The 42,917-nt window shown below is 66.4% G+C and carries 44 protein-coding genes (1 of these 44 running past the window's edge); 16 read left to right on the top strand and 28 right to left on the bottom strand.

The window, feature by feature from the left end; genetic code table 11:
- The 3 genes from OU996_RS21130 to OU996_RS21140 all read right to left on the bottom strand — a co-directional run.
- Positions 1-1,965, bottom strand: the 5' portion of a protein-coding gene (locus OU996_RS21130; RefSeq protein WP_267583589.1) for a mechanosensitive ion channel domain-containing protein. 354 nt of this gene lie to the left of the window's left edge; only the first 1,965 of its 2,319 coding nucleotides appear in the window; it begins with the start codon at positions 1,963-1,965; the stop codon falls past the left edge of the window.
- Between the two features lie 143 nt (positions 1,966-2,108).
- A complete protein-coding gene (locus OU996_RS21135) occupies positions 2,109-4,055 on the bottom strand; it encodes a sensor histidine kinase (protein ID WP_267583590.1) in 1,947 nt (648 codons plus the stop codon).
- Positions 4,052-4,747 carry a response regulator gene (locus OU996_RS21140; protein ID WP_267583591.1) on the bottom strand — a complete coding sequence of 232 codons (696 nt, stop codon included), beginning with the start codon at positions 4,745-4,747 and terminating at the stop codon, positions 4,052-4,054. The genes OU996_RS21135 and OU996_RS21140 overlap by 4 nt, the downstream gene beginning before the upstream one ends.
- 186 nt (positions 4,748-4,933) lie before the next feature.
- Here OU996_RS21140 and OU996_RS21145 point away from each other — a divergent pair, with 186 nt between their 5' ends.
- Positions 4,934-5,620: a cysteine hydrolase family protein gene (locus OU996_RS21145; protein ID WP_267583592.1), complete on the top strand. Its 687-nt coding sequence runs from the start codon at positions 4,934-4,936 to the stop codon at positions 5,618-5,620.
- A gap of 81 nt (positions 5,621-5,701) precedes the next feature.
- Positions 5,702-7,798: a methyl-accepting chemotaxis protein gene (locus OU996_RS21150; protein ID WP_267583593.1), complete on the top strand. Its 2,097-nt coding sequence runs from the start codon at positions 5,702-5,704 to the stop codon at positions 7,796-7,798.
- A gap of 41 nt (positions 7,799-7,839) precedes the next feature.
- On the opposite strand, the gene arsK is transcribed toward OU996_RS21150, so the two are convergent.
- From arsK to OU996_RS21185, 6 genes are read right to left on the bottom strand one after another with little or no spacing between them, the layout of a single operon-like run.
- Positions 7,840-9,033, bottom strand: a complete 1,194-nt coding sequence (arsK, locus tag OU996_RS21155) for an arsenite efflux MFS transporter ArsK (RefSeq protein ID WP_267583594.1) — start codon at positions 9,031-9,033, stop codon at positions 7,840-7,842.
- A 2-nt stretch (positions 9,034-9,035) separates the two neighbouring features.
- Positions 9,036-9,746, bottom strand: coding sequence for an arsenical resistance protein ArsH (gene arsH, locus OU996_RS21160; protein ID WP_267583595.1), 711 nt, complete (start codon positions 9,744-9,746; stop codon positions 9,036-9,038).
- The gene (gene arsB / locus OU996_RS21165) at positions 9,746-10,804 is read right to left on the bottom strand and encodes an ACR3 family arsenite efflux transporter (RefSeq protein ID WP_267583596.1); all 1,059 of its coding nucleotides are present in this window, start codon (positions 10,802-10,804) and stop codon (positions 9,746-9,748) included. The genes arsH and arsB overlap by 1 nt, the downstream gene beginning before the upstream one ends.
- A gap of 8 nt (positions 10,805-10,812) precedes the next feature.
- The gene (gene arsC, locus OU996_RS21515; protein ID WP_420712662.1) at positions 10,813-11,652 is read right to left on the bottom strand and encodes an arsenate reductase (glutaredoxin); all 840 of its coding nucleotides are present in this window, start codon (positions 11,650-11,652) and stop codon (positions 10,813-10,815) included.
- Complete coding sequence (locus OU996_RS21180) at positions 11,649-12,191, bottom strand: arsenate reductase ArsC (protein ID WP_267583597.1); 543 nt, start codon at positions 12,189-12,191, stop codon at positions 11,649-11,651. The genes arsC and OU996_RS21180 overlap by 4 nt, the downstream gene beginning before the upstream one ends.
- Complete coding sequence (locus tag OU996_RS21185; protein ID WP_267583598.1) at positions 12,184-12,564, bottom strand: ArsR/SmtB family transcription factor; 381 nt, start codon at positions 12,562-12,564, stop codon at positions 12,184-12,186. Before OU996_RS21185 ends, OU996_RS21180 begins: the two co-directional genes overlap by 8 nt.
- A 219-nt stretch (positions 12,565-12,783) precedes the next feature.
- Here OU996_RS21185 and rpsU point away from each other — a divergent pair, with 219 nt between their 5' ends.
- From rpsU to OU996_RS21205, 4 genes are all read left to right on the top strand, one after another.
- Positions 12,784-13,056 (top strand): 30S ribosomal protein S21, encoded by a 273-nt coding sequence (rpsU, locus tag OU996_RS21190; RefSeq protein WP_267583599.1) that lies wholly within the window; start codon positions 12,784-12,786, stop codon positions 13,054-13,056.
- 180 nt (positions 13,057-13,236) lie between these two features.
- Positions 13,237-13,446, top strand: a complete 210-nt coding sequence (locus OU996_RS21195; protein ID WP_267583600.1) for a cold-shock protein — start codon at positions 13,237-13,239, stop codon at positions 13,444-13,446.
- A gap of 94 nt (positions 13,447-13,540) precedes the next feature.
- On the top strand, positions 13,541-13,843 hold the full coding sequence (locus OU996_RS21200) for a hypothetical protein (RefSeq protein WP_267583601.1): 303 nt from the start codon (positions 13,541-13,543) through the stop codon (positions 13,841-13,843).
- A 108-nt stretch (positions 13,844-13,951) separates the two neighbouring features.
- Positions 13,952-14,248: a hypothetical protein gene (locus OU996_RS21205; RefSeq protein ID WP_267583602.1), complete on the top strand. Its 297-nt coding sequence runs from the start codon at positions 13,952-13,954 to the stop codon at positions 14,246-14,248.
- A 187-nt stretch (positions 14,249-14,435) separates the two neighbouring features.
- On the opposite strand, the gene OU996_RS21210 is transcribed toward OU996_RS21205, so the two are convergent.
- From OU996_RS21210 to OU996_RS21260, 11 genes are all read right to left on the bottom strand, one after another.
- The gene (locus tag OU996_RS21210) at positions 14,436-16,790 is read right to left on the bottom strand and encodes a Tex family protein (protein ID WP_267583603.1); all 2,355 of its coding nucleotides are present in this window, start codon (positions 16,788-16,790) and stop codon (positions 14,436-14,438) included.
- 84 nt (positions 16,791-16,874) lie between these two features.
- Positions 16,875-18,254, bottom strand: a complete 1,380-nt coding sequence (locus tag OU996_RS21215; RefSeq protein ID WP_267583604.1) for a GntP family permease — start codon at positions 18,252-18,254, stop codon at positions 16,875-16,877.
- A gap of 3 nt (positions 18,255-18,257) precedes the next feature.
- A complete protein-coding gene (locus OU996_RS21220) occupies positions 18,258-18,827 on the bottom strand; it encodes a gluconokinase (protein WP_267583605.1) in 570 nt (189 codons plus the stop codon).
- A 117-nt stretch (positions 18,828-18,944) separates the two neighbouring features.
- Entirely contained in the window at positions 18,945-19,190 is a 246-nt protein-coding gene (locus OU996_RS21225; RefSeq protein ID WP_267583606.1) for a DUF2934 domain-containing protein, read from the bottom strand.
- Between the two features lie 67 nt (positions 19,191-19,257).
- Complete coding sequence (locus tag OU996_RS21230) at positions 19,258-20,781, bottom strand: UxaA family hydrolase (protein ID WP_267583607.1); 1,524 nt, start codon at positions 20,779-20,781, stop codon at positions 19,258-19,260.
- Positions 20,782-20,785: 4 nt separating this feature from the next.
- The gene (locus OU996_RS21235) at positions 20,786-21,796 is read right to left on the bottom strand and encodes a zinc-binding alcohol dehydrogenase family protein (protein WP_267583608.1); all 1,011 of its coding nucleotides are present in this window, start codon (positions 21,794-21,796) and stop codon (positions 20,786-20,788) included.
- Positions 21,797-21,891: 95 nt separating this feature from the next.
- Positions 21,892-22,692 (bottom strand): transporter substrate-binding domain-containing protein, encoded by an 801-nt coding sequence (locus OU996_RS21240; protein WP_267583609.1) that lies wholly within the window; start codon positions 22,690-22,692, stop codon positions 21,892-21,894.
- 81 nt (positions 22,693-22,773) lie between these two features.
- On the bottom strand, positions 22,774-23,502 hold the full coding sequence (locus tag OU996_RS21245; RefSeq protein ID WP_267583610.1) for an amino acid ABC transporter ATP-binding protein: 729 nt from the start codon (positions 23,500-23,502) through the stop codon (positions 22,774-22,776).
- Entirely contained in the window at positions 23,486-24,139 is a 654-nt protein-coding gene (locus tag OU996_RS21250; RefSeq protein ID WP_267583611.1) for an amino acid ABC transporter permease, read from the bottom strand. Before OU996_RS21250 ends, OU996_RS21245 begins: the two co-directional genes overlap by 17 nt.
- An 11-nt stretch (positions 24,140-24,150) precedes the next feature.
- A complete protein-coding gene (locus tag OU996_RS21255) occupies positions 24,151-24,834 on the bottom strand; it encodes an amino acid ABC transporter permease (RefSeq protein ID WP_267583612.1) in 684 nt (227 codons plus the stop codon).
- Positions 24,831-25,967, bottom strand: coding sequence for a mannitol dehydrogenase family protein (locus OU996_RS21260; RefSeq protein ID WP_267583614.1), 1,137 nt, complete (start codon positions 25,965-25,967; stop codon positions 24,831-24,833). Before OU996_RS21260 ends, OU996_RS21255 begins: the two co-directional genes overlap by 4 nt.
- A 246-nt stretch (positions 25,968-26,213) precedes the next feature.
- Between OU996_RS21260 and OU996_RS21265 the strand changes: the two genes are divergently transcribed.
- Positions 26,214-27,140 (top strand): GntR family transcriptional regulator, encoded by a 927-nt coding sequence (locus OU996_RS21265; protein WP_267583616.1) that lies wholly within the window; start codon positions 26,214-26,216, stop codon positions 27,138-27,140.
- Complete coding sequence (locus tag OU996_RS21270) at positions 27,137-28,060, top strand: sugar kinase (protein WP_267583617.1); 924 nt, start codon at positions 27,137-27,139, stop codon at positions 28,058-28,060. The genes OU996_RS21265 and OU996_RS21270 overlap by 4 nt, the downstream gene beginning before the upstream one ends.
- Before the next feature lie 32 nt (positions 28,061-28,092).
- Here the strand turns inward: OU996_RS21270 and OU996_RS21275 are convergent, their stop codons facing one another.
- The 4 genes from OU996_RS21275 to minC form a co-directional block, all read right to left on the bottom strand.
- Positions 28,093-28,710 (bottom strand): IMPACT family protein, encoded by a 618-nt coding sequence (locus tag OU996_RS21275; protein ID WP_267583619.1) that lies wholly within the window; start codon positions 28,708-28,710, stop codon positions 28,093-28,095.
- A 122-nt stretch (positions 28,711-28,832) separates the two neighbouring features.
- Positions 28,833-29,105: a cell division topological specificity factor MinE gene (gene minE, locus OU996_RS21280; RefSeq protein ID WP_267583620.1), complete on the bottom strand. Its 273-nt coding sequence runs from the start codon at positions 29,103-29,105 to the stop codon at positions 28,833-28,835.
- Positions 29,102-29,914, bottom strand: coding sequence for a septum site-determining protein MinD (minD, locus tag OU996_RS21285; RefSeq protein WP_267583621.1), 813 nt, complete (start codon positions 29,912-29,914; stop codon positions 29,102-29,104). The genes minE and minD overlap by 4 nt, the downstream gene beginning before the upstream one ends.
- A 14-nt stretch (positions 29,915-29,928) precedes the next feature.
- Positions 29,929-30,627 (bottom strand): septum site-determining protein MinC, encoded by a 699-nt coding sequence (gene minC / locus OU996_RS21290; protein ID WP_267583622.1) that lies wholly within the window; start codon positions 30,625-30,627, stop codon positions 29,929-29,931.
- Positions 30,628-31,077: 450 nt separating this feature from the next.
- Between minC and OU996_RS21295 the strand changes: the two genes are divergently transcribed.
- From OU996_RS21295 to OU996_RS21305, 3 genes are all read left to right on the top strand, one after another.
- Positions 31,078-32,958, top strand: coding sequence for an AAA family ATPase (locus OU996_RS21295; RefSeq protein WP_267583623.1), 1,881 nt, complete (start codon positions 31,078-31,080; stop codon positions 32,956-32,958).
- A 358-nt stretch (positions 32,959-33,316) separates the two neighbouring features.
- Positions 33,317-33,847, top strand: coding sequence for a hypothetical protein (locus OU996_RS21300; protein WP_267583624.1), 531 nt, complete (start codon positions 33,317-33,319; stop codon positions 33,845-33,847).
- Entirely contained in the window at positions 33,840-35,735 is a 1,896-nt protein-coding gene (locus tag OU996_RS21305) for a phage terminase large subunit family protein (RefSeq protein WP_267583625.1), read from the top strand. Before OU996_RS21300 ends, OU996_RS21305 begins: the two co-directional genes overlap by 8 nt.
- Before the next feature lie 205 nt (positions 35,736-35,940).
- On the opposite strand, the gene OU996_RS21310 is transcribed toward OU996_RS21305, so the two are convergent.
- On the bottom strand, positions 35,941-36,576 hold the full coding sequence (locus tag OU996_RS21310) for a hypothetical protein (protein ID WP_267583626.1): 636 nt from the start codon (positions 36,574-36,576) through the stop codon (positions 35,941-35,943).
- Between the two features lie 109 nt (positions 36,577-36,685).
- On the bottom strand, positions 36,686-38,314 hold the full coding sequence (locus OU996_RS21315; protein WP_267583627.1) for an RNA-directed DNA polymerase: 1,629 nt from the start codon (positions 38,312-38,314) through the stop codon (positions 36,686-36,688).
- A gap of 149 nt (positions 38,315-38,463) precedes the next feature.
- Here OU996_RS21315 and OU996_RS21320 point away from each other — a divergent pair, with 149 nt between their 5' ends.
- The gene (locus OU996_RS21320) at positions 38,464-39,060 is read left to right on the top strand and encodes a hypothetical protein (RefSeq protein ID WP_267583628.1); all 597 of its coding nucleotides are present in this window, start codon (positions 38,464-38,466) and stop codon (positions 39,058-39,060) included.
- A gap of 98 nt (positions 39,061-39,158) precedes the next feature.
- On the opposite strand, the gene OU996_RS21325 is transcribed toward OU996_RS21320, so the two are convergent.
- Entirely contained in the window at positions 39,159-40,166 is a 1,008-nt protein-coding gene (locus tag OU996_RS21325; protein ID WP_267583629.1) for a HEPN domain-containing protein, read from the bottom strand.
- A 170-nt stretch (positions 40,167-40,336) separates the two neighbouring features.
- Positions 40,337-40,603, bottom strand: coding sequence for a helix-turn-helix domain-containing protein (locus tag OU996_RS21330; RefSeq protein ID WP_267583630.1), 267 nt, complete (start codon positions 40,601-40,603; stop codon positions 40,337-40,339).
- 504 nt (positions 40,604-41,107) lie between these two features.
- Between OU996_RS21330 and OU996_RS21335 the strand changes: the two genes are divergently transcribed.
- The 4 genes from OU996_RS21335 to OU996_RS21350 all read left to right on the top strand — a co-directional run bounded on the left by OU996_RS21335 (position 41,108) and on the right by OU996_RS21350 (position 42,743).
- Positions 41,108-41,479: a hypothetical protein gene (locus tag OU996_RS21335; RefSeq protein ID WP_267583631.1), complete on the top strand. Its 372-nt coding sequence runs from the start codon at positions 41,108-41,110 to the stop codon at positions 41,477-41,479.
- On the top strand, positions 41,476-41,862 hold the full coding sequence (locus OU996_RS21340) for a hypothetical protein (RefSeq protein ID WP_267583632.1): 387 nt from the start codon (positions 41,476-41,478) through the stop codon (positions 41,860-41,862). The genes OU996_RS21335 and OU996_RS21340 overlap by 4 nt, the downstream gene beginning before the upstream one ends.
- Positions 41,859-42,104 (top strand): hypothetical protein, encoded by a 246-nt coding sequence (locus OU996_RS21345; protein ID WP_267583633.1) that lies wholly within the window; start codon positions 41,859-41,861, stop codon positions 42,102-42,104. The genes OU996_RS21340 and OU996_RS21345 overlap by 4 nt, the downstream gene beginning before the upstream one ends.
- Before the next feature lie 111 nt (positions 42,105-42,215).
- Positions 42,216-42,743, top strand: a complete 528-nt coding sequence (locus OU996_RS21350) for a MerR family transcriptional regulator (protein ID WP_267583634.1) — start codon at positions 42,216-42,218, stop codon at positions 42,741-42,743.
- The last annotated feature ends 174 nt before the right edge of the window (positions 42,744-42,917 follow it).

Below are 42,917 nucleotides of genomic sequence, written 5' to 3' on the forward strand. Positions count from 1 at the left end.
CTCCAGCCCCTCGACGCCCACGACCTCAAACGGCTCGACGATGGTCTCGGCGAGCGGGCCGCGTGCCGCCATGTCAGCGGCCACCTCGGCCATCAGCGCCAGCGCATCGTCGATGCTCTCGCGATAGGCGATGCGCACATCCACCACCGCATAGGCGAAGTCCTTCGACATATTCTTGATGGTCTGCACCTCGCCGAACGGAATCGAATGCACATTGCCGTCGAAGTCCCGCATGTGGACGGTGCGGATCGAGATCTTCTCCACCAGCCCGGCATGGGCGCCGACCTCCACCACATCGCCGACGGAGATCGTGTCCTCCATGAGAATGAAGATGCCGGTGATGACATCCTTCACCAGCGTCTGCGCACCGAAGCCGATGGCAAGGCCGAGCACGCCGGCACCGGCCAGGAGCGGGGCGATGTTGACGCCGAGCTCGGAGAGCAGGATCAGCCCGCCCAGCGTCAGCAGTACGACACGGAAGGCATTCAGCAGGAAGGGCAGCAGCGTCTTCAGCCGGGTCGAGGCGGGATTTCCCGCCCGCATGCGCTCGGCGAAGGCATTGGCCAGTTCCCAGGCAACGAGGCCGACGAGCAGCACGACGCCGATCGAAATGAACCGGCCGACCATGCCCTGCCCACGTTCGGAGGCGAGCCATTCGAAAGGCCGCGCGCCCCAGATCTCCAGCAGCACGAGAAGTGTGACGACGGTCACCACCGCCTTCACCGTGCTGCGAAGGGCCGGCAAATAGCGGTTGGCGCGCCTCTCCAGCAGCGGGTAGCGAGCATGCAGATCGCGGTTGAGCGCGAACACCCGGTCGAAGCCACGCATCGCGATGCCCAGCGCCACAGTGGCGAGCAGAATGGTGAGGATCGACAGCAGCGTCACGCGGGCAAGGAAGGCAAAGCCGCCGGCCACATCCATCACCCAGACCAGATAGGCGGCGACGACATAGCCGATGACCAGCACATGCCAGAAATCAGCCAACCCATCGCGCAGCCGCGCCGCCCGTCCGTGCCGCGCCCCAATGCGGCGCAGCCGGACCGCGACGCCCTGGCGGACCTGCAGGGTAAAGACCACGCACATGCCGGCCACGAACAGGCCGAGCAGATTGCCGAGCGCCTGATAGGCCGCCAGCGACAGGCCGAGAAGCCAGGCCGCTCGCAGCAGGAAATAGCCATAGACGATGGTGTGGGTGAAGCGCCGAGCCCAGAGATAGCCATAGGCGGCGTTCTCGTGCCCCATCGGGACGAGGCGCATCTGCGGCGCGTCCGGCGAGAAGACGGCGCGAGCACCCGCCAATATGAGGCGCGCCAGCACATTGGCGTTGATGACGGTGACGACGGCCAGACGGACGATGAAGGCGAGGTCGACCAGTGCGAGCACGCCATACGCCGCTGCCGCGAAGGCGGCGATGGGCAGGATATCCAGCACCGTGCGCACGGCGAGAAGCAATGCGCGCACCGCCCACGAGCGGGCGGGACGGGCATTCACCGCGTGGCGCAGATGCGCGAGGAGACGCTTGACCAGATATTCGGACAGCAAGGCCGCGGCGAGGACGGCGATCACTGTCGTCACCGCCCATCCGACCCGCTCCAGCACAAAGGGATCGGACAGTTCTTGCCACACCTCGCTCGCATAAGTCGGCAGGCGCTCCCACTCGCCGACGAGGCCAAGCACGGTGCCCGAGAAGGCGCCGAGCGTCTCCGTCGCACCCGCCAACCAATCTTCGCGCGCAGGCGCCTCCTCAGTGGTGCCGACAAGGGCACGCAAACGGCTGATGAAGGCATCGCGTGCCGTCGCGTCCTCCAGCGTTTCCAGCAGCGCACGCACATCGTCGCGCGTATCTGGTGCGGGTGTGATGGATGAAGCGGAGGGGGAGAGCGGTGGGGTCTGGGCCGCGAGCGGGCTGGAACCGGCAAAGCAGAGGATGAGCAGCAGGATGCTGAACAACGCGCGCGGCGGCATGAGCGAATCCGTCGTTCGCGGCCCGGGACAGCATCGACCGGGCGCGCAGGGGTATGGGCTGAGTTGAGGTCGACCACGGGCCAACGCCACGTCGGCGGGATGGTTCCGACGGCGGCTCTCGCGCGGCAAGGTCTCTTCGGTGCTCAGGCGCCCGTCAGAGTCTCGGTCAGCGGCGCGGCGGGGAGGGTCAGGGGCAGTGCAAGCCGGATGGAGGTGCCGGCGGCGTCGCTGGTGATTTCCAATTTCGCGCCACACATCGCCGCGCGGGTGCGCATATTGGCGAGGCCCCTGCCCTGCCGGGACGGCGTCGGCGCACCAAGCCGGGTCGCCAGCCCACGGCCATTGTCGCTGACGCGGATCCACCCGCCGCCGACCGCCGGGACAGCATGGTCATCGGGCTCAGTGCCGCTGCCGAGCCGCACCAGCACCCGCGTCGCGCCGGAATGCCGGGCGGCGTTGGTGATCGCCTCGTCGAGGATGCGCACGATCTGGATAACGTGCCAGGGGCGCAGTTCCGGGTGAATCGGCAGCCCCTGCTGCTCTGCCTGCCAGTCGAGGCGGATGCCGTGCGAGCGGAGCTGCGCCTGCGCGCGCTCGCGCCAGCTTCCCAGCGCCAGCAGGAGATCCCCGCCCATATCGTCCATGGCTTCGATGACGAGGCGCAATTCCCGCAGCGCCGCACGCGCCGCCTGATTGATGCGCTCACCCTCGGCACCGCGCTCGCTCAGGGCCACGATGCTCATCAACTGACCGCCGAGACCGTCATGCAGGTCGCGCATCAGCCGGGCCCGTTCGGCGGCGAGGGCGATAGCGCGCGAGCGCTCCTCCTCGCGGGCGAAGCTGGCGCGCACCTTTTCTTCCGCCTCGTGCACCAGTTCAACCATGCGGTGGGCGAAATTGTCCACCTCGTTCAGCGCGTGGGCGAAGCGCCAGGTGAGACCGGCGCCGATGGTGACCAGCAGGAAGGAATAGGAATTGCGCGCGAGGAAGATGCGCCCATGGTGGATGACGTCGGCCGCCACCAGCATGTCATAGATCCAGGCGGCGAGCACGACGGTGAGCGCGCAGCTCAAGCTCAGGCTCACCACATCGCCTTGCCGCAGTGCGCGCTGCGCCACCACGCCGAGGCAGAGACACACCATGATGCCGCCCGCGGGGACGCCAAACAGCGCATAGACCCAGCGCAGCAGCCACGGATCGCCGAAGATGGCACAGCCGACCACCGTAACCGCGGGAAGAAAGAGGATGGGCGTCCAGAGCGGCACGCGCCCGCGAAAGAACAGGCTGACGAAGACGAACATCAGCGCCGTCTCGAGCGGCGTGGTGGCTCCCAGCAGCACGGCAAGGCTGGACTGCGGCCCGCCGGCCAGCGGCGTGGTGGTGAGCCCTTGCACAACGCCGAGCACCATGGCGATGGCGAGCACGCCATAGGCCACATCATGCCGACGGTTGAGCCACATGATGGCGAGAATCACCGCGAGGATGCCCTGCCACGCCTTGAAGATCAGCGGCAGCGTCGTGAAGAGGAAGCTGCGCGTGCGGAAGGCCGGCCGCAGCTCGCTGCTCGGACCGACGAACACGCAATCCAAATAGCCGCGCAGTGGTCCCCAGACGAAGAGCCGCAACGACAGTGTGTTATCGCCCGCCCGCAGGGTGGCGCTCGGGATCACCGCCATCACCGCAATGTTGTTCAGGTGGCGGTTCGCCTCGGGATCGAGCCGCGTGTCCAGCACGACCTGACCATTGATCGAGACCTCCACGGCATTGCCGAAACGCGGCAGCATCAGCGACCAGGGCGTGGCGGCGGCGTCGGGCCAGTACTGGAACGTCGCCGTGAACACCGGCGGGTCGGCCATAGTGAAGGTGGAGGGGAGCGAATAAGGAAGCTGCACCTCCTGCGCATGCCCGTCCTGAACGAGCGTCGCGCTGGTAATCGCGTAGTCGGTCGGCGGCGTTGGTGGCGAGAGGGTGAACAGCCCCAGGCAGGCGGCCAGCGTCAGAAGCTGCAGCAGAAGGAAAACGCCAGCGCGGCGCCTCGGCCCGGCGATGCTCACGCCCGGCTCGACAGCTAGCGCCACCGGATCAGTCACAGCCGTATCAGCCCCTGCTGCACGGCCTCGAACACGGCTTCGCCGCGCGTGTTCACCTCAAGCTTGCGATAGATGCTCTTGATGTGACCGGGCACGGTCTGGCGCGACAGGCCCAGATGCTCGGCGATATCGGCATAGCTGAAACCCTTGGCGATGCCCCAGAGAATGTCGATCTCGCGCGCAGTCAGCCGGGCGGTGTTGAGCGTCGGCCGGCGCTCGACCTCCGGGCCTGGCTGGAGGCTGGCCTGTGTGCGGCGCACGATGTAGCGGGCGATGGAGGCCGAGATGGGCGAATGGCCCAGCGCCAGCTCGCGCACCGTGGCGGCGACATCGGTCTGGAAGGCATCCTTGAGCAGATAGCCCGTCGCGCCGGCGGTGATCGCGGCGATCACGCTCTCCTCGTCACCGAGAATGGAGATGACCATGATGTCGGTGCCCGGCGAGTCCCGCCGCACGCGGCGGATGAGCTCGATTCCATGCCCGTCCGGCAACTGCAGGTCGGTCAGAAGGATACGCGGCATGCCCTCGTCGAGCTTCGCCAGCGCGTCGGTGAGATTGGCGACGCTGGTCACGGCAAAGTCACTGGCGGCAGCCAAAGCGTCGCTCAGGCGTTCGCGCGTCGGCGCGTCGTCCTCGACGAGAAGGATGTCGATCAGACCTTCGAGCGGCAGCCGCTCGGCCCTTGGCTCCATATCACGTCCCGCAATGGTGGAAAGCCCGGATCGGGCCGCGCCCGCAAACGGGCCACACGATCATGGAAGAGTCGCTGCCCCACGTCCATCATCGGTTGCTTTGTACCGCGACGTTCGTGGCCGGCTGCACCCGTGGGCCGGGCATGTTAGGTGATTTTCGCCATCCATTTTCCGGAACCCGAGCGCATGGGCAGCCTTCCGTCCAATCCCTATGACTGGCCGCATGGCGGCGACCTTACCCCGGCGACCACCGCGCTGATCATCATCGATATGCAGCGCGATTTCTGCGACCCGGCGGGCTATGTGGGGGCCATGGGCTATGACGTTACGCCCGCCGCCGCGCTCATCCCGCGTATCGTCGCCCTGCGCGCGGCCGTGCGGGCCTTTGGCGGCTTTGTGATCTACACCCGCGAAGGCCACAGGCCCGACCTGTCCGACCTGCTGCCGCAGAAGCGCTTCCGCTCCCGTCTTGCCGGCGCCGAGATCGGGGCTCCCGGCCCGCTCGGGCGTCTGCTCGTGCGTGGCGAACCCGGATGGGACATCGTGCCGGAGCTGGCGCCGGCGCCCGGCGAGCCGGTGGTGGACAAGCCCGGCTTCGGCGCCTTCTACGCCACCGACCTGGAGCGCCTGCTGGTGACGCGCGGCATCCGCCACCTCATCATCTGCGGCGTGACAACGGATGTGTGCGTGCATTCGACCCTGCGCGAAGCGACCGATCGCGGCTTCGAGCCACTGCTGATTGCCGATTGCTGTGCCGCAACGGTCGAGGCCAACCACCGCGCGGCCATTGACACGGTCCGCAGTGAAGGCGGCATTTTCGGTGCCGTCTCGGACTACCGTTCGGTGATTGAGGCACTGACATTCTTCGCCTGAACCAGACCTGCCCGTCGGCGCAAGCCTGGGACCAGCCTGTCGCGGTTCCATCCGGTCAACTCACCATGATTGGCCGGAACCATGCGCATCTCCATCAAGACGACACTTCTGACGCTCTTCGGCATACTGAGCGTGATACTGGCCGCGCTCTGCTTTGAATCCTTGAACACCTCCTACCGCACGCTGGGGGCCGCGCGCGAGGTGAGCGCGCTGGCGCAGATCGACCGTAATCTGTTCGAAGGGCTCGCCAATTTCCGTTTCGAGCGCGGCGAGATGAACACCGCCCTCACCCTTGCGCCGGCCGAGAATGGCCGCAGCATCGCCAAGGGCATGGAGCGCCGCGCCCGCGTGACTCCGGCAGTCGACGCGGCGATCGAGGGACTCGTCGGTCAGGCCGCCGATCCCGCTTTCAGCGAACTTGGTGCCTCCCTCAAGGCGCAGTTCGACAAGGTGAAGGCACTGCGCGCCGAGGTCGATGCGCAGATCAAGTTGCCGCTTGATGGCCGGGACAAGACGCTCGGGCCGAAGTGGATGGACGAGGGCGGCAAGCTGCTCGCCACACTCGACAAGACATCGACCGACATCGAGAGCCACATCCGCTCGCTGGACCCGGCGCTGTCGCAGCTCATCCTTGCCCGCGCCATGGCCTGGACCACCCGGAACCATGCCGGGATGAGCACGCTGCTGTTCAACGCCGCGCTGGCGCAGAAGCGCACCTTCTCCGCCGAGGATGTACGTAACCTTACCGTCAACGACGCCAAGGCCGATCTCGCCTGGGCGGCGGTCCGCGACATCGCAGCGGCGCCCAACGCGCCGGAAAGCCTGAAGCAGGCGGTTGACGCGGCACAGGCGAGCTACTTCACTGGCCGTTTCCGCACGCTGCGCGACGGGCTGGTGGCTCGCCTCAGCAGCGGCCAGCCGGCCGATGTCGAGCTCACCACCTGGCGTGAGGCGGTCGAGATTGGTTTGAACGACATTGCCGCCATTGCCGGCATCGCTCTCGACAACCTTGCCAGCACGGCGCAGGCGACCGAGGCACGCGCCGAGAGCCGTGTCGTGCTCTACGGCATCGTGCTGGTGGTTTCCCTCGGCCTCGCGCTTGTCGGCCTGCTCGTGGTCGCCCGCCGGATCGTCGCGCCGATCTCCCGCCTGACCCGGACCATGGGCGAACTCGCCAGCGGCAATCTCGCCGCCGAGGTGCCTGGCATCGGCCGTCAGGACGAGATCGGCTCCATGGCGCGCGCGCTGCTGGTGTTCAAGGACAGCCTGCTGCGCAACGCCCGTATGGAGGAGGAGGCGCAGGAGAACCGCCGCACGGCCGAACTCCAGCGCCGCCAGGCCATGATGGAGCTCGCCACCCGGTTCGAGGCGAGTGTCGGCGGCATCGTCGCCCAGGTCAGCACGGCCTCCGAGACCCTGCATCGCACCGCGCGGCAGATGTCCTCGGCCGCCGACCAGACCTCCTCGCAGTCCACCGCGGTTGCGGCGGCGGCGGAGGAGGCCTCGACCAATGTCATCATCGTCGCTTCCTCGGCCGAGGAACTCGGCGCCTCGGTTGACGAGATTTCCCGGCAGGTCGAGCAGTCCGCCGCCATGTCCGCCAGCGCAGTCAAGGAAGCGGAGAAGACCGGCGCCGTGATGCAGGAGCTCTCACAGGGCGCCGCGCGCATCGGCGACGTGCTGGAACTGATCAACGCCATCGCCGCCCAGACCAACCTTCTCGCCCTCAACGCCACCATCGAGGCGGCACGCGCCGGCGAGGCGGGTCGCGGCTTCGCGGTGGTCGCCGCCGAGGTGAAGAACCTCGCCGACCAGACCGCCAAGGCGACCGACGAGATCGCGAGCCAGATCCGCGCCATCCAGAGCACCACCAAGGACGCGGTCGGCGTGATCCTCGGCGTCGGCCAGCAGATCCGGCAGATGAGCGACGTCGCCGCGAGCATCGCCACGGCGGTGGAGGAACAGGGCATGGCGACGCGCGAGATCGTGCGCAACGTCGACCAGGCCGCCGGCGGCACCAACTCGGTGAGCAGCCACATCACCGACGTCGCCAACACCGCGAAGCAGACCGGCGCGGCGGCAGGCGAGGTGCTCTCTGCGTCCTCCGCGCTGAACGAGCAGGCCCGCCAGCTCCAGAGCGAGTTGCAGCGCTTCCTCGATACGGTGCGGGCGGCCTGAGCGAACCGCTTCCGTTGGGATGAGGCACCCCCAACATGGGCCTATGCCGGCCGGCTCCGCGTGAGCCGGCCGATGGCGAAGAGAGCCAGCACCGCGCCGGACCCTATGAGGCTGGTGATGACAATGGCGAACACCGTCCCCATCACTTCCATCATCACGGCAAAGGCGAAGGGTGCGGCGGCGCCGACGATCAGGCGGATGGCCGTCACCTCGCCTTGACGGGCGCCGAAGCCGGCCGCGCCGAACAACTCCAGCGGCAGCGTCCCGCCGACGATGCTGTACAGCCCATTGCCCATGCCGAACAGCAGGGCAAAGGCCACAGCGCCGATGAAGGAGGGGGCGGTGGTCACGAGCAGCAACAGCGACGCCGGCAGCAATCCGGCCGATATCATGGCCAGCGCGAATTGCGGCAGGTCGCGGCCCAGCATCATGTTGACCAGCCGGCTCGCGACCTGCGCCGGGCCGAACAATGTTCCGGCCAGCACGGCCAAGGTTCCGATGCCGAGCCCCCCGAGCATCGGCACCATGTGCACCAACACAGCCGAACTGACGAAGCTCTGCAACGCGAAGGCGAGGGCCATCAGCACGAAACCCTGCCTGCGCCACGCCTCCGGCAAGCGCCCGCGGGCCAATGGCCGCGCCACCCCCGCTGGTGCACCCTCCTCCCCCGCAATGGCCCGCGACGGGCGCGCCAGCCAAAGATGGATCGGCAGGGCGATCAGTAGATGGCCGAGCGCAAAGAGAAGATACACCTGCCGCCAGTCCAGAGCGTGCTCCAGCCAGACGGTGAGCGGCCAGAACAGAGTCGAGGCAAAGCCGGCAATCAGCGTGAGATAGACAATGCTGCGCTGGGCCCCGGCGCCGTGCCGCTGGCTCAGCAACGGGAAGGCGGCGCCGTACTGCACCAGAGTGGATGCCATCTCCATTGCGATAAGCGCGAGGGCGAAGACCGGACCGGAGGGCGCCAGCGCACCCGCGACAAGGGTCAGCGCTGCCGCCACCGATCCGACCGCCATCAGCCGGGCGGCACCGCAACGATCAATCGCCCGCCCCACAAAGGGCGCGACCAGACCGCCGCTCAGCAGAGCGAGCGAGAGGGCGCCATAGAGCCACTCCATCGGCCAGCCGAACCCCTGCGCCATCGACGGCGCCAGCAGACTGAAGCTGTAATAGAGCGTGCCGTAGCCGATGATCTGGGACACGCCCAGCGCGGCGATCTCCAGCCGGGGACGCATGCTCAGATCGACGCCAGCCCGGTGCGGGCAGCGAGCGCCTCCGCCGCCTCCTTGCGCTCGCTGTAGCGGTCGGTGAGATGGCCCGACACATCGCGGGTCAGCAGGGTGAACTTCACCAGTTCCTCCATCACGTCGACCACCCGGTCGTAATAGGGGGACGGACGCATCCGGCCGGACTCATCGAACTCCTCATAAGCCTTCGCGACCGAGGACTGATTGGGGATGGTGACCATCCGCATCCACCGGCCGAGCACGCGCATCTGGTTGACCGCGTTGAAGCTTTGCGACCCGCCGCTGACCTGCATCACCGCCAGCGTGCGCCCCTGCGTCGGGCGGACAGCCCCCTCGGCGAGCGGTATCCAGTCAATCTGCGCTTTCATGACCGCCGTCATGGCGCCGTGACGTTCGGGACTCACCCACACCTGGCCTTCCGACCAGAGCGACAGCGCCCGCAATTCCTGCACCTTGGGATGATCGGCCGGGACGCCATCGGGCAGCGGCAGGCCATGAGGATCGAACACCCGCGTCTCCGCGCCGAAATGGCGAAGCAGGCGTTCGGCCTCCAGCGTCAGAAAGCGGCTGTAGGAGCGCTTCCGCAGCGAGCCGTAGAGCAGGAGGATGCGCGGCGGATGGTTGGACGGGGTTGTCGTCAGCGCCTGCAGGGTCGGCGCAATGACATGGGCGTCGACAAGGTTCGGCAGATCCTGCGCCATCAGCGCGGCTCCTGCCGCGACGCGGCCCGGACGGCCGAACCGCGCTCGTACCAGCCCTTGGAGCGGTTGACGATATAGACCACCGACAGCATCACCGGCACCTCGATCAGCACGCCAACCACGGTCGCCAGCGCAGCGCCGGACTGGAAGCCGAACAGGCTGATCGCCGCCGCTACGGCCAGCTCGAAAAAGTTGGAGGCCCCGATCAGGGCGGAGGGGCCGGCGACGCAATGCTGCTCGCCGCTGATCCGGTTGAGCAGATAGGCGAGGCCCGAATTGAAATAGACCTGGATGAGGATCGGCACGGCCAGCAGGGCGATCACCATAGGCTGGGCGATGATCTGTTCGCCCTGGAAGGCGAACAGCAGCACCAGCGTGGCGAGCAGCGAGACCAACGAAGCCGGGCCGAGGCGCGCCAGTACCCGGTCGAGAGCGGCCGGGCCTCCCGTCGCCAGGAGACGCCGGCGGAGCATCTGGGCCACGATCACCGGCACCACGATGTAGAGCGCCACCGAGAGCACCAGCGTTCCCCAGGGCACCGTGATGGCAGAGAGTCCCAGCAGCAGCGCGACGATGGGTGCGAAGGCGACCACCATGATGGCGTCGTTCAACGCCACCTGGCTGAGCGTGAAATGCGGCTCGCCCTTGGTCAGGTTCGACCAGACGAACACCATGGCCGTGCAGGGCGCGGCAGCGAGAATGATCAACCCGGCGATGTAGCTGTCGATCTGGTCCGCGGGCAGCATGGGGCGAAACAGCCAACCGATGAACAGCCAGCCCAGCAGCGCCATGGAGAACGGCTTCACCGCCCAGTTGACGAACAGCGTCACGCCGATGCCGCGCCAGTGGCGGCTGACCTCTCCCAGCGCGGCAAAGTCGATCTTCAGCAGCATGGGGATGATCATCAGCCAGATCAGCACCGCCACCGGCAGGTTCACATTGGCGATCTCCGCGGCGCCGATCGCGTGGAACAGCCCGGGCAGAAAATGGCCGAGAGCCACGCCCGCGACGATGCAGGCCGCCACCCAGAGGGTGAGATAGCGTTCAAAGGTGGACATGACGGCCTCTAGAGCGCGATGGAGCGAGAGAGCAGCCGCGCTGAAGCCGGGCAGAGACCGGCAGCCTGCGGGGTAGCGGCGATAGCGGGCGGCGCGGCCTCACGCGGCAACGCCTTGAAACCATTCGTCTCAAACCAGCCGGCAGCCCCCTCGGTGAGCACCCAGGCCTTGCGGGCGCCGAGATCAAAGGCGCGGGACAGCAGCAGAAGGACCATGTTGCGACCGAGGCCCTGCCCGCGCTCGCTGTCCTTCACAAGCAGCGAGCGCAGCAACACGTCGGCTCCATACGGCTCGAAGCCGCCATAGCCGACGAGGCGTCCGCCCAGCGTGCGGAAGCTGAAGAAGCGGCCGGGGCTGGCGGGCAGATCCTGCGTCGGCAGCCCGGCGTCGCGCAGGGCCTTGGCAAGCCGCGGCTCCGCCGCGGCCACCTGCTCGTCGCGCAGGAACAACGTGCCGTCATCCTTGGCTATGTCAGCGTTGGGCGCGACGGGGAGCACATCCAGCACGGTCTCGGACGGGCGGCACAGCTTGACGCCAAGTAGCGAGACCACGAGGGGCCGGTTGATCAGGATCGGATGCGCCATCATCGCATCGATGAGCGCGGCGTCGGACAGGGCGGGATCGCCGAGCCGCAGTTCGGCGAAGGGGGTGCCCTTCTCGCGCAGCGCCGCGCGCACGGGCTTCCCCGTCCGCGCGAGCAACTGCTCCAGCAGCGCCCGCGAGGGCGGCGACTTCAGATATTCGACCACATGCGGCTCGATGCCGGCATGGCGGATCAGGGCCAGCGCGTTGCGCGAGGTGCCGCAATCGGGGTTGTGATAGATGACGACATCCATGGAACCGCTCATGCTGCGCTCGTGCGCGAGCCGGTCGCGCCGGAGAGACGGCCGATCTCGGTAAGCCGCGCCTGCAGCGAGACCTTGTCGAGCATGGCCACCGGCAGCGCCGCGAACGCATCGACCCGGTTCTTCATGTAGCGAAACGCCGTGACGAAGGCGGCGAGCTTCTGCACATCGGTGCCATCGACCGCGGCGGGGTCTTCGATTCCCCAATGGGCCGTGACCGGATGACCCGGCCAGACTGGGCAAGCTTCGCCGGCCGCGTTGTCACAGACCGTGAAGACGAAATCCATCACCGGGGCGTCAGGCGCGGCAAACTCCGCCCAGCTCTTCGAGCGCAACCCGTCGGTCGGATAGTCGTAGCTGCGCAGCACCTCAAGGGCGAAGGGGTTCACCGCGCCCTTGGGCTGGCTGCCGGCCGAGAAGGCGCGGAAGCGCCCCGCACCATCCTTCGCGAGAATGCTCTCGGCCAGGATCGAGCGCGCCGAATTGCCGGTGCACAGAAACAGGACATTGAAAACACGAGGAGACGTGGCGGCTTCAGCCATGGGTGGCGCCTTTCGCGGGCTCGCAGCAGGTGACGGTGGAGAGGGCAGCGACCGCCGGCTGGCACACTTGCGGATGGCCGCCGCAGCAGTCGCGCATGAGGAAGTCGACGAGATCGGCCAGCGCCGGGAAGGCGGCGCTGTAGAGGATGGAGCGGCCCTCCCGTCGCGACGCGACAAGCCCGGCCTGTTCAAGCTGCCCGAGATGGAAGGACATGCGCGAGGAGGATGCCCCGCCCATCGCCTCGCCAATCACGCCAGCGGCGAGGCCCTCCGGGCCGGCGGTCACCAAGAGACGCACGATGCGCAGGCGGGTTTCCTGCGCCAGCGCCCCGAAGGCGGCGATGGCCCGCTCCTCCTCGGCCGAGGCTTCCATGACAACACCTCAATATCTCAATAGATGTTGAGACATTAAACACGGAACGGCGCCGGTTTCAAGCCATCGCGTCGCGGCGTTGATCGGCCGCCCGGCGGCAATTCGCGCCAAAGCCCTTCCTTCGCGGCACCAACAGGCCCATATAGGAAGGGCTTGCCATGTCGGCGGGCCCTTTGAATTGGCAGTTGCCCCGCGCGGCTGCATGAGATGGGATAGGAATTGCAGGTTCTCGTACGCGACAACAATGTCGACCAAGCCCTGAGAGTTCTCAAAAAGAAGATGCAGCGCGAAGGCGTGTTCCGGGAAATGAAAGCCCGCCGCGCCTATGAGAAGCCGTCCGAGCGCCGCAACCGTGAAGACGCCGAAGCGGTGCGCCGCGCCCGTAAGGCGGCCCGCAAGCAGGCAGTGCGTGACGGCCTGATCGCAGCTCCCAAGAAGAAGCCGCTGAACCCGCGCGCACCGCGCCCGGCTGCCCCCTCCGAGGCAAAATAAAGTGGCGTCGGGGTTGTAATAGTGCTTGCAACCCTGTACTGTATCTGCATCGATCTTGGACGTTGAACTTTGTTTTGCGCAGCTTTGCGCGTCGGCGAACTTCCTCTCAAATCGATGCCAGCGTAACGTCTGCGGCCGCGCAGACGAGAAAATATCTATGTCGACTGAAAGGAATTCGTCATGGCGACAGGTACTGTGAAGTGGTTCAACGGCCAGAAGGGCTATGGTTTCATCCAGCCGGATAACGGCGGCCCGGATGTGTTCGTTCATATTTCGGCGGTCGAGCGCGCTGGCATGTCCAGCCTGAACGAAGGCCAGAAGATCTCCTTCGAAGTGCTGGCTGATCGCCGCACGGGCAAGCAGTCGGCCGGCAACCTCCAGGCCGCGTGATCTTTCGTCCCGCGCCTGGTTTTACCGGCGGGCCACCATGCTTCGAAAAGGCCGGGGCTCACCCGGCCTTTTCTGTTTTTGAAGGGAACGAGGGATGACCAAGCCGACCCGCGATACCCCGTTCAAGCCCACATTGTCGCGCACTGAAAGCAAGGCCGAGGCTGTCTCGCGCATCGCCATGTCGATGATCGAGCAGGAGACCGCGCAGCGCGAAGCCAAGACCGAACGCCTCAAGCTGGCCCGCCTCGAACGCGAGGCTGCAGAGGCCACGACACGCCAGATCGCCAGCGAAGCCGCCAAGACGGCACCCGCCGCCGCGAAAGCGCCCCGCGTCCGCGTCAAGCTGGCCTCCAAAGCCGCGACGCAGGCCACCGCGACCACCCGCAGCGCCGGCTGAACCGCCCGCGGTTCGGATCGCCGCGGCGCATGTCGAGTCCACCCTCCCTGATCCACGCCGTGCCGACGTGCCGAACTGTCGCCAGCCAAGGCGGCCAAGGAGGAGCCCGTGCCGGTACAACTTTGCCCGCCCATCAGCTCGCAGACCGAGCTTCACACGCCGCTCGCCCGCCCTGTGCTGGTGGCCGGCGAGCCCCCGCGCGCCTTCGTGACCATTCTGGACGCGCTCGCCAGCCTGAACGACCATGTGCCGGGAAGCTCGGCGGAGGTCGACGATGTCATCGACACATTGATGCGGGCCGCGCAAAGCCAGGATCCGGCGCTGCTCGCCCGAGCGACCGACCGCTTCGAGAGCACGTTGCGCAAATGCTACGCTGCGCCCGATCTCATGAACGAAAGCCCCTGAACGGCCCCGCCATCCCGTGAACCGCACGCGGGGCGAGAGCGTTGCGCTCTCGGGTTTTTTGTCTCGGCGCGTTTTCTTCACGCGACCCGGAATCCATTTCGTTCGAAAATGCTTGAGGGCCCCGCGCCTCCCAGCCGCGCCACTCATCCCACGACCGCGTTCCCGCGCACTGCGCTGTCCCGCCGCCTCACTTGCGACGCAGCGCATCCATCAGCGCGGCACCGAAAGCTCCCTGCGGTTCGCGCGGCGTCTCGGCGCGACGCGGCGCGCCCGTGGTGGGACGCGCGGCAGCCGCCTTGTCGCGCACGGGCTCGCGGGCACTCTCGCGCCCGCCCGCGGCACCCGGCGCCGCGTCCTTGCGCAGGGAAAGGCTGATGCGCTTGCGCTTGAGGTCGACCTCGAGCACCCGCACCTTCACCACATCGCCGACCTTCACCACCTCGTGGGCGTCCTTGACGAAGCGGTCGGCGAGCTGGGAGACATGCACCAGCCCGTCCTGATGCACGCCGATATCGACGAAGGCACCGAAGGCCGCGACATTGGTCACCGTGCCCTCCAGCAACATGCCGGGCTTGAGATCCTTCATGTCGTCGACGCCGTCCGCGAAGGTCGCGGTCTTGAAGGCCGGCCGCGGATCGCGGCCCGGCTTTTCCAGTTCGGCGATGATGTCGCGCACCGTCGGCAGGCCGAAGCGCTCATCCACGAAGCTGCGCGGATCGACTGCCTTCAGTACCGCGCTGTCGCCCATCAGCGTGCGCAGGTCGCGCCCGCAGGCGGCGACGATCTTGCGCGCCACGCCATAGGCCTCCGGGTGAACGGCGGAGGAATCAAGCGGCTCGGCACCATCGCGAATACGCAGGAAGCCGGCGCATTGCTCGAAGGTGCGCGGCCCGAGCCGGGCGACGCTCATGAGTTGCTTGCGGCTGGCGAAGGGACCGTTCGCGTCGCGGTGGGCGACGATAGCTTCCGCCAGCGAGGTGCCAAGACCGGACACGCGGGCCAGCAGCGAGGCGGAGGCGGTGTTGAGGTCGACGCCGACCGCATTCACCGCATCCTCCACCACCGCGTCGAGCGCGCGGGCGAGATGGTACTGGTCGACATCGTGCTGGTACTGCCCGACACCGATGGACTTCGGGTCGATCTTCACCAGCTCGGCCAGCGGATCCTGCAGGCGGCGGGCGATGGACACGGCGCCGCGCAGCGACACATCGAGACCGGGGAACTCGGCGGCGGCCGCCTCGGAGGCGGAATAGACCGAGGCGCCGGCTTCCGACACCACGACCTTGATCGGCTTCACCCCGCCCTCGGGCACGGGCAGCATGGCGAGCAGGTCCGCCACCAGCTTCTCCGTCTCCCGACTACCCGTGCCGTTGCCGATAGCGATGAGCTCGACGCGGTGCTGGCGGATCAGGCTGGCGAGCTCGGCCTGCGTGCCGCGCACATCGTTCTTGGGCGGGAAGGGATAGACGGTGGAGGTGGCGAGCAGCTTGCCGGTGCCGTCGACGATCGCCACCTTCACACCGGTGCGGATGCCGGGATCGAGGCCCATCGTGGCGCGTGAGCCGGCCGGGGCGGCCAGCAGCAGATCCTTGAGATTGCGCGCGAAGACCTCGATCGCCTCGGTCTCGGCACGGGCGCGCAGTTCGCTCATCAGGTCGATCGACAGGCTGAGCGAGAGCTTCACCCGCCAGGTCCAGCCGGCGACCTCCATGAGCCAGGCATCGCCCGGCAAGCGGGAGCCGATCCCGCAGGCGTGGGCGATGATCTGAACCACGGGTTTGATCGGCGCGGGATCGTCGAGATCGACCTCGACGTCGAGCGTCAGCACCTCTTCATTACGCCCGCGCAGCATGGCCAGCGCCCGATGGCTCGGCATGCCCGCCCATTTCTCCGCATGGTCGAAATAGTCGGAGAACTTGGCGCCGGCGTCCTGCTTGCCGTCGACCACGCGGGCGTGGATGACGGCGCGCGCGCGCAGATGGGCGCGCAGGCGGCCCAGCAGCTCGGCATTCTGCGCGAATTGCTCGGAGAGAATGTCGCGCGCGCCCTCCAGCGCCGCCTTCACATCCGGCACCTCCTCGGTGAGGTAGCCGGCCGCGAGTTCGGCAGGCACCAGCGCGCGGTCGGCCAGGATGGCGTCGGCCAGCGGGCCAAGACCGCGCTCGCGGGCGATGTCGGCGCGATTGCGGCGCTTGGGCTTGTAGGGAAGGTAGATGTCCTCCAGCTCCGCCTTGGTGACGGCGCCGGCGATGGCGCCTTGCAGCGCCTCGGTGAGCTTGCCCTGCTGGCGGATCGACTCGGTGATGGCACTGCGGCGGGCTTCCAGCTCGCGCAGATAGACCAGCCGCTCGCCAAGAAGGCGCAGCTGCGTGTCGTCGAGACCGCCCGTCACTTCCTTGCGGTAGCGCGCGATGAAGGGCACCGTCGCGCCCTCGTCGAGCAGCGCGATGGCGGCCAGCGCCTGCTGCGGGCGGGCGCTGATCTCCCCGGCGATCTGCTGGGCGATGCGGGCGGTGACGGCGGTATCGGTCGTGGCGCTCATGCGGTTCCCGGAATCGATGGGACGGGGCCGCGACCATAGTGAGAGCGGCCGGCAAAAGCCAAGGCCGCCCCCATCACAGCATCATCAGGCCAGCCAGAAGATCAGTCCCGACAGGGCAAAACCCATCAACCCGACCAATGTCTGCATCACGGTCCATGTCTTGAAGGTGGTCTTGATGTCCATGTTGAAGAAGCGACCGACCAACCAGAAGCCGGAATCGTTCACATGCGAGAGCATGACCGAGCCGGCGGCGAGCGCGACGACGATGGCGGCGAGATCCGCTCCCTGATAACCCGCCGCCTGCACTGCGGGCTGCACAAGCCCCGCGGCGGTGATGAGCGCGACGGTGGCCGAGCCCTGTGCGACGCGCAGCGCGGTGGCGATGAGAAAGCCCGCGACGAAGATCGGCAGGCCGATATAGGCCATGCCGTCGGCCAGCGCGTCGCCAATGCCGGAAGCCCGGAGCACCCCGCCGAACATGCCACCGGCGCCCGTCACGAGGATGATCGAGCAGACCGGGCCGAGCGCGGAATCCAGCGTGCGCTCGACACTTGACGCATCGCGCCCGCGCCGGGGGCCGAGCACATAGGAGGCGACCAGCACGGCGATCAGCAGCGCTACCGGCGTCGCGCCGATGGTGCGCGCAAGCTGGAACCAGCCGGCGTCGCTGTTCACCCAGCCCTGCGCGCGGGCGAAGTCCAGCCCGGTATTGATGAAGATGAGGACCAGCGGCAGCAGGAGAAGACCGACCACCGTGCCGGAGCTCGGCGGGTTCACCGGCGGCTCCGCCGGCGCGCCGCCGGAGAGGATCTCGGGCACTGGCAGAACCACGCGCTGGCCGATCCAGTGGCCAAACAGCCAGCCGGCGACGATCCAGGTCGGGATGGCGACGGCAAGCCCCACCAGCACCAGCAGCCCGACATCGGCGCCGAGCAGTTCGGCCGCAGCCACGGGGCCGGGATGCGGCGGCACGAAGACGTGCATCACGGAAAAGGCGGTCGCGACGGGAATGCCGTAGAGCAGCAGCCCGCCGCCAAGCCGCCGTGCCACGGTGAACACCACCGGCAGCATCACCACGAGGCCGGCATCGAAGAAAATCGGGAAGCCGAAGATCAGCGAGGCGATGCCGAGCGCCAGCGGCGCGCGCTTCTCGCCGAAACGGTTGACGAGGTCATCGGCAAGCGCCTGCGCACCGCCGGACACCTCGAGCAAGCGCCCCAGCATGGCGCCGAGGCCGACGAGCAGCGCCACCCCGCCCAGTGTCGAGCCGAAGGAGGAGGTGATCGTCGTCAGGATCGCCTGCGGCGGGATGCCGGCCACCACGGCGGTGAGCAGGCTGACCAGGATCAGGGCTACGAAGGCGTGGACGCGGAAGTGGATGATGAGGACAAGGAGGAGGACGATCGCGCCAATGACGATGGCGAGGAGCGGCCCGATGCCGAGCGTCTGCTGGAAATTTTCCACGCGTCAGCCCCCCACCTGCGCGCCGGTCGCGGCGGGATACGCCGCCGCCCGGTCGGTCAGCCCCAGCCCCTCCAGAGCGCGGGCGACGACCTGCTCGGGCGGCACGTCGACGGTGACCTGCACCCCGCGCTCGTCCGCCGCAAGGTCTTCGAGCGTGTCGAACTGGGAATCGAGCAGCGAGGGCGGCATGAAATGGCCGGTGCGGTGGGCCATGCGGTCGGCGACCAGAGCGCGGTCGGCGATCAATTCGACAAAGCGCACATCGGCCTTCGCCCGGCGCAACGTGTCGCGGTAGGCCCGCTTCAGCGCCGAGCAGGTGATGATGACATTGCGCCCGCTTGCCGCCTCGGCGTCGATATAGGCGCGGATCTTCTCCAGCCAGGGCGCGCGGTCCTCGTCGTCGAGCGGAACGCCCTTCGACATCTTGGCGATGTTGGTCGCGGGGTGGAAGGTGTCGCCCTCGGCATAGGGCCAGCCAAGAGCCTCGGCGAGCATCCGGGCGGTGGTGGTTTTGCCGGTGCTCGACGGGCCCATCACGATCAGCGCCAGCGTCGCGCCCGTACCCTCACCCATTTGCTGCATCCTCGGCTCTCCACCTCGACTGTATCCCGAGGTGGAACGCCACGGCGCGCCGCATGGTTCCCCCGCGAGGTAGGCGAGGGCGGGCGCTTTGACAATACAAGGAGACGGTCAGCCCGAGGGCTGCTGGTTGGGATCGTCGCTGCCGACATCCGGCAGCATGCCGGTGCCGGGGGTGGCATCCTCGTTGACGAGGTCCGGCCGGGCGTGCGGCCCGGCGCTGGGCATGTCCGCGTCGTCGGTCTCGACCAGCGCCGCCGCCTGCTGCCAGTGCTCGATCTCGCGGCCGGTCGGGCAGCCCTCCGCGAGCCACAGCTCATGCGCCTTCGCCCTGATCTGCTCGTCGCGCTCACTCATGGTCCGGCTCCTTACCTGTGTGAGGCAAGAACCCGCGAGGCGCCGGCCCGTTCCGCACGGCGACCGCCTACATCACCGCGCCGAGCTGCCAGGGCACGAACTCGTTGCGGCCATAGCCGAGCAGTTCGGATTTCGAGCGCTGGCCGGAGGCGATGGCGAGCACGGCCTCGAAGATCTCGCGGCCCTTGGCCTCGATCGACACGCCGTCGAGCACATCGCCGCAATTGATGTCCATGTCCTCCTCCATCCGGCGGAAGAGGTCGGAATTGGTCGCGAGCTTCACCGAGGGTGTCGGCTTGCAGCCATAGGCCGAGCCGCGCCCGGTGGTGAAACACAGCATGTTCGCCCCGCCGGCCACCTGCCCTGTCGCCGCCACCGGGTCGTAGCCGGGCGTATCCATATAGACGAAGCCCCGGCGGTCGATGCGCTCGGCGTAGCGGTAGACGCCGCGCAGGGTCGAGGTGCCGCCCTTGGCGACCGCGCCGAGCGACTTCTCCAGAATGGTGGTGAGCCCGCCCGCCTTGTTGCCCGGCGAGGGGTTGTTGTTCAGTTCGCCACCGGCGCGGGCGGCGTACTGCGTCCACCACTCGATCAGATCGACGATCTTGCGCCCGACCGCCTCGCTTTCCGCCCGGCGGGTGAGCAGATGCTCGGCGCCGAATATCTCCGGCGTTTCCGAGAGGATCGCCGTGCCGCCATGACGCACCAGCAGATCGACCGCCGCGCCGAGCGCCGGGTTGGCGGTGAGGCCCGAATAACCGTCCGAGCCGCCGCATTGCAGCGCCAGCACCAGCTCGGAGGCCGGCACCGTCTCACGCACGCTGGCATTGGCGTAGGGCAGCATTTCGCGGATCTTGGCGACGCCGGTCTCGATGGACTGGCGCGTGCCGCCATTCTCCTGAATGGTCAGCGTCTGGAAATGCGGTCCCTCGACGATGCCGTACTGCTTCATCATGCGCGGGATCTGGAACACCTCGCAGCCGAGCCCGACCACGAGGATCGAGGCGAAGTTCGGGTGGCTGGCATAGCCCCATTGGGTGCGGGCAAGGATGTCGAACTCCTCGCTCTTGGAAGCCATGCCGCAGCCCGTGCCGTGGGTGAAGGCGACCACGCCGTCAATGTTCGGGTAGTCCGCGAGCACGCCCGAGCGCGTTACCGCGTCGGCGATGAAATCAGCCACCGTCGCCGAGCAGTTCACCGAGGAGAGGATGCCGATATAGTTGCGCGTGCCGACCCGCCCGTCGGCGCGGCGGAAGCCCTGAAAGCTCGCCGGCGCCTCGCCCGGCAGCAGGCCGGTATCGGGCCGGGCCTCGGAGGCGAAGGCATAGTCGCGCTCGAAATCCTGCAGCACGACATTGTGCTCGTGGACCCAGTCCCCCGGGGCGATGTCGGCGCCAGCAAAGCCGATGACCTGGCCGAACTTGCGGATCGCCTCGCCCGCCGCAATGGCGCGCGAGGCCACCTTGTGGCCCTTGGGGATCTGCCGCGCGGCCACGACGCCCGCCGCGACCATGGCGCCGGCCGGCAGGCTGTCGACCGCGATCACGACATTGTCGGCGTCGCCAAGGCGCAGGATGCGGGGAACGGCCATGGGCTCAGACTTCCAATATTGCCTTGATGACGCCCGCCTCGGGCTTCAGCCAGGCGTCGAACAGGACGGGCGCCTCGCTGAGCGGGCCGCGATGGGTGTTCAGCGCCTTGGTCGGCACCTTGCCGGCCTCCATCTGCCGGACGACCTCGGCGAAGTCGTCGGCCTGCGCGTTGCGGCTGGCGAACAGCGTCGCCTCGCGCTTGTGGAATTCAGGGTCGGAAAAGGTGATGTCGGTGCGCACCACGCTGACCAGCACGTAGCGGCCGGCATGGGCGAGAAAGCCGAAACCGCGCTGCATGGCGGCCGCGTTGCCGGTGGCGTCGATCACCACATCGTAGAAGTCGCCGCCGGTCAGCCGCTTGGCTTCCGCCTCGGCGGAGGCGTCGGCGATCAGCATCTGGTCGGCGCCCAGCTCGTTGATGGTGAAGCCGATGCGGTCCTCGCGCAGGTCCATCACCGTCACATGCGCCCCGCGCGCCTTGGCGAAGATGATGGCGGACATGCCGATGGGGCCGGAGCCCACGACCAGCACGCGGTCCTGCCCGGTGATGCCGCCGCGCTTCACGCCATGGGCGCCGATGGCGAGGAACTCGATCATCGCCGCCTCGTCCAGCGAGGCGGAGCCGGCCGGCACGACGTTCTGCACGGGCACGCAGAGGAATTCGGCCATGCCGCCATCGCGGTGCACGCCGAGCACGTTGATGTTCATGCAGGCATTGTTCACGCCCTTGCGGCAGGCATGGCAGGTGCCGCAGGACAGGTACGGCACGATGTAGACATTCTGCCCCTTGGCGAGGCCGCTGCCCGCCGGCGCGCTCTCCACCGTGCCGGAGAGCTCGTGACCCATGACGCGGGGATATTCGAGGAAGGGGTGCTGGCCCTTGTAGATGTGAAAGTCCGTGCCGCAGATGCCCACCCGGCGGATGCGGATCAGCGCCTCGCCCGCCGCCGGCACCGGCTCGGGACGGCTGATGACCGAGAGGCGGCCGGGTTCTTCGCAGATCAGGGCTTTCATGGCGCGGGCTTTCCGGGGCGGGGTCGAAGCGGAGAAAGATGCGGCCCGATGAGAGGCGTGGTGCCGGGATCACCGGGCCGCAGTCGGGAGGCTCGTCAGTTGGTGGCCGGCAGGGTCTGCGGCAGCGGCACGCCGTTGTATTTGAGGTAGATCTCGCGCAGCTTCCCGTTGGCCAGGTCTTGCGCGATCCACTCGTTGAGCGCGACGCGGAGCTTGTCCTCGCCCTTGCGCAGGCCGATGGCGTAGGGGTTGGTCTTCAGCACGAGCTTGGTCTCGAACGGGTCGTTGGGACGGCGCTGGTTCACCGCCGCCATCACCTGCGGCGAGGAGCCCATCACGTCCACCTGGCCGGAGACCAGCGCGGTGATGAGGGTCGCGTCGTCGTCATAGCGGACGATCTCGGCGTTCTTCACCTGCGCGGTGACTTCCTTGTCGTTGGTCGAGCCGCGCGTGGTGCCGATGCGCTTGCCGGCCAGATCCTCGACAGTCTTGATGGCGGCGCCCTTGGGCGCAGCAACGACGATCTGGATCACGCCATAGGCGTCGGAGAAATCGATGACCTTCTTGCGCTCCTCGTTCACCGAGAAGGAGGCCATGACGATGTCGGCCTTGCCGGTCAGCAGGAACGGCACGCGGTTCGGGCTGGTGACCTGCACGATCTCCAGCGGCACGCCGAGATGGGCGGCGAGCAGGCGGGCGCTTTCCACGTCCGAACCGGTCGGCTGCATCTGCGCATCGGCCATGCCGAAGGGCGGGGAGCCAAGGTCGATGGCAACCAGGAGCTTGCCGCGCTTCTTGATGTCGTCAAGCGTGTCGGCCTTGGCGAGGCCCGGCAGGCCGAAGCTGCCGGCGAGGCCGGCAATGGCGGTGGCAGTGAGGAATGCGCGGCGGTTCATGGTGCCCTCCCAGGGACTTGTTGGCGTTAGGCGTTGAGATGGGACCGGCGCCGCCTTGGCGTTGAGGCGCCGGCCGGACGATCAGAGGCCGGAGCCGACGAACTCGGCGAGTTCGGGCGTCTTCGGGCTCTCCAGCATGGAACCGGGCCCGGTCTCCCAGACCTTGCCCTTGTGCATGTAGACGACCTGGCTCGCGACCTTGCGGGCGAAGGCCATCTCATGGGTGACGAGGATCATCGTCATGCCGCCGCGGGCGAGGTCTTCCATGACCTTCAACACCTCGCCGGTGAGCTGGGGATCGAGCGCCGAGGTCACCTCGTCGAACAGCATGAGCTTGGGCTGCATGGCGAGCGAGCGGGCGATGGCGACGCGCTGCTGCTGGCCGCCGGAGAGCTGCTCGGGATAGTGCCCGGCCTTCTCCGCGAGGCCGACGCGGCGCAGCACGTCCTGGGCGAGATCGCGCGCCTCGGCCTTGCCCACCTTCTTCACGCAGCTCGGCGCCAGCATGATGTTCTGCTCGGCGGTGAGGTGCGGGAACAGGTTGTAGCTCTGGAACACGATGCCGACGTCGCGGCGCAGCGAGCGGCGGTCGAGCTTGGGGTCGTGGACGGCATGGCCGCACACGTCGATCGTGCCGTCGTCGATGGTCTCCAGCGCGTTGATGCAGCGCAGGGCCGTCGACTTGCCGGAGCCGGACTGGCCGATCACCGCCGCCACCTCGCCGCGGCCGACCGTGAAGGTCACGCCGTCCAGCACCTTATGGGCGCCGAAGCTCTTGTGAACGTTCTCGAGTTTAACCACGGCCGACATTGAGCTTCCTTTCCAGCCTCCGGCTCCAGGTCGACAGCGGGAAGCAGATCGCGAAGTAGATCGCCGCCACGACCATGAAGACGGTGAAGGGCTCGAAGATCGAGTTGTTGATGAGCTTGCCGGCCTGCGCGAGTTCGACGAACCCGACCACGGAGGCCAGCGAGGTGTTCTTGACGATCTGCACGAGGAAGCCGACCGTCGGGGGCGTGGCGATGCGCATCGCCTGCGGCAGGATCACCCGCGTCATGCGCTGCCAGGGGGTGAGCGCGAGGCACTCGGCCGCCTCCCACTGGGTCTTCGGCACTGATTGCAGGCAGCCGCGCCAGATCTCGGCGAGGAAGCCCGACGCGTAGATGGTGAGGCCGAGCCCCGCCGCGAACAGCGCCGGCACTTCCTGGAAGCCGACAATGGCGATACCGAAATAGATCAGGAACAGCAGGATCAGCAGCGGCGTGCCCTGCACGATCTGGATGTAGCCGATCGCCGCGTAGCGCAGCGCGCGGTTCGGCGAGATGCGCATCAGCGCGACGGTGAAGCCGACCAGACCGCCGCCGATGAAGGCGATGGCGGACAGGCCGAGCGTCCACAGCGCGGCCCAACCGAGGAATTGCAGATGGATGAGGCTGAAACTCGGCATGGATCAGACCCTCACAGCGCCGTGCCGAGCTTGCGCCGGCGCACGAACACCACGAGGCCGAACAGCCCCAGCGCGATGCGCACCACGAAAGACAGAGCGAGATAGATCAGCCCGACCACGATGTAGGTCTCGAAGGACCGGAAGGTGTCGGACTGGATGCGGTTGGCGACGGCGGTGAGTTCCTCCGCCGAAATCTGCGAGGTGATGGAGGAGGCCAGCATCAGCAGCACATACTGGCTGGTCAGCGCCGGATAGACCCGCTCGATCGCCGGGCGGATGATGACGTGCCAGTAAATCTGCGGCCGCGACAGGCCGAGGCAGTCCGCCGCCTCGAGCTGCGACTTGTGCACCGATTCAAGGCCGGCGCGGACGATCTCGCAGGTATAGGCGGCGACGTTCACCACCAGCGCGATCACCGCCGCCATGTTGGCGGACACCCGGATGCCGAGCGTGGCGATGCCGAAATAGACGATGAACACCTGCACCAGCAGCGGCGTGTTGCGGATGATCTCTACATAGCTCGCCACCAGAAAGCGCACCCAGCGCGGCCCGTCCGACCGGCCGATGGCGCAGAGCGTGCCGAGCACGAAGCCGAGCACGGTGGAGACCGCCGAAAGCTGCAGGGTGAGCCAGGCGCCCTGCAGGAATTCCGGCCAATAGGCCCAGAGCGAGCTGAAATCGAACTGATAGGTCATGCCACCTGCTCCGCGCCGTGCCGCGCGACGATGGCCGCGAGCACCGGTGTCGCCGGGGCGCCGGGCTGGCCGGCGATCCAGTCGAGGAAGGCGCCGAGCCGCCGCTCGACCTTCACCGCGTGGTTCTGCGCGATGTCGGCGATGCGGTGATCGAGGAACGGGTTGCGGAAGCGGTCGAGCGTGACGCCGACATAGGCGCGGGCCTCAGCCTCCATGCCCCGCGCGGCAAAGCCGGGGATGACCTCCTGCGCATAAAGCGCATCGAGCCGGGCGCGGATGGCGTCATCGGCGAGGATGGCCCGCACCGTCTCGCCCGGCGCCCGCCCCTCGCGCACCCAGATTTCCGCCAGCACGGTGTGGCCGAGATTGAGGATGTGCAGCTTCAGCCGCTCGAAGGGGTCGAGATCGTCGGTCAGCGTCACGCTGGGATGGCTGAACGGCAGGTCGAGCCCCGCGCGGCGCTCGATGGCCCAGAGCGCATAGGGCTCGGCCACCGCGCCGACCGGCTCGATCGGCTCGGAGACGATGCGGTCGACCAGCGTGTTGGCGAAGACCACCGAGGTCGCGATCCAGTCGCCGAACGCCGCCGGGGCGCCGCTGGCGGCGGCGAGCGCCTGCACGGCGGCGCCGAGCACCTCGCCATTGCGGTTGATGAGTTCGCAGGGCAGCAGGGTGAGCGGTCGCCCTCCCGCCTGCCAGCGGGCATGGAGCAGCGCGGTCAGCTTGCCGGGGAAGGAGACCGGCACAGCGCCCGACAGCAGCGCCGGGCCCTGATCCTCATCGACGATGCGGTAGCCGGCATCGCCCATATTGGAGACGACGATCTCCGCCTCCTGCGCGAAGAGCCGGGTGAGCGCCGGCCAGTCGGCGGCGGCGGACAGGCCCTGATCGACAGCGGTCACCTGCACGGCGCGCTCCACCGGGGCGCCCTCGACCATGCCGCGAATGATCACCGGATAGCCCTCGGGACGGCCAAAGGCGGCGACACGGCCGGCGCGATCGGCCGAGCCGGAGGCCTGCACCACGGTGATCGGGCCGATGTCCTGCCCCTGCTGGCGCGCCTCATGGACGAACAGCGCCACATGGGCCTGCAGGAAACGACTGGTTCCGAATTGAAGGATGCGCCGGGTCACGCGGGCAGCACCCGGCCTCGTCCGCACGGACGGACCGCACTGACATCGACAGGCTGGCAGGCACACGGATTCCGGCTGTCGCCGTTGAGCAACATGATCGCTTCCTCACCCAAGAATGGTTCTTATTGGCCGTCTTTTAAATACAAAAATCCACGCTGGACGCGCGCTGTCAATCTGTTTTTAATGTAAAAAAAACGGCGCGCTTCGCACGACGCCGTTGGGGAGACGCAAAGGGGCCGACCGGGCATGAAGGGAAACTCCGTCTTCAAGAGCAGCTTCAACCGCTGCCTTCGACGCTTGTCGGGGCTGTCGGTGGGCGCCGTCCTGCCGTCAGAAAGCGAGCTGGCGCAGAGGCTTGAGGTCAGCCGCACCACCGTGCGCGCGGTGCTGGCGGCGCTCGACCAGCAGGGCATCGTCAAAGGCCCCGCGGGCCAGCGCAGCCTCGCCCGCCACCCACGCGAGGGCGACTATTTCCCGGACACCCAGACGCTCTCGGCCGGCGCGGCGGTTGAGCGGCACTTCATGCAATGGATCCTGCAGGGCGATTTCCGCGCCGGGCAGTTGCTGAACTCCGCCGAGCTGGCCCGCCAGTTCGGCACCTCGACGACGACGATCCGCGAGCATCTGGCCCGCTTCCAGCATTTCGGCCTGCTGGAGCGTCGCCCGAACAGCGCCTGGCTGTTCAAGGGTGTCACCCCGGCCTTCGCTACGGAAGTCTACGATGTGCGCGAGCTGTTCGAGCTGCGCGCCACCCGCAGCTTCATCGAGCTGCCGGACGATTCCCCGCCCTGGCGCGAACTCGACGCCATCGAGCAGGATCACCACGCCTTGCTCGCCAATATCGACACCGACTATCCGCGCTTTCCCGCGCTGGACGAGCGGCTGCACCGGGTCATCCACGAGACCTCGGAGAACCGCTTCATCATCGATTTCTACGACGTGATCTCGACCCTGTTCCACTACACCTATCAGTGGAACAAGGGCGACGAGAAGCAGCGCAACACGACGGCGCTGCTGGAACATCTCGACTACATCCAGGCGCTGCGCAGCCGCGACCCGCGCGCCATCGACGCGCGCTGCCGCAAGCATCTGCGCACCGCCCGCGCCACCCTTCAGCGTTCCATCAGATTCGGGCCGTTCCCTGATGACGCGCCCGCCGGAGTTGCCCCGTGAGCCAGCTTTTTGTCAGCATCGGCGAATGCATGATCGAACTCGCCGTCACCGCTGAGGGGCTGTACCGGCGCGGTTTCGCCGGCGACACGCTGAACACCGCCTGGGGCGTGCGCGGCCTTTCCGGCCCCGATGTCAGCGTGCGTTACCTCACCTGCGTCGGCGACGACACGCCGTCCGACGAGATGGTCCGTTTCATCGGTGACGCCGGCATCGACACCAGCCATATCGGCCGCGTGCCCGGCCGGCCGGTGGGACTCTACATGATCGCGCTGCAGGGCCATGAGCGCACCTTCACCTATTGGCGCGACACCTCCGCCGCCAAGCTGCTCGCCGCCGATCCTGCGACGTTGCGCGCCGACCTCGCGGGGGCGCGCTGCATCTACTTCTCCGGCATCACACTCGCCATCCTCTCGCCGGAGCACCGCGCGACCCTGTTCGCGGCGCTGGCCGAGGCGCGGGCGGCGGGCGCGATGATCGCCTTCGACGCCAATGTGCGCCCGCGCCTGTGGGCGGGGCCGGACGCTTTGCGGGCCGGCATCGAGGCCGGCTATCGCGCCGCCACCATCGCCCTGCCGACCTTCCCGGACGAAGCGGGCCTGTTCGGCGACGCCACGCCGGGCGACGCCGCCCGCCGCATCGCCGGCTATGGGGTGGAAGAGATCGTGGTGAAGGACGGCGCCGAGCCCTGCACGCTCGTCGCCGGTGGCGAAACGCTGAGCCTTCCGGCGGAGCGCGTCGACCAGCCGCTCGACACCACCGGCGCCGGCGACAGCTTCAACGCCGGCTATATCAGCGCCCGCCTCAAGGGCCACCCGCCAGCCGAGGCCGTCGCGCACGCCCACCGCGTCGCCGCCGCCGTCATCGGCACACGCGGGGCTCTACTGGACATGGCGGCGCTGAGCGCGTTGGCGACCGGTTAACCGGGGCCGACGACGTCCCTCGCCGGCCTTGGTCAGAGGTCAGGCTCGCCTGTCCCGTCGCTCCAGCGGATCCCCGAGCGCCCGCTGGTCAGATCGGCCAGCAGTCGGTCCACGCTGCCGGCTTCCGCCTGCGGCGCCGACACCGCGAGGATCGCGCCGCTGTCGGTGAAGGTCTGAACCGTCAGTTGCACGCCTGTCAGCGCGCCGAGCCGCGCCTGCACCAGCGCCAGGTCGCTGAACCCGCAGATGAGCGTGCCGGTGACGGTCGCGATGAGCGCGACCTTGCCGGCTTCGCGCACGCAGAGCGCCGCCGTCCCGCCATAGGCCCGGATCAGGCCGCCGCTGCCCAGAAGAATGCCGCCGAACCAGCGCGTGACGACGACGGCGACATGATCGAGGTGTTGCCCGTCAATCGCGGCGAGGATCGGCTTGCCGGCGGTCCCACTGGGCTCGCCATCGTCGTTGAAGCGGTAGCTCTGCCCGATGCGCCATGCCCAGCAATTGTGATTGGCCGCCGGGTCCGACTGTGCCGCGATGAACGCCTTCGCTGCCGCCTCGTCCGCCACGGGACTGGCAATCGCGATGAAGCGGCTCTTCTTGATCTCCTGCTGGCAGTGAGCAGGTTCAGCGAGGGTGAAGCGTGCGACCATGGGCTCGTCTACCATGATGGAAGACCGCGATCTCCCCGCCCTGCCCTCCACAAGCAGGAAGCCCGGAGCCGCTGCCGGTCCCGGGCTTCCCATCGCAGATGGCCGGCGTTTCGTGCGTGCCGTCAGGCGGCGCGGCTGGCCGACAGATTGACGTCGCCGCGCACCTCGACCTCGATCTCGAGGATTGACATCGGCGTGCCGCGTTCCAGGCGAACCTTCACATTGTCCTGCTCGCAGGGCACGTGCTTGGCGACCACGGCCAGAATGTCCTCGCGCAGGCGCGAGAGCAGATCGTCGCCGCCCAGCACCTGGCGCTCATGCGACAGCAGGATCTGCAGCCGTTCCCGCGCCTGGGGGGCGCTGCCGTGAGAGAAGAAGCGCTTCCATAAGGTCATGCCGCCCTCCGCAGGAGCTTGCTGAACAGGCCGCCACGCTGCCGGGGCAGTTCCATGGCGACGTCCTCGCCCTTGAGGCGCCGCGCCGCGTCCTGATAGGCGCGGGCCGGCGCGCTGTTCGGGTCATGGATGGAAACCGGAACGCCCATATTGGACGCCTTGAGCACATCATTGCTCTCCGGAACGATGCCGAGCAGCGGCAGCGACAGGATTTCCAGAACGTCCTCGGTCTTCAGCATGTCGCCGCGCGCCGCGCGGACGGGATCGTAGCGCGTCAGCAGCAGGCGTTTGTCCACCGTCTCGCCGCGCTCGGCCTTCAGCGTCTTGGAATCGAGGATGCCGACGATGCGGTCGCTGTCGCGCACCGAGGAGACTTCCGGGTTGGTGACGACGATGGCGATCTCGGCATGGCGCATGGCGAGCGTCGCGCCGCGCTCGATACCGGCCGGGCTGTCGCAGATGACCCAGTCGAAATGCTGCGACAGCAGGCCGATGACCCGGTCGACGCCTTCTTCCGTGAGCGCGTCCTTGTCCCGCGTCTGCGAGGCCGGCAGCAGGAACAGCGAATCCAGCCGCTTGTCCTTGATCAGCGCCTGCGGCAGCCGGGCATCGCCCTGGATGACGTTGACGAAGTCGTAGACGACCCGGCGCTCGGCACCCATGATCAGGTCGAGATTGCGAAGCCCGACGTCGAAATCGACGACGACGACCTTGTCGCCGGTGCGGGCCAGGGCAGCGCCGATGGCGGCGGTCGTCGTCGTTTTACCGACGCCACCCTTTCCCGACGTGACTGTGATGATCTTAGCCATGTCTTGCTTCGCTCCTAAAGCGCTGTAATTCGCAGGGTTTCGTCTTCGGTCGATACGCGGACCGCCTTGCCCCGGAAGGCGTCGTCAATATCCTCGGCGGTGCGGTAGATGCCGTCCACCGCCAGCAGCTCGGCGTCGAGCTTGGTGCAGAAGATCTGCGCCGTGGCGCCGAATGTCGCGCCGGCGATGGCGCGGCCGGCGAGGGTGCCGTAAACATGGATCGAGCCGCCGGCGATGATCTCGGCACCGGCGCCGACCGAGCCGATGATCGTCACATCGCCTTCGAGGCAGACGATGGACTGGCCGGAGCGCACGCGCCGCTCGACCAGCAGGTTGGCCGGCTCGGCGGGCTTGCGCGGCGGCTCCGGGGCGACCGCGACGTCGATCGTCGGCAGCGTGCTGTCGCGCCCGCCGCGCAGGATGGGCGGCATGGCGGCATCCACCAGGCTCGGGCGGACGCCTTCCAGCCCGACCAGCCGGACGCCGCGCGTCGCCAGTTCCCCGATCCAACGCTCGACATCGGCCTTGCTCTGCGCCGTGTCAGCAAGGTCGAGAACGACGGTGCGGCCTTTGAAGAAACCGGGGGAGCGCTGAAGCCACACGTCGAAATCGACCAGCCACGCCTCCAGCGGCACATCGGCCACCAGCGTCATCGCCATGAACGAGCGTCCACGGAAACGGATCGACGGCCCGGTTTGACTGACAGCGTTCACGAAACGAATCTCCCCAACTGAGGGATAGATTCAGTTAATCTAGGTTAACGAGTGGTTAATCAGCTCCGTGATCTCCACCGCCGGAGGGCGCCCGCATCCTCGGCACGGGCGGCACCTGCCGCCGAGGCCAAGCGTCGATCGAGCCTCGTCTCGCACGCCGGATAGAGGTATAACAATACCAATGATCCGGCCAAAGCCTGCAGGCTTCAAGCTCAGCTAAGTTAAACGAATTTCAGGGTTTTTGAGCTTCGGCGAGTCACCTGAAGCGGGAAAATGGTGCCAGGGACGGAGTCGAACCGCCGACACTGCGATTTTCAGGCGCCTGCCGTCTGATATTCATCAGATGCTTACGGCGATTCTTGGCGTCAACCTGAAGGGTACTTTTCAAGCACTTAGCGACGATTTGTCAAACCATGCTTGCCTCCCCCATGCGGCCAAGGGAGTGCGGCAATGACCGATTTTCCCGACCTGATGGGGGCGGTTGCGGGGCGGCTTCTCGGGGAACCTAACCGGGGCATGTCGTCGAAGGACGAACTGCGCTTCGGCACCCATGGCAGCCTGTCGGTCAAGGTGGGCGGTCCGCACAAGGGTACATGGACCGACCATGAGGCCGGAGAAGGCGGCGGCGTGCTCGACCTCATCGCCCGATTGAAGGGCGGCGGGCGCGAGGGCGCGCTGAGTTGGCTGAAGCAGACCTTCCCCGACTTCGCCGGCCGGCCGGAAGCGCCCTCCTCCGGGCGGCGCATCACATCGACCTATCCCTATGTCGACGAAGCCGGAACGCTGCTTTTCGAGGTGGTGCGCTATGAGCCCAAAGAGTTCCGCCAGCGCCGGCCGGACGGCGCCGGCGGGTTCGCGTGGAACCTGCAGGGTGTGCGGCCGGTGCCGTATCATCTGCCGGAGCTGATCGAGGCCATCGGCTCGGAACGCACCGTCTTCATTGTCGAAGGCGAGAAGGACGTCGACCGGCTACGCCAGCTCAACGTGCCGGCGACATGCAATGCCGGCGGCGCCGGCAAGTGGAAGCTGGACTTCGTCGAGCACTTCGTGGGCGCGGACGTCGTGATCGTGCCCGACAATGACGATCCCGGCCGCGAGCACGCCGAGAAGGTGGCGCGGGCACTCCACCCGGTGGCGGCACGGGTACGCGTGTTGACCCTGCCGAACCTCCCTCGCAAGGGGGACGTGTCGGACTGGCTGCAGGCCGGCGGCACGGTGGACGAATTGCACCGTCTGGTGGAAGCGACGCTCGACTGGCGCCCGGCCGCCACGACCCGGCTGCCTGCCGTGTGGTGGGGCGACGAGGACAAGCAGCCCCCGCTCTCCTGGCTGGTGAAGGGTCTGCTGATCGAGGGCGGCTTCTCCACCGTCTACGGCCCGCCCGGCACCTCCAAGAGCTTCCTCGTGCTCGACCTCGCGCTGCACGTCGCCCATGGCCGCGACTGGTTCGGCCGGCGGGTAGCAACGGGCGGGGTGGTCTATGTCTCGGGCGAAGGCGGCTCGGGCATGCGCATGCGCATGAAGGCGTGGCGACAGGAGAAGGCCGGCGAGGATGGCAAGCCTTTCGTGCTGATCCCCTCTTCCGTAAACCTCTATGACGACGAGGAAGGCGTCGAGACGCTGATCGCGGACGTGAAGGACCATCACGCCCGCATGCGCGAGCCGCTGCGCCTCGTCGTGCTCGACACGCTGTCGCGCATGATCGGCTCGGGCGACGAGGACAAAGCGCGGGACATCAATGTCGTGGTGCAGAAGGCGGAGCGGATCCAGCGCGAGCTGGGCTGCCACGTCCTGGTCGTGCATCACTCCGGCAAAGACCGCGACCGTGGCGCGCGGGGCTCCAATGCCCTGCTCGGCGCCGTGGACGCGGCAATCGAGATCATCCGTCACGACGAGACGGGTGTGTGCGAAGGCAAGATCGCGAAGGTGAAGGACGGCGGCGATATCGCGCCCTTCAAGTACGAGCTGCTGCAATCGGTTCTCGGGACTGACGAGGATGGTGATGACATCACCTCCTGCGTCATCGCGCCCACGGATGCGAGCACCGGCGAGGCGAAGGGCACCACGCGGCTGACCGACACGGCGCGCATCGCGCTCGATGCACTGACGATGGCCCTGACCGAGGAAGGACAGCCTTCCCCAGGGGGTCAGGTGCCCAACAGCGTGCGCGTCGTCGCCATCGATAGGTGGCGCGAATACGCCTACCGGCGCGGCGTGAGCCCGTCAGAGGAGCCGGACGCCAAGCGGCAGGCGTTCCACCGTGCGCGTCAGAAGCTGCAGACCAGCCGGCTGATCGGCATCTGGGGAGACTGGGTATGGATGATCCAGTGAGCGTGACAGGCGTGACAAGGCGTGACCGTCACGGGTTGTCACAGCCGGAGCGTGACACCGTGACATCCCCCTTTAGGGGGTGTCACGGTGTCACGAACCCAGGGGCTGCCGGTCACGCCGACACGGCCGGCCAGACGCTGGTCGAACTGGCCGACCGGGTGCGGCGTCTGGTGCCCAGCCACCGAGACCCCGAGGCGTTCCACGAGGCCAAGTCCGAGATCGAGGCGGAGCTGCGGCGGCTGTCACGGGTCCTCCCGGCAGACTTGGTATGCGGGAGGCGACAGCGCTTGAGTTCGCTAGACGGGGCGGGTTTGAGCCCTAAAGTCTCCGGCTTGAGAAAGGGTTGAGGATGCAGGATTTGCATAGCTCTCCCCTGTTCGGTGACGTGACCGGCAAGCCGGCGGAAACGCTCTCCAAGAAGGGCTTTGCCGAGGCGATCGGCGTCTCGGCAGGCCGCGTCTCGCAGCTCATCGCCAGCGGGCTTCCCGTCGAGCCGAACGGACGCATCCACGTGGCGCGTGGCAAGGCGTGGGTGGCCGAGAACGTCGACCCGAACCGGCGGCGCGCCTCGCTCGAAATGCCCTCCGCCCCGTCCGCGCTTGTCTCGCATCGTGCGGTACGCGACGCGGCGGAGGCGCAGATCGCCCGGCTGAAGGCGGAGCGCATGGGGCGGGCGCTGATCGACCGAGCGGCGACGCTGCGCACCATCGAGAGCCGCGCCCGCCTCGAGCGAGACGCCTGGCTCGGCTGGGTAAACCGGGCGGCGCCGGAGATCGCTTCCACGACCGGCGCCGACCTCGCCGCTACCGTCGCCGTGCTCGACCGGCTGGTGCGCGCCCAGCTCGTCACCCTGGCTGATCTGCCGCTGGAGAACCTCCCCGATGACTGACCCGGCGCATGGCGACCTCGCAGACTTGACCGCCGAGCTGGTCGATGCCGCCTGGCGTCGCGGCCTGCGGCCGGAGCTGCAGATGACGGTGACGGAGTGGGCGGACGCCAACCGCACCCTGCCGGGCACCAATGCCGAGCCGGGGCCGTGGCGCACGTCGCGCGTGCCCTATCTCGCCGAGATCATGGATTGCCTTTCCACGGCCTCCCCCGTCGAGCGGGTGGTGCTGATGAAGGGGGCACAGACCGGCGGCACCGAGGCGGGTCTCAACGCCATCGGCTATTGGGTGGCGCATGCGCCGGGGCTGATCCTCGCCGTGTGGCCGTCGATCGACATGGTGCGCCGTAACTCGCGCACCCGCATCGAGCCGCTGATCGAGGGCACGCCCGCTCTCAGAAGCCGCATCGCTCCCGCTCGATCGAAAGACCCCGGCAACACGGTTGGCCTGAAGGAATTTCCCGGCGGCGCCCTCATCATGACCGGCGCCAACTCCGCCACCGGCCTGCGCTCCACCCCGGCACGCTATCTCGTGCTCGACGAAGTGGACGCCTTCCCCGCCGATGCCGATGGCGAAGGCGACCCGGTGGCTCTGGCTGTCCAGCGCACCGTGACCTTCCGAGGCCGGCGCAAGATCTTCCTTATCTCCACCCCGACCGAGGCCGGGGTGTCGCGTATCGAGAAGGCGTATGCCGAGAGCGATCAACGCCGCTTCTTCGTGCCGTGCCCGCATTGCGGCACGTATCAGGCGCTGAACTGGCGTGGCGTGACCTGGCCGGAGGGCGAGCCGCGCAAGGCGTTCTATACCTGCGAGGCCTGCGGCGGCGTGATCGAGGAGGCCGACAAGCCGGCGATGTTGGCCAAGGGCGAATGGCGCGCCACGGCCGAGGGAGACGGGCTCACCGCCGGCTTCCACCTCTCCGCGCTGTACTCGCCCTTTGAAAGTTGGGGCGAGATCGCCGCCGACTTCCTCACTTCCAAGCGCGACCCGGCTCGAATGAAGACATGGACCAATCTCAAGCTCGGCGAGGCCTATGAAGACCGGGACATGGCGCCGCTGGCGCCGGACAGCCTTGCCGCCCGTGGCCTTCCCTGCGACCCGCCGTGGACAGAGCTTCTGCCGGAAGGCGTCGCTGTCATCACTGCCGGCGTCGACACCCAGGACGACCGCATTGAAGTGGAGCTTGTCGGTTGGGGACGGGGCGAGGCCAGTTGGTCGCTCGACTATGACATCATCCATGGCGACACCTCGCGCCTGGAAGTGTGGGCGGCACTCGATCGCCTGCTCTCCCGCCGCTTCCGCCACCCGAAGGCCATCCCCGACCTTCCCGTGCTCGCCGTTGCCATCGATTCCGGCGGGCACCGCACCGACCAGGTGATGCGGTTCTCGGCCGAGCGGCTGAACCGCCGCATATGGGCAATCAAGGGCCGAGGCGGGCCGGGCGTGCCGCCCTGGCCGAAGCGCCCGCCCAAGCTGCGCAGCGCCAGTCTCGCTCCGGTTCACATTGTCGGCGTCGATACGCTCAAGCACGGGCTGCTCTCGCGCCTGCGCATCGACGATGGCGGCCCCGGCGCCTGCCACTGGCCGGCCGAGCGCGACTATCTCTGGTTCACCGGCCTCGTCGCCGAGCGCCCCGTGCGCCGCTACACGCGCGGCGTCGCCCGCATCGAGTGGGTTCCCGACCCAGGCGTGCGCAACGAGCCCCTCGACTGCCGCGTCTACGCCACGGCCGCCCTGCACGGGCTCTACGCCGCCGGCATGAGCCTGGCGGAGATGGTGGGCAAGGTGGAGGTGGCGGAGGTGCGGGCTGGGGCTATGGGGGCGGAGGATCGTGGCAAGGTGGCGCCGCGCCGGGCGCCGACCGTGGTGCGGTCAAGCTGGGTGGGGTGAGGGAGTGAGCATGGCCCCTAAGAAGCCTTCATAGCAGTGGTCATAGGTGAACTGCAGGGATGACCTGCTGAGCTGCTGCACGCATTGCGGGCCCCTTTTCGCCGGCGGACCATTGCCGACTTTGCCCGAATGCGTGCTTGAGCAGAGCTATGGCTCCTAGAACGATGAATCCCAAGGCTGATTGCGGGCTTGTGCTTGCGACATTTCACCGTCGGTCGAAATCCTGCCCGACCGCAGATCGCAATAATTCGACGAGTTCGACGCGGTTCGAGGATGCGGATGCCGACCGGAGCAGATAGTCGTAATTCACTAGAAGGGCTGCGTTGCGGCGGGGGTTCAGCAGGAGCACGTTCGACCAAACCTGACCGTTGTTCTCAACAGTTCGGGCATATTGAAGGAGCCAGTACATAAGCACCTGCCGGAAATCGCTCGCTCCAAAATTTCGTCCGATATGCTTGACCTCGATGAGTGTCGTGCCGAGAGCGAAGTCTCCGTTGCCGGACGCCACCCAGCCGAGGCCGGGAATAAGGGGCGCTTGCTCAAGACTGTCCGAAGGCTGTTGAGTTCGGATGCTGTCCAGCATAGCTACTAGATTGCGGGCTGCGTGATCAGCGACCAAGATATCGCTCGGCTCAAGTTTCTCGGGAATGCGCGCGTCGAAATGGCGAAGCTGTCGTGATGATGCGACATTGAGGCACTCCTCCCACGACGCGGTAACTCCGCTGCCGCGAAGTTCGCTTTCGGCTCTGACCATTGCGATTTCGAAGAGCATCGCATTCTGAAGGCTGCTGGCTTCAATTGCTGCTGCCGGGATGGGTTCGATGCCGCCGAAGGTGAACATTTCGGCATTTAGTGCATTAACGAGCCCAGCGGTCAGGCGGGGAAAGAGGATGTCGAGAACGCCTGGAATATCTCGCGCAACCGTCCGTGGGTCGCGTGCAGGGAGGCGTCTAACTGGCATGCGCCACCCAATCCTGGAACAGGGCTCCGAAGTCGCCCTGGGTGTGCTTCTCTATTCCAAGCCGCCAAGCCACTGATAGCGCGCCGCGCAACTGATTTCGTGAGTGCTCGCCCTCATCTCCGAATGCACCTGCCGCCAGCCAGAGCATCCGTTGTTCGTCAGCCCCCATGGTCTGCCACTGGTTGCGAAGACGGGTGAAGCTCGCTCGGTCGCGCCAGTGGCGCCAACAGTCGATGCAGGCACGACGAACCGATGCAGACTGTGTGTGGTCGTAGGTCCTGCGCACGAAGACGCCGCGGATGTCGGTCCTGACGAACCGGATCGCCCGTAGGTAATGAAGCATGTTGGCTTCTGGAACGAGAAGATGGGCAGCGGCGCCCGGGATGCGGTCGAGCAGTTGGTCGATGACATCGAAGATCGAAGCAAACTCGTCATTTGCCCGAACAGCATAGACGCCACGCATGATCTTCGACCAAGAGGCGCGGAAAGAATCGAGATTGTTGGTATCGAGAAGAGTAGCGCAAAGCTGAACTGCGATGCTCGGCTCCTGAAACTTGAGCGCGCGTCCGATCTGGGCGAGCACGAACGCGTCTGGCTGTGACTTCTCCCGTTCGAGGTCGAGCAGAAAAGATATGTCTATCTTCTCGAACGATTGCTTGAGTTTCTCGTACTCGGCTGTGGCGCTATCAGAATAAGGGTCGAAATGGAGATCCAACTCCCTCAGCGCGAGACTCGCATCCTCGCCATCACCCAACTGGGCCGCGACGAAGTCGCGATAGTGTTTCGCACTAAGGATCGTCGTTTTACTACGGTTGAGAGAAAGTCCATAATCTGCGAGCGCGTGTGATAGATTCGACAGCGCTTTATAGGCGTCCTGCCGGGAACGACAGATCAATGTATAGTCGTCGACATAACGATGCCAGGCGAGTCCGCCATCAGTGAGAGAGCGATCGATCGGCGTCATCATCACTTCGGCCAGTATCCGCGAGCACTGACCACCGACCGGCAGACCAAACGAACGACCGGCCGCCAGTTGGCTCAGTATACGATCAATTTGAACTGCTACGGTCGAGGCAGGCGCCAGATCCTTGACGATGTTCTCCAATCGATGATGATAAATATGCTCATAGAAGCTCGAGATATCGGTCTGAATGACGACGGATCCCTCCTCATTCAGGTCGAGTTCGTCTAGGGTTGCGAGCTTATAGCTGCGCCATGACCTGCTACGATCGAAAAATCCCGGACCTTGGGACGCAAGCCGATAGGAGTGCGCCCGATCGCTCCTCTGGCTTTCATTCGCTTCCGCAATCGCCAGGCCAAGGCCGTTGAGATAGAGGTTCCAGAACGGATGGATTTTCGTCGTGATGCGGAAACCGTGCGGCCCTGACGGAACTAGCAGTCGTTCTGCCGCGATTGCCAGCCCATTCATGAAACTGGCGACCTTCCCGACTTTGCCTTTTTCGATGTTCTGAAAAAGATCGTGGCAGAGCGCTGCTAGATCGTCGGCCCTCTCCTTCACGAAACCGGCATCTAAATCATAGGGTAGCGTGTCGTTGTCACCGCTGTGCCCAATCTCAAGCGCCGCCCGCAAGAAACAACTTGTGTCGACTTTGATCATATCGAAATTACCTCTCGCATGGCATATCGAGAGGACGGCCACCCCGATGCCACTATCTTGCAGAGGGACGAATCTCGTGTCCAGCATCGGGCGGTTAGAAGCTAGACACTTGAGACACATGGTGACTCCTGAGACACGGATGCGAGGACATGCACGGGTGCCCGCCTGGGTCGATCTGGCCTGCCGATAACGAGGACGATGCCCAGATACGTGAAGTCTACTCGCGTTATGGCCTTGCCATGTATCAGGCGCAGGTGCTCGAACACGGGATGGTCAACGCGGTCATCATCGCCCGCATGATGCCAACGTTGCACGGGCATCCGAACCGCTCGGCGTGGGAGGACGCATTCGACCGCGCCTACGATGTCGAACTGGCCAAGACGTTCGGCAACATGCTCCGCGCACTCGCGTCGCTCAACCCGCCGGAGGAACTGCTGGCGCGATTGCGCAGCGCGAAGTCCGCGCGCGACCGGCTCGCGCATAGTTTCTTCCGCGAGCACGCCGAGGACTTCCTCAGTCGGAGCGGTCGGACCAAGATGATCGCCGAGTGCGAAGACGCGATCAAGATGTTCTCCGCGATAGATGCCAATTTGGAGGAGCACATACGGCCGCAGCGCGAACGGCATGGCATCACCAATGAATGGATCGAAAGGCACCTCGCAGCAGCGATGGCGAGCGCGCGCGAAGCCGCATGCTCCGCCCCTGATTTCTCAACGACTAGTGGCCACTATCGGTCAGAAGAATGAAGATCAGATTTGAGATAATGTTTCAATGTCGGAAGCGCGAACCCTAATTATCTCAATGGTCGCGGAAGTGCCCGAATGGACGGGAAGCGGAAGGAAGATCAGATCGCGACTTCAATGCCCAAGCGATCTCGAGCTTTGCGCGCACCTAGGATCGCCTCCACGAAAAACTCGGATGACTTGTCATCCGACGCTTCCACGGCGGAACGAAAGCTCGGGTCCTCATCATCGAAATAGAGCGCCTGAAGGGCCCGACATATATGATCAACAATCTTTGAGCACTCGCGCAGCTGATCCATTTCCGTCGGCTTGAAGGACGCGCCGTGTACAGTCTTCGAGCGGAACCCGTACGCCCTCTTCATCAGTTTGAATATGGCAACGCGCTTTGGACCCGGCCCGACAAGTACGGCCGCGACCCGCTCGGAAACTTGGTGGCTGAGCTCCTGCTGCGAGGTCGAAACAAGTGCCTCCAGTCCTGAACAATATAGCGCGATTTTTACAGCGACATCATGACTCGAGCGTGCCGCTCCAATGAAGTACTCGAATCGTTGCAAGCGCAGCAACTCCTTGGATAAGGCCGTAGGCGCACCACTCGCCCCGAGATAAGTTCCCATCTGCCGACGCGAACGTCGTACGATCTGAAACTCGTCGAACGAAAAAGATACCTCATTAAACAAGCCGTCCGCGCAGGATGGTCGCGACGACCAAACATTATTATTGACTATAGTGCTACCGTTTATTTTTCCGGCGATCCAAGCTCGGTCAAAATGGCAGGCGTTATCTTTAATCATCCACAGCATCGAATCAAGAATCTGGACTGCAACCATATCATCGATCAATTGATCAGCTAACGCCTGCGATACATGCTCCCGTCTTTCGGATTGACACTCAATAGTTCCTTTACGGTAAATAACAGCTTTTGCCACAATTGTCAGATAGTCAAACTCAATGCTACCAATAGACCGACAAAGAGGCAAAACCAAATCGAGTATGACTCCTTTATCTGTCGTAATAAAGTAATTTTCTAAAAATTTACTTCCATTCCGTGAATACTTTGGCAAAGAAATTTGATCTAGTCCGCAAAAAAACGTTGTTTCAATTATTTCCAATGATTTTCACTCCCTAACGCGAACGATTTCACGTATAGAAAATCTCGATGGCGCAACGAAATTAGTCAACGCGCAGTTTGGCCAGCACTAATTGCCATGCTTGCTGGGGAATCTCCGCTTTCCGCCCGGCAGACAACCTCCGGAAAATGGCGCAACTCGGCAAGCCGATTTCACGCGGCGGGCTCTCGTCGCTCCTTCCTCAACCGCACCCCGGGCCCTTCGCCGTTCTCGGCGACGAAGATGACGCCGGCAGCTTCGAGAGCGCGCTGAATCGCGGCAAGATTGTTTACCGTCGGCGACCTGCGGCCCTTCTCGAAATCGCGAACGGTGCTTTCGCTTAGGTTCGAGGCCTGAGCAAGCGCCGACTGAGACCAGTCTAGGAGCCCCCTGGCAGCCCGCGACTGCGCGGGCGTAATCGCAGAGTTGGCGCTTTCCATTTATGATCCACGAAAACCGTTGACATTCTCTGACAATCAACGCTATCCGTTGATCGTCAACGAATTTCTATCACAGGAGCACGCGCATGGACAGCCATGCCCGCGAACGGGAGACGTGCGTCACGCGGCCCGGCAGCGTTGCGGCTGAGGGCCGCTAGCGGGATGGGCGGGGTGCGTTCAGACAAGCGCATGCGGGGCATCCGGGGCCGCGCGCCCGTCAAGGCGCGCTGGACTTCCTGCCCGGCGTGGAACGCACCCCGCCCGCCACCGGCCGGAGCCTCGCCCCGGCGGGTAGGTGCCTCTGACCTCCGCGCGCTGATCTTGGCCAGCGCGCGGAGGGCACCGCACCCGTCACAGGCTGAGGCCCCGGCCCGGAGGGGCGTGGCGCGGCCGGCCGCCGCGCTGGGATTCCGGGACAGCGCGGTGCGCGCCGCGCCCCTTCGTCATCGAGCCTGCCGGTGGCGTCCGCCACCTTTCAACCTTCACACATTGAGGAGCACGCGCATGGACAGCCATGGTCGCGAACGGGAGAGCCTTGTTTACAGCCGGCGCCAGGCGCTTTGCCTAGGCGCGGCCCTTGTTGCGGGTCCCACGAGCGTCGTTGCGCTCGCCATCCCACCTCAAGAGCGCATTGCAAGAGCCCTGAAGGAAATCGAGGCGGCACTCGCCGAGATCTACCCCGGCGCTTATCAGCGGCCCGTTGTGGAGCTGCCCGCCCCGGAGGCCTTTGCCTCTCCGCTCTTCTCCGATGGCACCTTCATGTCCGGCAGGATGGCCATGGTGTCGATCACGGCCGACTCATTCCACGAGCGCTACAGCGCTGGCCTGGTCTGCCGCGAGGATTACAGCCGGTTCACCGGGAGGGTGCAGGCATGAGCGGGGATCTGTTCGGTTCGATGGCATGCTCTGATGGGCTACGGTCCTCGCGCCTCCGGCTGGAGATGGTGCCCAGCGACAGCATGGAGCCGACCCTGCGCAGTCAGTGGGACCACGTGCTGGTGCAGCCCTGTACCGCCTACCGAGGTGAAGGGCTTTATCTGCTGCAGACCCCATTCGGCGGATGGAAGCTGACGAGGGCATCAAGCACCCTCAACGGCAAGGGGCAGTTGCTGCTCTATGTCGACAACAAGCGCTACGGCGAGCACCTCGTCTCGATCGACTGGTTCAACGAGAACGTGCTCGGCATCGTGGTCGCGGACATCAAGATCCGCGATCACCGCGTGTTGCAGCCTTCCGGCACACCGGAGGTGCGGCCATGAACGCCCACACCCGCGAGTTCGTCATGGTGGAGCGCCAGCGCCTGCGCGAGCGGGCCGAGCGCACCATTGAAGCGCTGATCGTGCTGCTCGATGAGCTGGACGGTGACCCCGATGAAGAGGATGGCGGCGACGACGAACCTGACAGCGACCGCGAATACGACCCCTCGGAGGATGGCATCGCGGACGCGGAGGGCATGGTCGAGCAGTGGGGCGGGGTTTGGAACGGGTGGCGGGTCGAGTGACCACGCGCCCAAATAATAGCTCCGTACCATCCATTAGCACTTTTCAGTCGTGTGGGACTTCACACGTGAGAACGAACGCGCTATCACTATGCGTCACGTGGGAGTTCACACATGACCGAGATCGGCACCAGCATCACCATTCACCGGGCGCGCTTCACCGCCCCGGAAGTCGAGGAGATCACCGGCGTGCCGCAGGTGGTCATTCGCGACTGGCGCCGTCGCAAGCTGCTCGGCAGGCTCCAGACAGAGATGGTCGGGCGCCGCGGCGCCTATACCGCTTTCGATCTTGGCTATCTCACGGTCCTGCACGACCTGACCTCGAAGGGCATGGCCATCGGCCAGGCGTTGATCGCGGCCGATGTGGCGGCGCCGCTGGTCGAGAGCTATGCCGAGTTCGCCACTTCCAAGGGGCCCGACGCCACCTTCGTTGGCCTGCACGGCTCTCGCCTCGCCCGATACGTGATCGTGGCGGGCGATGGCGAGATCGTTCGGGCGGGCAGCCTGGGCGATTGGGAGACCTTTCGCGACAAGGAAGGCAAATCGGCCTCTGGCATTGTCATCGACTGCAAGGCCCTCGGCGAGCAGATCGCGGGCAAGGCGCCGCGTCCCGTCGTCTCCGTCGAGCGGAGCGCGCCGTGATGGGCAACGTTCTTTCCTCTCTCTTTGATCGCGCCAAGAGCGTGATGCGCCCCTCGCTGCGCTCCTATGAGGGCGCGGCGACGGGCCGTCGTGTGTCGGGCTGGGGCAGGACGGCGAACCAGCACGGCGCGGCGCAGGCGGCGCGTGCCCCGCTCGGCTATCGCGCTCGCTATC

This window comes from Ancylobacter sp. SL191 (assembly GCF_026625645.1).
GTDB lineage: Bacteria > Pseudomonadota > Alphaproteobacteria > Rhizobiales > Xanthobacteraceae > Ancylobacter.

Excerpts from the sequence above, each read along its gene's own strand:
- OU996_RS21140 (WP_267583591.1), bottom strand. The coding sequence starts at position 4,747 with ATGGAGCCAAGGGCCGAGCGGCTGCCGCTCGAAGGTCTGATCGACATC.
- OU996_RS21145 (WP_267583592.1), top strand. The coding sequence starts at position 4,934 with ATGGGCAGCCTTCCGTCCAATCCCTATGACTGGCCGCATGGCGGCGAC.
- OU996_RS21150 (WP_267583593.1), top strand. The coding sequence starts at position 5,702 with ATGCGCATCTCCATCAAGACGACACTTCTGACGCTCTTCGGCATACTG.
- arsK (WP_267583594.1), bottom strand. The coding sequence starts at position 9,033 with ATGCGTCCCCGGCTGGAGATCGCCGCGCTGGGCGTGTCCCAGATCATC.
- arsH (WP_267583595.1), bottom strand. The coding sequence starts at position 9,746 with ATGGCGCAGGATCTGCCGAACCTTGTCGACGCCCATGTCATTGCGCCG.
- arsB (WP_267583596.1), bottom strand. The coding sequence starts at position 10,804 with ATGTCCACCTTTGAACGCTATCTCACCCTCTGGGTGGCGGCCTGCATC.
- arsC (WP_420712662.1), bottom strand. The coding sequence starts at position 11,652 with ATGAGCGGTTCCATGGATGTCGTCATCTATCACAACCCCGATTGCGGC.
- OU996_RS21180 (WP_267583597.1), bottom strand. The coding sequence starts at position 12,191 with ATGGCTGAAGCCGCCACGTCTCCTCGTGTTTTCAATGTCCTGTTTCTG.
- OU996_RS21185 (WP_267583598.1), bottom strand. The coding sequence starts at position 12,564 with ATGGAAGCCTCGGCCGAGGAGGAGCGGGCCATCGCCGCCTTCGGGGCG.
- OU996_RS21195 (WP_267583600.1), top strand. The coding sequence starts at position 13,237 with ATGGCGACAGGTACTGTGAAGTGGTTCAACGGCCAGAAGGGCTATGGT.
- OU996_RS21200 (WP_267583601.1), top strand. The coding sequence starts at position 13,541 with ATGACCAAGCCGACCCGCGATACCCCGTTCAAGCCCACATTGTCGCGC.
- OU996_RS21210 (WP_267583603.1), bottom strand. The coding sequence starts at position 16,790 with ATGAGCGCCACGACCGATACCGCCGTCACCGCCCGCATCGCCCAGCAG.
- OU996_RS21220 (WP_267583605.1), bottom strand. The coding sequence starts at position 18,827 with ATGGGTGAGGGTACGGGCGCGACGCTGGCGCTGATCGTGATGGGCCCG.
- OU996_RS21225 (WP_267583606.1), bottom strand. The coding sequence starts at position 19,190 with ATGAGTGAGCGCGACGAGCAGATCAGGGCGAAGGCGCATGAGCTGTGG.
- OU996_RS21230 (WP_267583607.1), bottom strand. The coding sequence starts at position 20,781 with ATGGCCGTTCCCCGCATCCTGCGCCTTGGCGACGCCGACAATGTCGTG.
- OU996_RS21235 (WP_267583608.1), bottom strand. The coding sequence starts at position 21,796 with ATGAAAGCCCTGATCTGCGAAGAACCCGGCCGCCTCTCGGTCATCAGC.
- OU996_RS21240 (WP_267583609.1), bottom strand. The coding sequence starts at position 22,692 with ATGAACCGCCGCGCATTCCTCACTGCCACCGCCATTGCCGGCCTCGCC.
- OU996_RS21245 (WP_267583610.1), bottom strand. The coding sequence starts at position 23,502 with ATGTCGGCCGTGGTTAAACTCGAGAACGTTCACAAGAGCTTCGGCGCC.
- OU996_RS21250 (WP_267583611.1), bottom strand. The coding sequence starts at position 24,139 with ATGCCGAGTTTCAGCCTCATCCATCTGCAATTCCTCGGTTGGGCCGCG.
- OU996_RS21255 (WP_267583612.1), bottom strand. The coding sequence starts at position 24,834 with ATGACCTATCAGTTCGATTTCAGCTCGCTCTGGGCCTATTGGCCGGAA.
- OU996_RS21265 (WP_267583616.1), top strand. The coding sequence starts at position 26,214 with ATGAAGGGAAACTCCGTCTTCAAGAGCAGCTTCAACCGCTGCCTTCGA.
- OU996_RS21275 (WP_267583619.1), bottom strand. The coding sequence starts at position 28,710 with ATGGTCGCACGCTTCACCCTCGCTGAACCTGCTCACTGCCAGCAGGAG.
- minE (WP_267583620.1), bottom strand. The coding sequence starts at position 29,105 with ATGACCTTATGGAAGCGCTTCTTCTCTCACGGCAGCGCCCCCCAGGCG.
- minD (WP_267583621.1), bottom strand. The coding sequence starts at position 29,914 with ATGGCTAAGATCATCACAGTCACGTCGGGAAAGGGTGGCGTCGGTAAA.
- OU996_RS21295 (WP_267583623.1), top strand. The coding sequence starts at position 31,078 with ATGACCGATTTTCCCGACCTGATGGGGGCGGTTGCGGGGCGGCTTCTC.
- OU996_RS21305 (WP_267583625.1), top strand. The coding sequence starts at position 33,840 with ATGACTGACCCGGCGCATGGCGACCTCGCAGACTTGACCGCCGAGCTG.
- OU996_RS21310 (WP_267583626.1), bottom strand. The coding sequence starts at position 36,576 with ATGTTCACCTTCGGCGGCATCGAACCCATCCCGGCAGCAGCAATTGAA.
- OU996_RS21315 (WP_267583627.1), bottom strand. The coding sequence starts at position 38,314 with ATGATCAAAGTCGACACAAGTTGTTTCTTGCGGGCGGCGCTTGAGATT.
- OU996_RS21320 (WP_267583628.1), top strand. The coding sequence starts at position 38,464 with ATGCACGGGTGCCCGCCTGGGTCGATCTGGCCTGCCGATAACGAGGAC.
- OU996_RS21330 (WP_267583630.1), bottom strand. The coding sequence starts at position 40,603 with ATGGAAAGCGCCAACTCTGCGATTACGCCCGCGCAGTCGCGGGCTGCC.
- OU996_RS21335 (WP_267583631.1), top strand. The coding sequence starts at position 41,108 with ATGGACAGCCATGGTCGCGAACGGGAGAGCCTTGTTTACAGCCGGCGC.
- OU996_RS21340 (WP_267583632.1), top strand. The coding sequence starts at position 41,476 with ATGAGCGGGGATCTGTTCGGTTCGATGGCATGCTCTGATGGGCTACGG.
- OU996_RS21345 (WP_267583633.1), top strand. The coding sequence starts at position 41,859 with ATGAACGCCCACACCCGCGAGTTCGTCATGGTGGAGCGCCAGCGCCTG.
- OU996_RS21350 (WP_267583634.1), top strand. The coding sequence starts at position 42,216 with ATGACCGAGATCGGCACCAGCATCACCATTCACCGGGCGCGCTTCACC.